The sequence below is a fragment of the Candidatus Pantoea deserta genome, assembly GCF_003813865.1.
GTDB lineage: Bacteria > Pseudomonadota > Gammaproteobacteria > Enterobacterales > Enterobacteriaceae > Pantoea > Pantoea deserta.
The window spans coordinates 57672-112986 of sequence record NZ_RMVG01000017.1 but is presented as its reverse complement, the minus strand read 5'-3'; the positions used below and the strand labels follow the sequence as shown (position 1 = coordinate 112986).

Annotated in this window: 56 protein-coding genes and 5 tRNA genes (2 of these 61 only partly in view); 30 read left to right on the top strand and 31 right to left on the bottom strand. The window is 57.5% G+C overall.

Annotation, left to right across the window (positions count from 1 at the left end):
* Positions 1 to 1483: the 5' portion of a glucans biosynthesis glucosyltransferase MdoH gene (gene mdoH / locus BBB56_RS18690; RefSeq protein WP_123802439.1), read on the bottom strand. Its footprint begins 1073 nt before the window's first position; only the first 1483 of its 2556 coding nucleotides appear in the window; the start codon lies at positions 1481 to 1483; its stop codon lies off the left edge, out of view.
* The gene (locus tag BBB56_RS18685) at positions 1476 to 3014 is read right to left on the bottom strand and encodes a glucan biosynthesis protein G (protein WP_199756265.1); all 1539 of its coding nucleotides are present in this window, start codon (positions 3012 to 3014) and stop codon (positions 1476 to 1478) included. Before BBB56_RS18685 ends, mdoH begins: the two co-directional genes overlap by 8 nt.
* Before the next feature lie 269 nt (positions 3015 to 3283).
* Here BBB56_RS18685 and mdoC point away from each other — a divergent pair, with 269 nt between their 5' ends.
* A complete protein-coding gene (gene mdoC, locus BBB56_RS18680; protein ID WP_123802438.1) occupies positions 3284 to 4432 on the top strand; it encodes a glucans biosynthesis protein MdoC in 1149 nt (382 codons plus the stop codon).
* 133 nt (positions 4433 to 4565) lie between these two features.
* Here mdoC and BBB56_RS18675 read toward each other — a convergent pair whose 3' ends face one another.
* The gene (locus BBB56_RS18675; RefSeq protein WP_123802437.1) at positions 4566 to 6026 is read right to left on the bottom strand and encodes a phospholipase D family protein; all 1461 of its coding nucleotides are present in this window, start codon (positions 6024 to 6026) and stop codon (positions 4566 to 4568) included.
* Positions 6027 to 6169: 143 nt separating this feature from the next.
* Between BBB56_RS18675 and BBB56_RS18670 the strand changes: the two genes are divergently transcribed.
* Entirely contained in the window at positions 6170 to 7327 is a 1158-nt protein-coding gene (locus tag BBB56_RS18670) for a beta-glucosidase (RefSeq protein WP_123802436.1), read from the top strand.
* Here the strand turns inward: BBB56_RS18670 and BBB56_RS23670 are convergent.
* The 7 genes from BBB56_RS23670 to BBB56_RS18645 all read right to left on the bottom strand — a co-directional run bounded on the left by BBB56_RS23670 (position 7315) and on the right by BBB56_RS18645 (position 14823).
* Entirely contained in the window at positions 7315 to 7488 is a 174-nt protein-coding gene (locus BBB56_RS23670; RefSeq protein WP_199756263.1) for a hypothetical protein, read from the bottom strand. The two genes, BBB56_RS18670 and BBB56_RS23670, sit on opposite strands and share 13 nt — an antisense overlap.
* A gap of 42 nt (positions 7489 to 7530) precedes the next feature.
* Positions 7531 to 7674: a hypothetical protein gene (locus tag BBB56_RS23665; protein WP_199756262.1), complete on the bottom strand. Its 144-nt coding sequence runs from the start codon at positions 7672 to 7674 to the stop codon at positions 7531 to 7533.
* Positions 7675 to 7803: 129 nt separating this feature from the next.
* Positions 7804 to 10038: a TonB-dependent receptor gene (locus BBB56_RS18665; RefSeq protein ID WP_123802435.1), complete on the bottom strand. Its 2235-nt coding sequence runs from the start codon at positions 10036 to 10038 to the stop codon at positions 7804 to 7806.
* A 201-nt stretch (positions 10039 to 10239) separates the two neighbouring features.
* Complete coding sequence (locus tag BBB56_RS18660; protein ID WP_123802434.1) at positions 10240 to 11613, bottom strand: efflux transporter outer membrane subunit; 1374 nt, start codon at positions 11611 to 11613, stop codon at positions 10240 to 10242.
* Positions 11613 to 12707: an HlyD family secretion protein gene (locus tag BBB56_RS18655; protein WP_123802433.1), complete on the bottom strand. Its 1095-nt coding sequence runs from the start codon at positions 12705 to 12707 to the stop codon at positions 11613 to 11615. The genes BBB56_RS18660 and BBB56_RS18655 overlap by 1 nt, the downstream gene beginning before the upstream one ends.
* On the bottom strand, positions 12704 to 14389 hold the full coding sequence (locus BBB56_RS18650) for an MFS transporter (protein ID WP_123802432.1): 1686 nt from the start codon (positions 14387 to 14389) through the stop codon (positions 12704 to 12706). The genes BBB56_RS18655 and BBB56_RS18650 overlap by 4 nt, the downstream gene beginning before the upstream one ends.
* Before the next feature lie 2 nt (positions 14390 to 14391).
* Positions 14392 to 14823 (bottom strand): MarR family winged helix-turn-helix transcriptional regulator, encoded by a 432-nt coding sequence (locus BBB56_RS18645; protein ID WP_123802431.1) that lies wholly within the window; start codon positions 14821 to 14823, stop codon positions 14392 to 14394.
* 162 nt (positions 14824 to 14985) lie between these two features.
* On the opposite strand from BBB56_RS18645, the gene BBB56_RS18640 reads away from it, so the two are divergent.
* The 4 genes from BBB56_RS18640 to BBB56_RS18625 all read left to right on the top strand — a co-directional run bounded on the left by BBB56_RS18640 (position 14986) and on the right by BBB56_RS18625 (position 18571).
* On the top strand, positions 14986 to 15828 hold the full coding sequence (locus BBB56_RS18640; protein ID WP_123802430.1) for an AraC family transcriptional regulator: 843 nt from the start codon (positions 14986 to 14988) through the stop codon (positions 15826 to 15828).
* Positions 15829 to 15868: 40 nt separating this feature from the next.
* Positions 15869 to 16276 (top strand): DUF2000 domain-containing protein, encoded by a 408-nt coding sequence (locus tag BBB56_RS18635; RefSeq protein ID WP_123802429.1) that lies wholly within the window; start codon positions 15869 to 15871, stop codon positions 16274 to 16276.
* A 385-nt stretch (positions 16277 to 16661) separates the two neighbouring features.
* A complete protein-coding gene (locus BBB56_RS18630) occupies positions 16662 to 16922 on the top strand; it encodes a biofilm/acid-resistance regulator YmgB/AriR (RefSeq protein ID WP_123802428.1) in 261 nt (86 codons plus the stop codon).
* Between the two features lie 143 nt (positions 16923 to 17065).
* Positions 17066 to 18571, top strand: a complete 1506-nt coding sequence (locus BBB56_RS18625; protein ID WP_123802427.1) for a SulP family inorganic anion transporter — start codon at positions 17066 to 17068, stop codon at positions 18569 to 18571.
* Positions 18572 to 18619: 48 nt separating this feature from the next.
* On the opposite strand, the gene BBB56_RS18620 is transcribed toward BBB56_RS18625, so the two are convergent.
* Positions 18620 to 18823, bottom strand: a complete 204-nt coding sequence (locus BBB56_RS18620; protein ID WP_123802426.1) for a DUF6404 family protein — start codon at positions 18821 to 18823, stop codon at positions 18620 to 18622.
* Positions 18824 to 19044: 221 nt separating this feature from the next.
* Between BBB56_RS18620 and BBB56_RS18615 the strand changes: the two genes are divergently transcribed.
* Positions 19045 to 19224 (top strand): hypothetical protein, encoded by a 180-nt coding sequence (locus tag BBB56_RS18615; RefSeq protein ID WP_123802425.1) that lies wholly within the window; start codon positions 19045 to 19047, stop codon positions 19222 to 19224.
* Positions 19225 to 19346: 122 nt separating this feature from the next.
* On the opposite strand, the gene BBB56_RS18610 is transcribed toward BBB56_RS18615, so the two are convergent.
* From BBB56_RS18610 to uvrY, 6 genes are all read right to left on the bottom strand, one after another.
* Positions 19347 to 19433 (bottom strand) — tRNA-Leu (locus tag BBB56_RS18610).
* Between the two features lie 11 nt (positions 19434 to 19444).
* Positions 19445 to 19518, bottom strand: a tRNA-Cys gene (locus BBB56_RS18605).
* A gap of 40 nt (positions 19519 to 19558) precedes the next feature.
* Positions 19559 to 19634, bottom strand: a tRNA-Gly gene (locus BBB56_RS18600).
* Between the two features lie 152 nt (positions 19635 to 19786).
* The gene (gene pgsA, locus BBB56_RS18595) at positions 19787 to 20335 is read right to left on the bottom strand and encodes a CDP-diacylglycerol--glycerol-3-phosphate 3-phosphatidyltransferase (RefSeq protein WP_120451941.1); all 549 of its coding nucleotides are present in this window, start codon (positions 20333 to 20335) and stop codon (positions 19787 to 19789) included.
* Positions 20336 to 20403: 68 nt separating this feature from the next.
* Positions 20404 to 22236 (bottom strand): excinuclease ABC subunit UvrC, encoded by a 1833-nt coding sequence (gene uvrC, locus BBB56_RS18590; RefSeq protein WP_123802424.1) that lies wholly within the window; start codon positions 22234 to 22236, stop codon positions 20404 to 20406.
* Positions 22229 to 22888: a UvrY/SirA/GacA family response regulator transcription factor gene (gene uvrY / locus BBB56_RS18585; RefSeq protein WP_123802447.1), complete on the bottom strand. Its 660-nt coding sequence runs from the start codon at positions 22886 to 22888 to the stop codon at positions 22229 to 22231. Before uvrY ends, uvrC begins: the two co-directional genes overlap by 8 nt.
* A 443-nt stretch (positions 22889 to 23331) precedes the next feature.
* Between uvrY and BBB56_RS18580 the strand changes: the two genes are divergently transcribed.
* Positions 23332 to 23556, top strand: coding sequence for a DUF2594 family protein (locus BBB56_RS18580; RefSeq protein WP_123802423.1), 225 nt, complete (start codon positions 23332 to 23334; stop codon positions 23554 to 23556).
* 34 nt (positions 23557 to 23590) lie between these two features.
* Here the strand turns inward: BBB56_RS18580 and BBB56_RS18575 are convergent, their stop codons facing one another.
* Both BBB56_RS18575 and BBB56_RS18570 read right to left on the bottom strand, forming a co-directional pair.
* Positions 23591 to 24202, bottom strand: a complete 612-nt coding sequence (locus BBB56_RS18575; RefSeq protein WP_123802446.1) for an acyl-homoserine-lactone synthase — start codon at positions 24200 to 24202, stop codon at positions 23591 to 23593.
* Positions 24203 to 24324: 122 nt separating this feature from the next.
* The gene (locus BBB56_RS18570) at positions 24325 to 25047 is read right to left on the bottom strand and encodes an autoinducer binding domain-containing protein (protein ID WP_123802422.1); all 723 of its coding nucleotides are present in this window, start codon (positions 25045 to 25047) and stop codon (positions 24325 to 24327) included.
* Positions 25048 to 25604: 557 nt separating this feature from the next.
* Here BBB56_RS18570 and BBB56_RS18565 point away from each other — a divergent pair.
* Positions 25605 to 26279: a DUF4396 domain-containing protein gene (locus BBB56_RS18565; protein ID WP_123802421.1), complete on the top strand. Its 675-nt coding sequence runs from the start codon at positions 25605 to 25607 to the stop codon at positions 26277 to 26279.
* A 1-nt stretch (position 26280) separates the two neighbouring features.
* On the opposite strand, the gene BBB56_RS18560 is transcribed toward BBB56_RS18565, so the two are convergent.
* Positions 26281 to 26979 carry an extensin-like domain-containing protein gene (locus BBB56_RS18560; protein WP_123802420.1) on the bottom strand — a complete coding sequence of 233 codons (699 nt, stop codon included), beginning with the start codon at positions 26977 to 26979 and terminating at the stop codon, positions 26281 to 26283.
* A 281-nt stretch (positions 26980 to 27260) separates the two neighbouring features.
* Between BBB56_RS18560 and cycA the strand changes: the two genes are divergently transcribed.
* On the top strand, positions 27261 to 28655 hold the full coding sequence (gene cycA / locus BBB56_RS18555; RefSeq protein ID WP_123802419.1) for a D-serine/D-alanine/glycine transporter: 1395 nt from the start codon (positions 27261 to 27263) through the stop codon (positions 28653 to 28655).
* Between the two features lie 136 nt (positions 28656 to 28791).
* Here cycA and BBB56_RS18550 read toward each other — a convergent pair whose 3' ends face one another.
* Positions 28792 to 29766: a metal-dependent hydrolase gene (locus BBB56_RS18550; protein WP_123802418.1), complete on the bottom strand. Its 975-nt coding sequence runs from the start codon at positions 29764 to 29766 to the stop codon at positions 28792 to 28794.
* Between the two features lie 43 nt (positions 29767 to 29809).
* Positions 29810 to 30445 carry an HTH-type transcriptional regulator RutR gene (gene rutR / locus BBB56_RS18545; RefSeq protein ID WP_123802417.1) on the bottom strand — a complete coding sequence of 212 codons (636 nt, stop codon included), beginning with the start codon at positions 30443 to 30445 and terminating at the stop codon, positions 29810 to 29812.
* A gap of 307 nt (positions 30446 to 30752) precedes the next feature.
* On the opposite strand from rutR, the gene rutA reads away from it, so the two are divergent.
* From rutA to rutG, 6 genes are read left to right on the top strand one after another with little or no spacing between them, the layout of a single operon-like run.
* Positions 30753 to 31841 (top strand): pyrimidine utilization protein A, encoded by a 1089-nt coding sequence (gene rutA / locus BBB56_RS18540; protein WP_123802416.1) that lies wholly within the window; start codon positions 30753 to 30755, stop codon positions 31839 to 31841.
* Entirely contained in the window at positions 31841 to 32560 is a 720-nt protein-coding gene (rutB, locus tag BBB56_RS18535) for a pyrimidine utilization protein B (RefSeq protein ID WP_123802415.1), read from the top strand. The genes rutA and rutB overlap by 1 nt, the downstream gene beginning before the upstream one ends.
* A gap of 4 nt (positions 32561 to 32564) precedes the next feature.
* Positions 32565 to 32960 carry a pyrimidine utilization protein C gene (gene rutC / locus BBB56_RS18530; protein ID WP_123802414.1) on the top strand — a complete coding sequence of 132 codons (396 nt, stop codon included), beginning with the start codon at positions 32565 to 32567 and terminating at the stop codon, positions 32958 to 32960.
* Positions 32960 to 33763: a pyrimidine utilization protein D gene (rutD, locus tag BBB56_RS18525; RefSeq protein ID WP_123802413.1), complete on the top strand. Its 804-nt coding sequence runs from the start codon at positions 32960 to 32962 to the stop codon at positions 33761 to 33763. Before rutC ends, rutD begins: the two co-directional genes overlap by 1 nt.
* A gap of 10 nt (positions 33764 to 33773) precedes the next feature.
* Complete coding sequence (gene rutF / locus BBB56_RS18520; RefSeq protein WP_123802445.1) at positions 33774 to 34298, top strand: NADH-dependent FMN reductase RutF; 525 nt, start codon at positions 33774 to 33776, stop codon at positions 34296 to 34298.
* A gap of 43 nt (positions 34299 to 34341) precedes the next feature.
* Positions 34342 to 35667, top strand: coding sequence for a pyrimidine utilization transport protein G (gene rutG, locus BBB56_RS18515; protein WP_123802412.1), 1326 nt, complete (start codon positions 34342 to 34344; stop codon positions 35665 to 35667).
* On the opposite strand, the gene BBB56_RS18510 is transcribed toward rutG, so the two are convergent.
* On the bottom strand, positions 35668 to 36576 hold the full coding sequence (locus tag BBB56_RS18510) for a DMT family transporter (RefSeq protein ID WP_123802411.1): 909 nt from the start codon (positions 36574 to 36576) through the stop codon (positions 35668 to 35670).
* 153 nt (positions 36577 to 36729) lie between these two features.
* On the opposite strand from BBB56_RS18510, the gene wrbA reads away from it, so the two are divergent.
* From wrbA to BBB56_RS18495, 3 genes are read left to right on the top strand one after another with little or no spacing between them, the layout of a single operon-like run.
* On the top strand, positions 36730 to 37329 hold the full coding sequence (gene wrbA / locus BBB56_RS18505; protein WP_123802410.1) for an NAD(P)H:quinone oxidoreductase: 600 nt from the start codon (positions 36730 to 36732) through the stop codon (positions 37327 to 37329).
* A gap of 19 nt (positions 37330 to 37348) precedes the next feature.
* Entirely contained in the window at positions 37349 to 37579 is a 231-nt protein-coding gene (locus tag BBB56_RS18500; protein ID WP_123802409.1) for a YccJ family protein, read from the top strand.
* A gap of 51 nt (positions 37580 to 37630) precedes the next feature.
* Positions 37631 to 39004 (top strand): NAD-dependent succinate-semialdehyde dehydrogenase, encoded by a 1374-nt coding sequence (locus BBB56_RS18495; RefSeq protein ID WP_123802408.1) that lies wholly within the window; start codon positions 37631 to 37633, stop codon positions 39002 to 39004.
* 53 nt (positions 39005 to 39057) lie between these two features.
* Here the strand turns inward: BBB56_RS18495 and agp are convergent, their stop codons facing one another.
* The 3 genes from agp to BBB56_RS18480 form a co-directional block, all read right to left on the bottom strand.
* Positions 39058 to 40683 carry a bifunctional glucose-1-phosphatase/inositol phosphatase gene (agp, locus tag BBB56_RS18490; RefSeq protein WP_123802407.1) on the bottom strand — a complete coding sequence of 542 codons (1626 nt, stop codon included), beginning with the start codon at positions 40681 to 40683 and terminating at the stop codon, positions 39058 to 39060.
* Between the two features lie 237 nt (positions 40684 to 40920).
* Positions 40921 to 41008: transfer RNA gene (locus BBB56_RS18485), tRNA-Ser, on the bottom strand.
* 67 nt (positions 41009 to 41075) lie between these two features.
* A tRNA-Ser gene (locus tag BBB56_RS18480) sits at positions 41076 to 41163 on the bottom strand.
* A 219-nt stretch (positions 41164 to 41382) separates the two neighbouring features.
* On the opposite strand from BBB56_RS18480, the gene yccA reads away from it, so the two are divergent.
* Together yccA and tusE are read left to right on the top strand one after the other, a co-directional pair.
* Entirely contained in the window at positions 41383 to 42039 is a 657-nt protein-coding gene (gene yccA, locus BBB56_RS18475) for an FtsH protease modulator YccA (RefSeq protein WP_123802406.1), read from the top strand.
* 110 nt (positions 42040 to 42149) lie between these two features.
* Positions 42150 to 42476 (top strand): sulfurtransferase TusE, encoded by a 327-nt coding sequence (gene tusE / locus BBB56_RS18470; protein WP_123802405.1) that lies wholly within the window; start codon positions 42150 to 42152, stop codon positions 42474 to 42476.
* Here the strand turns inward: tusE and yccX are convergent, their stop codons facing one another.
* Positions 42477 to 42755: an acylphosphatase gene (yccX, locus tag BBB56_RS18465; RefSeq protein ID WP_123802404.1), complete on the bottom strand. Its 279-nt coding sequence runs from the start codon at positions 42753 to 42755 to the stop codon at positions 42477 to 42479.
* Positions 42756 to 42840: 85 nt separating this feature from the next.
* On the opposite strand from yccX, the gene rlmI reads away from it, so the two are divergent.
* A complete protein-coding gene (gene rlmI / locus BBB56_RS18460) occupies positions 42841 to 44031 on the top strand; it encodes a 23S rRNA (cytosine(1962)-C(5))-methyltransferase RlmI (RefSeq protein WP_123802403.1) in 1191 nt (396 codons plus the stop codon).
* 59 nt (positions 44032 to 44090) lie between these two features.
* Positions 44091 to 44408 (top strand): heat shock protein HspQ, encoded by a 318-nt coding sequence (gene hspQ / locus BBB56_RS18455; protein ID WP_123802402.1) that lies wholly within the window; start codon positions 44091 to 44093, stop codon positions 44406 to 44408.
* Between the two features lie 32 nt (positions 44409 to 44440).
* On the opposite strand, the gene BBB56_RS18450 is transcribed toward hspQ, so the two are convergent.
* The gene (locus tag BBB56_RS18450) at positions 44441 to 44863 is read right to left on the bottom strand and encodes a CoA-binding protein (protein ID WP_123802401.1); all 423 of its coding nucleotides are present in this window, start codon (positions 44861 to 44863) and stop codon (positions 44441 to 44443) included.
* 174 nt (positions 44864 to 45037) lie between these two features.
* Between BBB56_RS18450 and BBB56_RS18445 the strand changes: the two genes are divergently transcribed.
* Positions 45038 to 45679 (top strand): YccT family protein, encoded by a 642-nt coding sequence (locus tag BBB56_RS18445; RefSeq protein ID WP_123802400.1) that lies wholly within the window; start codon positions 45038 to 45040, stop codon positions 45677 to 45679.
* Between the two features lie 68 nt (positions 45680 to 45747).
* Positions 45748 to 46206, top strand: a complete 459-nt coding sequence (locus BBB56_RS18440) for a methylglyoxal synthase (RefSeq protein ID WP_123802399.1) — start codon at positions 45748 to 45750, stop codon at positions 46204 to 46206.
* Here the strand turns inward: BBB56_RS18440 and helD are convergent, their stop codons facing one another.
* Positions 46207 to 48261 (bottom strand): DNA helicase IV, encoded by a 2055-nt coding sequence (gene helD, locus BBB56_RS18435; RefSeq protein WP_123802398.1) that lies wholly within the window; start codon positions 48259 to 48261, stop codon positions 46207 to 46209.
* A gap of 125 nt (positions 48262 to 48386) precedes the next feature.
* Between helD and BBB56_RS18430 the strand changes: the two genes are divergently transcribed.
* Both BBB56_RS18430 and yccS read left to right on the top strand, forming a co-directional pair.
* Positions 48387 to 48830 carry a YccF domain-containing protein gene (locus BBB56_RS18430; RefSeq protein ID WP_123802397.1) on the top strand — a complete coding sequence of 148 codons (444 nt, stop codon included), beginning with the start codon at positions 48387 to 48389 and terminating at the stop codon, positions 48828 to 48830.
* Positions 48831 to 48839: 9 nt separating this feature from the next.
* The gene (gene yccS / locus BBB56_RS18425) at positions 48840 to 50978 is read left to right on the top strand and encodes a YccS family putative transporter (protein ID WP_123802396.1); all 2139 of its coding nucleotides are present in this window, start codon (positions 48840 to 48842) and stop codon (positions 50976 to 50978) included.
* Here yccS and BBB56_RS18420 read toward each other — a convergent pair.
* A complete protein-coding gene (locus tag BBB56_RS18420) occupies positions 50975 to 51586 on the bottom strand; it encodes a TfoX/Sxy family DNA transformation protein (RefSeq protein WP_123802395.1) in 612 nt (203 codons plus the stop codon). The two genes, yccS and BBB56_RS18420, sit on opposite strands and share 4 nt — an antisense overlap.
* Positions 51587 to 51795: 209 nt before the next feature.
* On the opposite strand from BBB56_RS18420, the gene sulA reads away from it, so the two are divergent.
* Positions 51796 to 52287 carry an SOS-induced cell division inhibitor SulA gene (gene sulA, locus BBB56_RS18415; RefSeq protein ID WP_123802394.1) on the top strand — a complete coding sequence of 164 codons (492 nt, stop codon included), beginning with the start codon at positions 51796 to 51798 and terminating at the stop codon, positions 52285 to 52287.
* 352 nt (positions 52288 to 52639) lie between these two features.
* On the top strand, positions 52640 to 53707 hold the full coding sequence (gene ompA / locus BBB56_RS18410; protein ID WP_123802393.1) for a porin OmpA: 1068 nt from the start codon (positions 52640 to 52642) through the stop codon (positions 53705 to 53707).
* Between the two features lie 71 nt (positions 53708 to 53778).
* On the opposite strand, the gene matP is transcribed toward ompA, so the two are convergent.
* Positions 53779 to 54246 carry a macrodomain Ter protein MatP gene (gene matP / locus BBB56_RS18405; protein ID WP_148085446.1) on the bottom strand — a complete coding sequence of 156 codons (468 nt, stop codon included), beginning with the start codon at positions 54244 to 54246 and terminating at the stop codon, positions 53779 to 53781.
* A gap of 161 nt (positions 54247 to 54407) precedes the next feature.
* Between matP and BBB56_RS18400 the strand changes: the two genes are divergently transcribed.
* Positions 54408 to 55315: the 5' portion of an AAA family ATPase gene (locus BBB56_RS18400; protein WP_233593065.1), read on the top strand. 850 nt of this gene lie beyond the right edge of the window; only the first 908 of its 1758 coding nucleotides appear in the window; it begins with the start codon at positions 54408 to 54410; the stop codon falls past the right edge of the window.

The window sequence follows — 55315 nt, the reverse complement described above, 5'->3', positions numbered from 1 at the left end:
GGTCACGCTTCAGCTCATCCAGCAGGTTAGGCGGCAGCTCCTCATAGGAGCCAGGCAAATCATAGGCGATCCACACGCCCCACCCTGCGCGACGCATCAGCGCGGCTTCAACGAAGTCGTGCGACAGAATCGAACCGGCGAAAGAGCCTTCGCCCGGCAGCGGCGCCAGCGCGCAGTGCTCAATAAAGGGCTTCACGCGGATAATGGCGTTGTGGCCCCAGTAGTGCGACTCGCCAAGCTGCCAGAAGTGCAGACCCGCCGTGAACAGCGGACCGTAAACGCGCGTAGCGAACTGCTGACAGCGCGCATAGAGCGTATCCATGCCTGACGCTTTTGGCGACGACTGGATGATGCCGGCATTGGGGTTCGCTTCCATCATGCGCACCAGGCCGGTCAGACACTCGCCGCTCATTACGCTGTCCGCGTCCAGCACCACCATATAGCTGTAGTTGCTGCCCCAGCGACGGCAGAAGTCATCAATGTTGCCGCTCTTACGCTTCACGCGGCGACGACGACGGCGATAGAAAATCTTGCCCGCGCCGCCCACATCGCGCACCAGCTCCATCCATGCCTTTTGCTCTGCGACCGCAATATCAGCGTCGTAGCTGTCGCTCAGCACGTAGACGTCAAAATGCTCTGCGTTGCCGGTACGCACCACGGATTCCCAGGTGGCGCGCAGGCCGGCGAAGACGCGTTCCACGTCCTCGTTACAGATCGGCATGATAAGCGCCGTGCGGTGTTCCGGGTTCAGCGGCTCATCGCCCGTCGTCGAGTACGAAATACTGTACTTGTCGCGTCCGATCAGCAGCTGCAAAAAGCCCATCAGCGCGGTCCAGAACCCCGCCGACACCCAGCAGAACAGAATGGCGAACAGGAACAGAATACCGGTCTGCAAGACATAGGGCAGGATCTGCATCACCGACTGTTGCCAGTTCTGGTTGATCATCTCCATTGGATCGAGCAGCGTCCAGCCCTGATAAGGCAGGATGGTTTTCATATACCAGGTTGCCACTACGGTCTGGAACACCGTGAGGATCAGCAGCACATAGCGGCGCATAGAGCCGACATGACGCCACTTCTCTTCCGCACGCTGCTCTTCCGCATTGGCATAGCGATGCGTCAGCTTTTCGCCGCGCAGCGAGTTCCACGCCCGCACCAGCGGGTTGGTCCGCCAGGCTTCCGGGAACATCAGCGAGCGTTTGACCTTCGGCATCGCCTTTAAGGTGGTGCGGTCGAGATCGTCTTTGCCGAACTGTTGACCCTCAGCCACCGCATCCGGCCATGCCATGTTAATACGCGCCGAAACAGACTTAAGCGGCGCGTCATCGGGACGATCGCTGGCGGCCACATCTTGGCCAAGCGCGTCATGTATGAAGTGAAACGCCTCGGCGTGTTGCAGCGAGGCGCTTAAGCGGATTTTTCCTGCCGCATCAAGCGGCAGGGCCTCCACATAGTTTTTAGGAACAAATGTCGGATTATTCATTGGCAGGTAACTGATAGCTCCAGGTTTCCGTCAATGTCTTATCGCCGCTAACCAGCGCGGCGCGCATTTCAGTAGGCTGTTTGTTATCTTTGACTCGCAGACGCAGCACCAGACGCCAGCCTTTTGTGACTGGATTATAGCGCACGCTCTGCTCAACCACTTCGCCGTTGTCGCCCACGCTGACCTGAGGCGCGACCTGACTGTTGTCCGGCATCTCGCTCATCGCTTTACCGACAAAATCGATGGTAAACGCGACAGAACCGTCTGGCTGACGCACCAGGTTTGACTGCCTGACGTCGCCCGCCGAGCGCAGCGTATTTTTCACCCAGGCGGTCTCGTCTGAATGCAGCTGGCTTTCGTCGCGCGTAAAGTGCAGACGGTAGTTGAAGTTCATCTCTTTACCTGGGTCCGGCAGGTTCTCCGGCGTCCAGAAGGCGACGATGTTGTCATTGGTTTCGTCCGCCGTCGGGATTTCAACCAGTTCAATCCGGCCCTTGCCCCAGTCGCCCTGCGGTTCAACCCAGCCGCTCGGACGCATATCGTAACGGTCGTCGAGATCCTGGTAGTGGCTGAAATCGCGGCCGCGCTGCAACAAGCCGAAACCTTTCGGACTTTCGATGGTGTAGGTGCTCACCGCCAGATGACGCGGATTGTTCAGCGGACGCCAGATCCACTCGCCGTTACCGCTGTGAATCGACAGTCCGTCAGAGTCGTGCAGCTCTGGACGGAAGTTGGTCACGGTAGAAGGCTGGTTGGCGCCGAACAGGAACATACTGGTCAGCGGCGCAACGCCGAGTTTGCCCACTTTGTCACGCAGGTAGACTTTGGACTGGACGTCAACCGTGGTCTCTTTGCCTGGGTGTACGGTAAAGCGATAGGCGCCGGTTGCGCGCGGCGAGTCAAGCAGCGCATAAATCACCAGCTGCTTATCCTGCGGCTTGGGACGCTGGATCCAGAACTCTTTAAAACGAGGAAACTCTTCGCCGGACGGCAGCGCCGTATCGATCGCCAGGCCACGCGCGGAAAGCCCATACACCTGGTCGGCCCCAATAACGCGGAAATAGCTCGCGCCCAGGAAGCTGGTGATCTCATCGTCTTTTTTATCGCGTGAGTTCAGCGGATACAGCACCTTGAAACCGGCAAAGCCTAAATTTTTCACCGCATCGGCGTCGTGTTTGACGTTGCCGAAGTTGAAATAGTCAGGACTGTATTTGATTTCATGCACCGCATTGGCCGCCACCTCGTTGATTTTTACCGGCGTGTCGAAATACATGCCCTGATGGTAAAACTCAAGTTTGAACGGCGTACGCAGTTTGCCCCAGTACGCTTTATCGTGGTTAAACTGGATCTGCTGATAGTCAGCAAATTTCATTTCACGAAACTGAGAGGGTAAATTGCTCTTAGGCGCTTCAAAACTTTTCCCTGCCAGCGTTTTCGCTTCTTTCGCAACATCATTAAGGTTAAACGCCCAGCTATTGTTGGCGTACAACGCCAGCAGAACTGCTGCGCCAACCCAGCGCATTTTCATCAGTCCGCCTTTATTTTCTACTTTAATCAGCACATCCCCCCCTTTCGTGTGCTAAGTACAAACCCATTTATCTTAAAGGATTATTCGGTTTTCCGACAGCGTATCCCAAAGAATGTTCCAGGGTTTCGTCAGGGTGAACCCCGCTTTTAGGACAATTAAACGTTCCAGAATCAACTGATGGCGTACGCGGTTTACAGCGGGTAGAATTTTACTCAGGTATCATCCGGTTTCAGGGCGAAACTGGCCGCAACGGACTAACAAAACGGGACTTTATGAGCAAAGCGAAACCTGAACGTGAATATTTTCTCGATTCAATTCGGGCATATTTGATGTTGCTGGGGGTGCCGTTCCACGTTTCCCTCATCTATTCCAGCCAGAAATGGGCCGTGAACAGCCAGGAAGCCTCACTCTGGCTAACCGTGCTGAATGATTTTATCCACGCTTTCCGCATGCAGGTCTTTTTTGTTATCTCAGGTTATTTTTCCTACATGCTCTATCTGCGCTATGAGTCCAGACGCTGGTTGAAAGTCCGTCTGGAGCGCGTCGGCATTCCTCTGCTTACCGCCATTCCGCTGATTACGCTGCCGCAGTTTTTTATGCTGCGCGCGCTCTCCGATAAGATGGCCGACTGGGATAGCCTGACCCTTTACGGCAAGTTTAATAACCTGATGTGGGAGCTGATTTCTCACCTGTGGTTTCTGGTGGTGCTGGTGATTCTGACCACGCTCGGCATGTTGACCTTTAACTGGCTGCGTCGCCAGCATCGTCATATTGATTACCGCCGCGTGGGCTGGGGCAGCGTCACCCTGGCGGTCATGGGCTACGCGCTGCTGTGGGATCTGTTTCGTCGCGCGGTCTTCACCTTCTTCCCCGCGCTGCTGATGGATGGCCTGTTCAGTATTATGGTGATGCAGACGCTGCTGTTTTTACCCTTCTTTATGCTGGGCGCGCTGGCGTGGAAGCACCCGGCCCTGAAGCAGCTGTTTGTCCGCTTTAATCCGGTGATGTGCTTCGGCGCGATTCTGGTGTTTATCGCCTATAGCCTGAACCAGCGCTACAGCAGCGGCGACGGCTGGCTGTATGAGCTTGATGCGCTAATTACGACGCTGATGGGGCTATGTATGCTCAATGTCTGCTTTAGCTTTGGCCACCGCATGCTCAACTCGCATTCGCCGCGCATCATGTATCTGGTAAACGCGTCGCTGTTTATTTATCTGGTGCACCATCCGCTGACTTTGCTGTACGGCATTTTTATTACGCCGCTGATTGGCAACAACACCCTGGGCTTTATTACCGGGCTGGCGCTGGTGTTTGGCCTGTCGTTCCTGCTGTATGAGATCCACCTGCGCATTCCGCTGCTGCGCTTTCTGTTCTCCGGCAAACCACAGCGGAAACAGCCGGCCGGCGATGTCAAAGCCTGACAGGCGGAGGCGATAGCGAGCCGCGTAAGGGGATCCGCTGTCCGACGCCTTGCGCGCGCCGGCAAAGGCGCGCAACCAGCGGGCCGGGCGGGCGCCTGGCCCGCTCGCTCCTGGGTCTTTGCGCCTGCGGCATCTACAGCAGCCATTCAATCGGCAGTCGCCACACCAGCCGCACCAGCAGGCGCTGTACCCAGGTGCAGCGCGGCTCATGTTTATGCACGATCTCTCCGGCTTCGCCCGCATACTCAACCCAGTTAACGCGCCCCCACTTATCCAGCCGCAGCGTCCAGGCGCGATCGCGCATCGCGGCGCTGAAACGCTGATGCGTCTGCTGCGCCAGCGCTTCGCTCTCGATCACCAGCCCCATTTCGGTATTCAGCACCGCTGAGCGCGGATCGAAATTAAAGGAGCCGATAAACAGCGTCTCTTCATCCACGGTAAAGGTTTTGGCGTGCAGGCTGGAGCCGGAGTTGCCGGTCAGGCCGCGATCGTGAGGAGCGTCAGGCACGCCGGACTGCGGCTTAAGCTCATAGAGTTCAATGCCGCGCCGCAGCAGCTTCTTGCGCCATTTAGCATAACCGGCATGCACCACCGAAACGTCGTTGGCCGCCAGAGAGTTGGTCAGAATGGCGATTTTCACCCCGCGCCGTTTTAGCGCCAGCAGCTGCGCGACACCGGCGCGCGTCGGCACAAAATAGGCGGAAATAATATCAAACTGCCGCTGCGGCGCGCCGATGACGTCCAGCATACGCTGCGGCAGCAGGGTTTTGCGCTTCGCGCGTCCCAGCCCTTTACGCGGATCGTCGCTTAACAGGCGCGTATGCGCCCAGGTCATGCGCAGCGTCCCCTGCTCCAGCTGGCTGACGAAGTGCGAACTCTCCAGACGCGCCATATAGCGCCGCACCGCGTCGCTGTCGCGCCATTCCGGCGGCAGCGCCACCGAGCCATCCTGACGCTCGTTCTCGTCCAGCACGCTTTTCAGGGGAGCCACCGGTTTGCTGTGCCAGTAGCGTTCAAAGTCCGCGCAAACTTCTTCGACGACAGGACCAATCGCCAGCACGTCCAGATCGGCGAACAGCGGCTCGCTGCCGGTCGCAAAGTATTCATCACCGACATTGCGGCCGCCGACGATGGTCGCCACGCCATCGACGGTAAAGCTTTTATTGTGCATACGCCGGTTTAGGCGGGCGAAATCGGTAAGGTATCCCAGCGCGCGAAGCGTGCGGAAGGAAAACGGATTAAACAGCTTAACGGTGATATTGGGGTGGCGATCCAGCCGGGCCAGCGTATCGTCCAGGCCCGGCGTATTGTTATCGTCCAGCAGCAGCCGCACCTTTACGCCGCGCCCTGCCGCCTCCAGCAGCGCGCTGAACAGCAGGCGTCCTGACATATCGTTCTGCCAGATATAGTACTGGACATCCAGCGTACGCTCCGCTTTCTCCATCAGCAGGTAGCGCGCGGCGAAGGCATCCAGACCGTCCGCCAGCGGATGAATGCCGCTCAGGCCGGGGTGTCGCGCGCTGCGCGGTCCGACAATCTCCTCAAGCCAGCTGACGCCAGTGGCGTCACGCGGCAGGTTTAACGCTTCGGTCATTGGGATTCCCTGGATAATCGATACGTTCTTATTATTTAACGCTTCGTCGAATATGGCTATACGCGCAGTCTGAGAGCGGCTCGACAGCGTCGTTTTTCAGCTAGACTTAGCCAGATTATCGCGGCCAGACAGAGAGGCGATCCATGACGTCAGATTCACCCCTGCTTCAGCGCCACCGTCCTCACGTATTTAGCAGTTTTTTTCAGGGCAGCTTCCCCTGCTCTACCGCCTGCCGTACCGCAGGCAAGCGACTGGATATGGTGATCAGCAGCGGTCACGATATGCTGCTGGAGAAAGATTACGCCGCCCTGGCGGCGCAGCGCCTGCATACGGCGCGCGACGGCGCGCGCTGGTATCTGATTGAAAAAGTCCCCGGCCACTATGACTGGAGCAGTTTTCTGCCCATGATCAGGGCGGCGAAGCAGCACCAGATGCAAATTATCTGGGAGCTGGCGCACTTCGGCTATCCCGATCATCTGAATATCTGGAAAACGTCGTTTATCGAACATTTCGCCCGCTTCGCGCGCGCGATGGCGCAGGTGATGCGCGACGAAGGCATTAGCCAGCCTTTCTTTACGCCCGTTAACCAGATTTCATTCTGGGCATGGGCCGGGGCCGACGTCGCCTGGTTTAATCCGCACGTGGCCAACCGGGGCAAAGAGCTGAAACGCCAGCTGGTGCGCGCATCGCTGGCGGCGATCCATGCCATCCGCGATGTCTATCCTGAGGCGCGCTTTGTGCTCACCGATCCGCTGGTGCAGATCGCCAGCGATCCCGGCAACCCCGACAGCAAACCCTACGCTGACGCCCAGCATCAGGCGCAGTTTGAAGCCTGGGATATGCTGGCAGGCCGTATCGACAGCGAACTGGGCGGCAGCGAAGCCTGTCTGGATATTCTGGGGCTGAACTACTATCCCGATAATCACTGGTTTTTCCCCGGTGAACCTATGCCGCAGGCCCATCCGCTGCGTCAGCCGCTGCATCGCCTGCTGGCGCAATGCTGGCAGCGCTATCAGCGCCCGCTGCTGCTGGCGGAAACGGGCGCGGAAGGCGACGCGCGCGCGCCCTGGCTGCAACACGTCAGTGAAGAAGTGATGCTGGCGCTGGATCAGGGCATCGGCATTGAGGGCATTTCCCTCTATCCGGTGGTGGAATATCCCGCCTGGGCCGACGATCGACGCTCGCCGGGACCGCTGTTCGGGCTGGGCGATCCCAACGGCAACCGCACGCTGCATGAGGGGCTAGCGCTGGTGCTGCGCAGTCAGCAGATTAAGTTTCAGACAAGATTTCAGGGAGAGTGAACCGGTTTTTTTTTCAGCGTACAGCCTTGCACGTCGAGAGAGGTTTCGGCTGGATGACGAACATCGGTAAGCCAGGTCATCGTAAAGAGGAACACCACGCCGATTAGACAGGCCGACAACAGACCAATAATAGCGATCAGTTTGTCATCTCGCGATTCCATACTTCCTCCTTCAGAACGTCCATGCTGCCTGCGCTTTTGTTATCAGCTCATCCAGAGCGTGACCATCAGGACGAAGATTATAAGGGTAACAGAGGTCACCGCAAGCACCACGATGGCAAAGTGCGCATCGTCCAGTGACTGGCGAATCGGCTCATCTTGCGGATCGTGCGGCGACGGTGGAAGCATAGATTCTCAACAGAAAGCGGTGGATCGCCGCAGGCTTACGGCTGCTGACCAGTGTAATGGAAACCCGCTAAGCCGCCAGCGATTTATTTATCCGTAAAAACGGGGCGTCAGGCGCGCCCCGGCAACAGATTAAAAGTCGTAGCTGACGCCGACTTTCAGGGTGCGTCCATCGCCCCGGAACAGATAGGTACCGGTACCGTCAACGGAAGACCAGTATTTCTCATTGGTCACGTTATCAATACCTGCGCGCCATACCAGATCGTTTTCATTGACATTCATGCGGTAGCGCATGCCGAGATCCAGCGTGGTATAGCTGTCAATCTTTTTGCTGTTTGCGGAATCCGCCCACTGCGATCCGGTATGTTTTACCTGCGCCGTGGCCGTCAGCCCCTCAACCGGTTTGATGTCATACTCTGCGCCCAGCGCCAGGTTATACCGCGGCACGCCGATTGCGTCTTTGCCGTTATAGGTGCCGTTTTCCGTTTTGGTCATCTCCGGATCGAGCCAGGCGGCGCTGCCGTTAATCCGCACGCCCAGCACCGGCTCGCCAAAGACGTTCAGCTCAACGCCGCGGTTGCGCTGCTCGCCATCCAGGCCATAGCTGCCGTCATCGTTGAGAATGCCGGACGGCTTTTTAATTTCAAACAGCGCCAGCGACCCGCCAACGCGCTGAAAATCGACCTTTACGCCCACTTCGTTCTGTTTCGCATGGGCGATGCCGGTCGTGGTGCCGTAGTTGGTGGCGTTATTTGGCGCGACCTCGCCCGGCTGCAAGGATTCCGTATGATTGGCGTAGAGCGCCACTGACTCGACTGGCTTATAGACGATGCCGTAAGTCGGCATCCAGCGGCTGTTGGTGTAGCGGCTCGCGGTATCCTCGGCGCCGGTTGCGTTGCTGTAGTTGCGCACCACGACTTTTTGATGGCGCGCGCCTACCGTTAGCTGCACGCTGTCATTCAGAATGCCTAGCGTATCGCTCAGCAGATAGCCCTGAGTTCGGGTGCGGCCGGTGGTTAACGGATCGCTGTAATTACCGCCGGTCAGGTTATTGGTCGGATTCGGCACTTTTTCGGTGTTATAGATATTGGTCGACTCGGTGTTCGAACCATAAGCCATACGCCAGGCCGTGTTGTTGCGCGAGGTGTAGGCGGAGTAGCCAAGGTTCACCTTATGGCTGACAACGCCGGTATCGAACTGGCCGCGAATCCCCGCCATACCGCTGAAGTTATTGATAATGCGGTTAGTATCGAGACGGCCAATCTGCGCATCCCCGTCTGCGTCGGTTAGCTTCGGCGACGCGTAGTCGCCCAGCTCGTGAGAGTGCTGCGCGCCTGCCGCGCCGTACAGCATCCAGCTGTCGGTGACATCGTACTCGGCACGCGCCAGACCAAATTCCGATTCGATATCGCTGTACACCCACTGCTGGCTGTAGTTATGGCTGTTAGACGGCAGCCTGGGGATAAAATCCACGCCGCTGATGTTTACGCCATTGTCGCCGTTGTGAAAAGTCTTTTTCTGGTAGCCAACATCAAGCGAAGTACGCAGCCGTTCGCCGCGATAATCGAGGCCGAGCGACGCAGCGGTGGTACGTTTCTGCTCGCCGTCAACGCCGGTTTCCCCTTCGCGATGCACCGCATTCAGCCGCACGCCGAACTGGTTGTTATCGCCAAAACGACGACTGATGTCGGTGGTGGTGCCCACCTGCTGCGCCGAGGTGTAGTCGATGCCGACGCGCGTCAGCGGTGAATCCTCTGCGTGCTTCGGCTCCAGGTTGATCATGCCGCCGACGCCGCTGCTGGCCGCGCCGTTAAGCAGACCATTCGCGCCTTTAAAGATCTCCACGCGATCGATCAGCGAGGCGTCCATTACCTGACGCGGAACAATGCCTGGCAGGCCGCCAAAGGTCATATCGTCGCCATCCAGAGCGAACCCGCGAATGCGATAGGTTTCAGCGAAGTTGCCGTAGCCTTGCAGGGTCTGTACGCCCGCATCATTTTTCACTACGTCAGCGATGGTTTTCGCCTGCTGGTCCTGAATCAGTTTCGAGGTAAAGCCAATCACGTTGAACGGCACGTCCATGGCGTTTTGCTCGCCCAGCATGCCAAGACGGCCGCCGTGCGCCACCTGGCCATCGAGCCAGGCGGGCACCAGCTGATTGCCGCCAGGTCTGAAATCGCTTTGCGGCGCGGCGGTGACGGTTAACGTTTGCTCTCCCTGTCGGGCAGCCGCGGCGGGGTCACTGGCGGCTGAAGAAGTCGCTGACTGAGTGGTGTTGGTAGCCGCCATCACTGGCAAACAACCGGCGCTGACCAGCAATGCCAGCAGCGTCGGTTTATATCCTGGAGAAGAAAGCGAACGGCGCATAGTCGATCCCTATGTAAAGGTTTCTGATAATCATTATTATTTCGGTTTGCGATTATGCGGCGCGCGGAAAGTAATGCAAGATAAATCTTGTCAGTCGCTAACCAAATCCGTGCAGTCAGCGGAAAGCAGAGCGGTTCAGTAAAGCGGTATCCAGAAACTCAGCAAAATACGCGGCAGTTTTCACTGCCGCGGCAGCCCTGTTCAGCGCGCCTGCCAGCCGCCGCCCAGCGCGCGATAAAGCGCAATCTGCGCCAGCAGCAGATCGTTTTTTACCGACACCAGACTGAGCTGGGTGTTGAAGAGCGTGCGCTGCGCGTCCAGTTCGTCAAGGTAAGAGGCGTAACCGTTCTGGTAGCGATTGCGCGCAATGCGCAGCGCTTCAGAAACGTACTCTTCCTGTTTTTCCAGCTCCGCCAGCTGCAACTGCCCCTGCTGGATAGCATCCACCGCGTCGTTCACTTCGGAAAAGGCGTTGCGCACCACTTTCTCATAGCTATAGAGCGCCTGATTGCGCGACGCCATCGACACATCTACCTGCGCCGTCAGCGCTTCGCGGTTCAACAGCGGCGCCAGGACGCTGCCGCCGATGCTCCAGAGCCGGAACGGATTATCGATCAGCTGATGCAGCTCCATGCTCTCCAGCGTGCCGCTCGCCGTAAGGTTGAGCGAAGGCAGCAGCCGCGCCTGTGACGAGGCCAGCGTCGCATCCGCCGCCAGCAGCAGGCGCTGCGCCTGTACAATATCGGGCCGCCGGTTAAGCAGCTGCGACGGCAGCACCTGAGGCATCTGCTGCGGCATAATCTGGTTAAACTGAGGGCGACGCGCAATCTCGCGCGGATTCATTCCCACCAGAATGCTGAGAGCATTCTCCTGCTGAGCGATTTGATGCCTGAGCTGCGGCACCTGCGCCTTCGCCGTCTGAAATTCCGACGCCGCCTGCATCCATTCAAGCCGCGAGCTATAGCCGGTCTCAAACTGACGCTGCGCCAGTTGCAGCGAATTGCCGCGCGTTTCCAGCGTCCGCTCGGTGACGCGTAGCTGTTCGTCCAGCGCCACCAGGCTCAGGTAGCCTGACGCTACGGAACTGGCCACGGTCAGCTCTGCCGCTGAGGCCGCCGCGCGCTGAGCCTCAAGGGACGCTTCGCTGGCCGCAATAGTGCTGCTGCGCGCGCCCCAGACATCGACATCGTAGCTGGCCTGGAGCAGCCCCTGATAAACGGCATTCTCATAAGGCTGGCCGGTAACGGAAGACAACGTGCGCTGGTGGGTGACGCCAGCGCCTGCGCTTAACGTCGGGAAGTTATCGCCCTGCGCCGCGCGCAGCTGGGCGCGATACTGCTCGACGCGGGAGCGGGCGGTGAGAATATCCAGATTATTGCGCAGCGCCTGCTCGACCAGCCGGTTAAGGTTTTCGTCGCCAAACGCGCGCCACCACCCGGCTTCCGGCGCGGCGGCCGGCCCAACCTGATTACGCCACTGCGGCGGGATCGGCAGCGACGACGGGGCTTTTTCCACTTCCGTGGCGCAGCCTGCCAGCGTCAGCGCCGTCAGGCTGGCGAGTAACAGCCGTCGCATTACTCCACCGCCTTGCTGCACGGCGGCGCGGCGGTATCAATGCTGACTTCCACTGACATGCCCGGTCGCAGCTCGCGCATATCCTCCGCCTCGATCGCGATGCGGACCGGAATACGCTGGGCGATTTTGACGAAGTTGCCGGTGGCGTTATCGGGGGAAATGGCGCTGAATTCCGAACCGGCGGCCGGAGAGATAAATTCAACGTGACCGTTAAAGCGTTTGCCGTTGAGCGCATCGACGCGGAAAGTGACCGGCAAACCAGGGCGAATCGCCGCCAGCTGCGTCTCTTTCATGTTGGCGATAACCCATTTTTGGTCCGGCACCACCGAGGTCAGGCGCGTTCCCGCCGTCACATAGGCGCCTTTACGCACGGCAAGCTGTCCCAGCTGACCGGCATCCGGCGCGGTAATGCGCGTATTCGCCAGATCGATGTCCGCCAGCTCCAGCGCGGCCTGAGCGCTGGCGACATCCCCTTCCAGCGAGGCGCGGTTAACGATAACGGTTTGCAGATTCTGCTGCGCCACCGCCAGCTGCGCCTCAGCCTGGCGCACTGCCGCCTGTGTCTGCGCGCTGGCAGCACGCGCCGCATCGCGCTCGCGGACCGAAAGCGAGCCGTCGGCGGCCAGGTTCTCAACCCGTTTCAGATCGAGACCGCTTTTCAGCGCCTGCGCTTTTGCGTTTTCCAGCGCCGCTTTGTTGCTGAGGATGGTGGCTTCCGCGCTGCGGCGCTGCTGGATATTGTTATTGAGCGCCGCCTGCTTCATCGCCAGCTGCGCCTGCGCCTGATGCACGCGCTGGCGATAGATGCGGTCGTCGATGGTCATCAGCAGCTGCCCTTTGCGCACGGGCTGCAAATCCACCACCTCTACCGAGGTGAGATAGCCGTTCACCTGCGGGCTGATAAAGGTTACCTGGCCGCGTATATAGGCGTTCTCGGTGCTCTGGACGGCGCTGGTAAAAGGCCAGAGCTGCCAGGCGTACAAAATCACCAGCACGCCAAGAATAGCGATGCCGCTGCCCGCCGCAATAGAGAGAATACGTCGGCGGTTGGCGCGTTCGCGCTCCGCCGCCTGAAGTTCATCCTGTTGACTCATCGTGACTCCGTAGATTCTTGTGAGCTGGTCGCCAGCTGCTGCTCCATCAGATTAAAACGCGCCTGTCGCCAGTTAAGGTATCGCCGACGGGAAAGACGCCACAGCGCCCACATCAGGGTAATGAGCGCCAGCGCCGCCGTCAGAAAATAGGTATCGTTGTAGGCCAGAACGTTGGCCTGTAGCGTCGCCACGGTCTGCAACTGCGTGGTGCCCTGCGCGCCTCGCAGAACGGTATCGCCCAGCAGGCTGTTAAACAGCGCGCTGTACTGACTCAGGCGCTCCGTGACATTGGGGTCGAGCAGCGACAGCCGATCGCCCAGCAGGCTTGAGTGATATTTTTCACGCCACACCTGAAAAGTACCGAGGATGGCGGAGCCGATCAGACCGCCTAGATTCTGACTCATGCCAAACAGCACGACAAAACTCACCAGATTTTTCGGCTGGGTGACGACGCTGCCGATGCCGATCAGCATCGCAGGCGTCATAAAAAAGGTGCTGCTGAAGCCGAGCAGAAACTGGCTGAAGTACATGTTGTTGGCGCGCGTGAGCGGGCTGGATTGCGCATCCATCAGCGAGGCGACAATCATTACCGCCAGCGACGTGACGATCGGCCAGTTAAGCTGAGTCGGCTTAATGGTCAGCGCGCTGGCGGCAATGCCCAGCGTCATACCCCCGATAATCGCCAGCGACAGGCCGCGCATCTGATCGTTTAGCAGGCCCAGCTGCTGCAAAAAACCTACCGCGCCGGTATTTTGCTCGGCCAGCACGATACGCATCATGATCATAACAATGCCAAGACGCACCATCATGCCGCTGCTCAGCCAGCGCGTATTGATCAGCGGATTTTTCCGGTTGTGCTCAATCACAATCGCCGCGACGATCAGCACCAGCGCAATCGCCAGACAGATGCCGAGCCAGGGCGTCGAAAACCACCACTCAATGCGCCCCAGCGACAGAACGCCGCAAAGCAGCGCCATGCCGGGCGCCAGCAGCATAAAGGTAACAAAATCGAGTTTTTCGAAGGCCTTGATGCGGTCGCCCGGCGGCAGTTTCACCAGCAGCACGCAGCCCAGCGCGATCATCGCCAGGCCAAGCTCAAACAGATAAAGTCCGCGCCACTCTTCCAGCTGCAACAGTTCGGTAGAAAACAGCCGCGCCAGAGGGATGGCGAACTGAGAGGCGGTCAGACCAATCACCAGCGCTTTAAGCCGGTGCTTCGCGGGCCAGGCCTGAACCTGATAGTAAATTCCCAGCGAGCTGAGCGCCGCGCCGGCCATGCCGTGCGCGGCGCGTACGATAATCGCCGAGCTGAGATCGTTGGCGAACAGGTGAAAAAAAGCCACCAGCACATAGAGCACCAGAAAGGCTTCGGTGAATACGCGCAGACCAAACTGCTGACGAAATTTAACCAGCAGCAGGTTAATAGAGATATTGCCCATCACGTAAACCGCCGGCAGCCAGGCGATTTCGTTTGAGTAGGCGCCAAAGGTGCCCTGAAGGTTGGTCAGGTTTGCCGTCACCAGCGCGTTGCTGAGCGCGCCGGTCAGGGAGATCAGCAGACCGATCAGGCCAAAAGCAATGCGCTTCGGCGGCGAGTGAAGCGGGGTCGAAGGCGATCCCGGCAGCATCGGCTTTTCATGCGGTAGCCATTCGCGCTGCGCGTAGGGATTGCGTCTGGCCACTTTTACATGTTTCCCATACGCGCCAGCAGTTGTTGCAGCACTTTTTCCGTGGTCGCCAGCGCGTCAGGATCGATTTCTTTCAGCAAATCGGTACGCAGCGCGTCGGCTTCGGTTTTCACCATTGAAAAGGCCTGATTGCCCTTCTCGGTTAATATCAGCAGCCGCTTGCGGCGATCCTCCGGCGGCTGAACGCGCGACAGCAGACCCTGCTTCACCAGCCGGTCGATAAGGGGCACCATGCTGGCGTCTTCCAGGCCCAGCATCTGCGCCAGTTCGGTCTGGGTCAGCGGACGCGTTTCGCTGGCAATCAGGCCGATCGCCATCCAGCTGCTCATGCTCAAGCCACTGTGTTTAAGATGGCGATCCACTGCGAGTCGCCAGGCGTGTGCGGTCTGATAAAGCAAATGGGTAAAAGTTTTATAGTGGAGAGTCAAAGTGTAGCGACCTAATGGTTAGACATCTAACTAAAAGAATGCGTTATTATACGCGGAGCGAATTGCTAATGAAAATAGCACATGCCGTTAAACAATGGCGCGCCCGTTACTGGCTTTTTAACGTCATAGTGATACCAGCAAATAGTTAACGCGGAGATCGCGATGTCCGATTCTAACCCTGACTGGATAGATTTGCGCCGTGACGCGCCGCGCGGCATTGAGGCCATCCGCGCCCATTTTACCGGCCATGCCTACGATCCGCACTGGCACGACAGCTATCTGATCGGCGTGACAGAACAAGGCGTGCAGCAGTTTCATTCGCGCCGCAAACAGCACCACAGCCGCCCCGGCACAGTATTTATGCTGGAGCCGGAAGAGCTGCATGACGGCGATGCCATTGATGCGCAGGGCTTTACCTACCGCATGCTCTATCTCTCTCCGCAGCAGGTCATACAGCAACTGACGCCGCTGACCGCCGGGAGCGGAAGCGAACTGCACTTCGCCGCCACGCTGCGCGACGATAAGCAGCTTGCCAGCGCCGTCTGGCACTGTTTTGACGCGCTGTGGCATAACCACCCGGAACTGATTAAAGAGGCGATGCTGGATCGTCTCTTTTTACAGCTGAGCCAGCATCCGCTATGGCGCAGCGAAACGCCCTCAGCGCAGCGCGATCGGCGGCTGGCGCAGCAGGCGCGCGACTGGCTGATTGCCCACCATGCGCTGAATCCAGGCCTTCAGGCCATGGCCGATGCGCTGAACGTCGATCGCTTCCGCCTGTCGCGCCTGTTTCAGGCGCAGTGGGGACTTCCCCCTCACGCCTGGCTGGTGCAGTGGCGTCTGGCGCAGGCGCGTCGCCAGCTGGCGGCGGGCAGCGCGGCGGCGGACGTGGCCGCCAGCCTGGGCTTTGCCGATCAAAGTCATCTGGGCCGCTGGTTTAAACGCGCCTGCCATCTGACCCCGGCACGCTATCAGCAGGCCTGCACAAATCTTCCAGACGCTAATTAATCGCCTTGTCACAATGCGCTTTTCAAACAGGAGAAGTGCTATGCAAGACCTTCGCTGCGTCATGATTCTTCAACGCGATCTCGCGCCGGGAAAAGCGGCCAATGCCGCCGCCGTTATCGCTCTTACACTGGGCCAGCGCCATGCCGCGCTGGTCGGCGACGCGTTACAGGACGCCAACGCCTGTTACTTTCCCGGCCTGATCCCGTCTGGCATTCCCGTGCTGGCCGCCAGCCACGCGGAGATGGACGCCCTGCGCCTGCGCTGCGCGGAAACGTCCTGCGATCTGGTGCTGTTCCCTGAGCAGGGACAAACCACGACGGACTATGCGGCGTTCAGCGCGGCAATGCGCGACCTGCCCGCGACAGAATGGCGATTGCTTGGGCTGGGCCTGGTAGGAGAGAAACAATCTGTCCGAAAACTCACCTCAAAGTTAACGCTGTTTAGTTGATAATTTACAGGCAAGAGGCAATGTTTTTTTGCTGGACAATCTGGTAGACGCCTCGTTGTACAAGCAACCTGTACAGGTTTTCTTCATCCGGATTTAAATATATGTAGTTGATAATAAACATATAGCACAAATTGCTTAATATCTTACTTGTGCCTGTACACCTTCTTTGTATAACTTTACCTCCCATGAATCGGATAACGATTCCGTAACGAATGATGCGGTTGCGTCGCCTCTGAAGGTGTCAGTGGATTTCCACCTTCAGAGGTCCTTTTTTTACCTGTCTGATAATCTGGGACCCTTTGCATCTGTCCATGTAAGGGGATTTTCATCGTAATTTGTCCTGATATCCGACCTGGAAGTTCGGGCTGTTTTTAAGGGCTAACACATGCAAGACGCCATTCCGCAAACTGATACTGCGATTGCTGACTATTTCAACACAGCGGCTAATAAAGCGGCCAGCGAGATGGAAGTGCTGGGATTACTTGTTGCTGAGATCTTGCAGGCGGGCATGCCTGTGACCAACAAGGCGATTATTTCTAAGCTCATTCACCGGCTGGAGCTGGAGTCAGACGTGGTAACGCTCAATATCTACCGCCAGCTGCTTGAACTGGTGGTGCATAAAACGCCTGACGATTTTTCCGTATAACGCCGACTCCAGGGAGGGAGTCAGACGGCTTTTCCGTGATAGCTGGCAAATTTTCTCGTCACCCATTACTCTCTGCTGCTTAATTTCTTCTTCGTTCTCCATCTCCACTGCGAGAACACATTATTAAAAGAGCCTGCACAGTTATGAGTCATCCCAATGACGCTGCCGCGCCCCATGCCGTCGACAGCGATCTGAGCGTCGGTCGGGTTTTGCGTTCCCCTGCCCTGCTTACTCGCGAGTGTCTTGCCGGTATCATTACCGCGCTGGCGCTGATCCCAGAGGTTATCTCCTTTTCCGTTATCGCCGGCGTCGATCCCAAAGTCAGTTTAATCGCGTCCGTTGTGCTCTGCCTGACGCTGTCGGTGCTGGGCGGCCGTCCGGCCATGGTCACGGCCGCAGCTGGTTCGGTGGCGCTGGTGATCGGCCCCATGGTGCACGCGCACGGCGTCGCCTACATTCTGCCCGCCGTGGTGCTGGGCGGCGTAATCCAGATCCTGTTTGGCGTCGCCGGGCTGGCGCGCATGATGCGCTATATTCCGCGTTCGGTCATGCTGGGCTTCGTCAATGCGCTGGGCGTGCTGATCTTCTTTGCCCAGGTGCCGCACGTCTGGGGGCAATCTTCGCTGGTGTGGCTGCTGTTTGCCGTTACGCTGGCAATCGTACTACTGCTGCCACGCGTGCTGAAAAGCATCCCTGCGCCGCTGATCGCCATTGTCGCCGTTACCGCCGCGGCCTGGCTGCTGGGCTGGCGCGTGCCGGATGTAGGAGATGAAGGCCCGATGAGCGCCGGTTTGCCTGGCCTCAACGCCTTGCAGGTGCCGCTTGACCTGACCACGCTGCATATCGTCTGGCCGACGGCGCTCAGCATTGCCTTTGTTGGCCTGATGGAGTCGCTGCTGACCGCTAAGCTGGTTGACGATTTGACCGATACCCTCTCCAGCAAACGCCGCGAATCCTGGGGGCTGGGCATTGCCAACATTCTGGCCGCGTTTTACGGCGGGATCGCCGGTTGCGCGATGATTGGCCAGACCATTGTTAACGTTGAGCTGGGCAAAGCCCGTACGCGCGTCTCAACCCTGGTTGCCGGCCTGGTGCTGCTGCTGCTGGTGACCGGTTTAAGCGCGGTAATGGCGAAAATCCCGATGGTGGTTCTGGCGGGCATTATGATGGTCGTCGCCGTGAAGACAGTGAACTGGCACAGCCTGCACCCTGCTACGCTGAAACGCATGCCCTGGTCGGAAACCCTGGTGATGGCGCTGACCATCGTAGTCACGGTCTGGACCGGCAACCTGGCGCTCGGCGTGCTGGCGGGCGTTATCGCCGCGATGATGCTGTTTGCCCGCCGTATCGCGCATGTGATCCACGCTGAGCGCGAACTGAGCGCTGACGGTCAGTCGGTGCGCTATACCGTGCGTGGTCCGCTGTTTTTTGCCAGCAGCAACGATCTGTTTGAGCATTTCGACTATGGCCGCGATCCGCAGCAGGTCACTATTGATTTGACCCACGCGCAGATCTGGGACGCCTCCTCGGTGGCCGCGCTGGATGGCATTGAATATCGCTACCAGCGACATGGCGCGCAGGTCACGCTTATCGGGCTGGATACGCGCAGTAACGCTTTTCATCGCCGCCTGAGCGGCAAGCTGGAGTAAGAGACGGTAATAAGCAAAGGCAAGGATGCGGCGCCAGCCGCATCGCTGTCAGAGGGGTTTAACCTGACGACGGGCCTTGTAGCGCGCCACCAGCGTGGTCATCGCCTGATAAATCAGGCCGGCGTACAGGCTTTTCACTACCACCATTCCCGTTTCCATCCCCTCTTTTTGCCAGAAGCAGAACCACATAAACAAACCCCACAGCAGGGAAAACAGCAGCCAGCCTTTAATGAATTTTATGACGCCCTGCATGTTGTGTCCTTCTTAAACGGCGCGGCCCGTGCCGCGTGACAGAGGCGTGAAAATACCCTATACGGCGGGGCTTTGCACACCCCGCTTAGTGAGATGAGAGGCGGGTCAAACTTCTGCTCCGCTGAATTAACGCTTTTTCAGACTGGTGCCCTGACGACAGCCTGCTACGCTTTAATTTCATTGCATTTTTATGCTTTTGTTTTTCAATACCGGAGAATGAGGTGGCAACGATGAATAATGTGAAGAAAGGGATCTGCATTACGCTGGCGGTGCTGGCGCTGGCGGGCTGTATGCATCGCAGCGATGCGATTAAATCGGATGGTCGTCCTCATGCGCCAAGCGGTCAGGCATCGCCGGGCGGCACGCTGGGTTCAGGTCCGGTAGGACAGCCGCAGTCATAATGCTAAAGCCCGGCGTTCGCCGGGTTTTTTCTGCGCGGCAAAAACAAAAAAACCGCCCTGAAGGCGGTCACGACATTGCTTACTACTGCTTTGTTTTAATTCGAAATTTCAACCGGTAGAGATGGTGCCCGGGGCGGGACTTGAACCCGCACAGCCATACAGCCGAGGGATTTTAAATCCCTTGTGTCTACCGATTTCACCACCCGGGCAGGGTGTAAAGTGGAGGCGCGTCCCGGAGTCGAACCGAGGTGGACGGATTTGCAATCCGCTGCATGGCCACTCTGCCAACGCGCCTTTATCTCTGCTGCCGCCAGGCTATCCTGACAGGCGAATCTGGAGCGGGAAACGAGACTCGAACTCGCGACCCCGACCTTGGCAAGGTCGTGCTCTACCAACTGAGCTATTCCCGCATTGTTCAGCAATTTACTGGAACCTGCTGATTTTCTTTATCTTCTGGCAGCCTTGCCGCCGTTCGATGCGTTGCATTCTACTGACCTGACGCACTGAGTCAACAGAATTATCCTCACAAAGCATCCGTTTGCTGCTTTTTAAGTCGCTTCGATCAGCTATCGAGCAAATCTCCGCGCGCCGCGCTCAAATACTGGAACATTGACCAGAATGTCAGCACCGCAGCGATGTACAGGGCGACCACGCCAACGGCGATCACCGTGGTATCGGGACGCCACAGCAGCGCCACCAGCGACAGCATCTGCGCAGTGGTTTTAACCTTGCCGATCCAGGAAACCGCGACGCTGCTGCGCTTGCCAATTTCCGCCATCCACTCACGCAGCGCCGAGATAATAATTTCACGCGCAATCATGGTCGCCGCCGGCAGCGTGATCCACCAGGAGTGAAAATATTCGGCGACCAGAACCAGCGCAATGGCCACCATCACTTTATCGGCAACCGGATCGAGGAAAGCGCCGAAGCGTGTAGTTTGCTTCCAGCGGCGCGCGAGAAAACCATCAAACCAGTCGGTTACCGCCGCAATCACAAAAATCAACGCGGTGGCGAAAGGCGCCCAGTAGAACGGCAGATAGAAAGCCAGCACGAAAAATGGGATGAGGACGACTCGAAACAGGGTGAGACACGTCGGAATGTTAAATTGCATATGCCGGTAACTGTCTGGAATGGGTAGAATTTCCCCTATGTTCCTACATTGCCTCACCCGTTTCAATGCTAGTGTTTTAGCGAATGGTATATTTTTTCCGCCAGAGCGAACGAAATTCCCGGCACATTAGCGATCTCTTCCACCGTAGCGTTCATCAGCGGTTGCAGGCCCCCCATATACTTGAGCAGCTGCTGGCGGCGTTTTGGACCTATACCTTCGATGCTTTCCAGGGCGCTGGTATTCTTCACTTTAGCCCGTTTTTTACGGTGGCCCGAAATCGCATGATTGTGAGCGTCATCACGAATATGCTGAATGACATGCAGGGCGGCGGAGTCCGGCGGCAGCGACACCCCCTCGCCTTCCGCTTCGAAAAACAGAGTTTCCAGCCCTGCCTTACGATCGCTGCCCTTCGCAACGCCCAGCAGAATGGGTCTGGATTTGTCCCACTCCACCTCCAGCTCGGCGAACACCTGTTTCGCCTGTGAAAGCTGGCCTTTCCCGCCGTCAATTAAAATGACGTCAGGGATTTTATCTTCCTCCAGCGCCTTGCCATAACGGCGACGCAGCACCTGGTTCATCGCCGCATAGTCATCACCCGGCGTAATGCCGTCGATATTGTAGCGGCGATAATCGCTGCGCAGCGGCCCGTTGGCGTCAAACACCACGCAGGAGGCAATCGTCTGCTCGCCCATGGTGTGGCTGATGTCAAAGCACTCCATGCGGTTGATCCGGTCAAGCTCCAGAAACTGCGCCAGCGCCGCCAGACGTTGCTGAATAGTTGAGTGCTGAGAAAGCCGCGTAGTCAGCGCTGTCGCCGCGTTGGTGCGCGCCAGCTTGAGATAGCGCGCGCGATCGCCTCGCGGTCTGGTCTGAATATTAACGCGACGTCCCGCCAGTTCGCTTAGCGATTCAGAGAGCAACTCGCGCTCCGGCAGATTGAAGTCCAGCAAAATTTCTCCTGGCAGGGTGCGCGCTTCGCTGCCCTGAAGGTAGAACTGCCCGACAAAGGTCTGGACCACTTCCGCCAGTTCGGTATCAGCCGGCACTTTGGGAAAATAGCTGCGGCTGCCCAGCACCTTACCCTGCCGAATGAACAGAACGTGCAGACAAGCCATACCGGCGTCATAGGCGACGCCCATTACGTCCAGGTCGTCTCCCTGATTGGAGACAAACTGTTTTTCGGTAATACGGCGCACGGCCTGAATCTGATCGCGCAAACGCGCCGCCTCTTCAAAGCGCAGGCCGACGCTGGCCTCTTCCATGCGCTTCACCAGCATATTAAGAACCTGATCGTCTTTACCCGATAAAAACAGCCGCACATATTCGGTCTGCTGCGCATACTCTTCTTCGCTGACCAGCCCGGCGACGCACGGGCCAAGGCAGCGCCCAATCTGATACTGAAGGCAAGGTCTGGAGCGATTGCGATAGACGCTGTTTTCACACTGGCGAATCGGAAACACTTTCTGCATCAGCGCCAGGGTTTCCCGCACGGCGTAGCCGTTAGGAAAAGGCCCGAAATATTCGCCTTTGGCGTGTTTCGCGCCGCGATGATAGGCCAGACGCGGATGGGTATCGCCGCTGAGAAAGATAAAGGGATAGGATTTGTCATCGCGCATCAGCACGTTGTAGCGCGGCTGATAGAGCTTAATGTAGTTATGCTCCAGCAACAGCGCTTCAGTTTCGGTGTGCGTAACGGTGACGTCTATATGATGGATATTGCTGACCAGCACCTCAGTTTTTCGGCTGCCGACGTGGCTACGAAAGTAACTGCTGAGACGCTTCTTGAGGTCTTTGGCTTTTCCAACATAGATCACGGTGTCCGAAGCATCGTACATGCGGTACACGCCCGGCTGACTGGTCACCGTGCTGAGAAAGGCTCTGGAATTGAAAACTTCACTCACTACTGATTAACGGCTCCGCATTGTACAGGCCATGTCGAATGGCCAAATGCGTTAACTCTACGTCGCCGCTGATGTTCAGCTTACTGAACATGCGATAACGATAGCTGTTAACGGTTTTAGGGCTGAGATTGAGCTGCTCGGAAATTTCCGTCACCTTTTGCCCTTTGGTGATCATCAGCATAATCTGCAATTCCCTTTCCGACAAACAGCTGAAAGGAGATTCCGCTTTTTGCGGTTCAATCTGGCTTAACGCCATCTGCTGCGCAATATCGGATGCGATGTAGCGCTGGCCCGCGTGAACAGAGCGGATTGCGCTCACCACCTCCTGCGGCGCGGCGCCTTTGCTGAGATAGCCAGCCGCCCCGGCCTGCATCACTTTGGCAGGCAGTGGATTTTCGGTATGGATCGTCAGCATGATGATTTTGATGTCTGGATTGAAGCGCACGATTTTGCGCGTGGCTTCCAGCCCGCCGATGCCGGGCATGTTCATATCCATCAGAACCACATCCACCACATGCGAGCGGCACCATTTGACCGCGTCCTCACCGCAACAGGCCTCTCCCGCGACCACAAGACCTTTCATATCTTCCAGTATGCGTTTAATACCAGCGCGTACCAGTTCATGGTCATCAACAAGAAGAACACTGATCAACGGGAAGCACTCCACAGGCAAAATAATGGGGTAAAATGTGGTATTCAGAGTGCGCATGATACCTGCTTTTTCACCTGATGAACATCAACCCACCAAATGTAAGGTTGTATTCGATGATTTACATCAACGCTTTTAACCTTGTTCACAAATAGGAAGCAGGCGGAGAAAAGACCCTGCGCCCAATTTTAATTACTCTTATATTTCAATAAGATAATAAATACGCGCCTGTTTTTAAATTTTCGCGCCTAATTGTTGTCAGCTCACCTTGTGAAAATAATTCATCTCAATTGCTAAATACTATTTCTTATCTGTTTAATATCTGTTGTTGCTGGTGTTACTGGCGCAGCGCTTTGCTTCCAGAGACAGGCGCCGCCCTGTGATATACTCAGGCTCGGCCGTGCGGATCATGCCGTCACGAGAGAGTAACCACTAAGGAGAATACAATGAGCGATGAAGATTTTGCCACCTCGCACGAGACGACAAAGCTGGCCGATGAAGTCGCCTGCCTGAAAATGATGGTGACGCTGATTCTGAAAGGAATGGGCCAGGCAGATGCCGGTAAGGTGATTATCAATATGGAGCGCTACGTCCAGACACTGGGCGATAAGCCGCAGGCGGAAGTGTTCAGCAATACCATTAAGCAGATTAAAACCGCGTATCGTCAGTGATGCGTTCGCCCCCGCCCTGCGCGGGGGCGCGCTGTCAGGTATGTGACTGCCAGTTGACCGAGACGCCCAGCGAGGGCAACACTTCTTCCGGACTAAAACGCCGCGTGCCACGATACTTCTCCGCCAGCGCGGGCTGGGAAACGGGAATGCGAATGGCGAACAGATTATCTTCCGACTGTATCAGGCCCGGCGTCAGCGGTTCATAGGCAACCTGATGCTCCTCAAACATCTTCTCCAGCATGGGCGTCGCCGAACTGATTAAAAACTCCATTCCGTTAAGTTCAGCCAGCTGTACGGCGTGCCAGAGCAGGTTAAACGGCAGCTCCGCATCAATGTCCAGCTTCGCCGAAAAGCGCGACATCTCCCACACTTTCTCGTGGCTAAAGGGCACCACCAGCCCTTCGCTCTGTTCCGGCTCCTGCCACGGCATTAGTCGGGCGCAGCCGCTGATGCCATCGCGCGCGTTCCAGGCCAGCAGCCAGGTGACATCCGATCGATCGAAACGGTCATACTCCTGGCCTGGCGTACTGAGCCGCGGCGGAATGGACCAACCTTCTCCTCGCGCAAATACGCTATAACGGTAGCTGCCTAACTCGGCCAGCAAAGAGGACGGCATATCCTTTAACTGGGTTTGAATTATTTTCATCATGCGCCCCTGACATCCTCATGTTTGCACTGATTAACGCTACGCCTGCCTGGCAAGGTTCCGGCGCAGGGTAGACAACTGCCACCGGCAACGTAACTACTACATTTAGTAGTTGTCATTTTCTATATCAGACCAATTGCCGCCGCATAACAGGCAATTTGGGTTTTATTGGAAACATTAAAACGCTTTTGCATGTTTTTCTGGTGAAAATTTACCGTGTGTTGGGAGATAGCTAAAATAAGCGAAATCTCGGCCGACGTTTTACCCTCTGCGGTCCATTTTAAAATCTCCAGTTCGCGCTGACTAAAATCGTTTTTCAGTACCATCAGCGTATCATCGGAAAATCGTTGCAGCGAGCGCAGGCTCAGCTCCGCCAGAAAGTGTAGTTTTACTTCCAGCTCGGTGTGCAAATGTTGCGTTTTGTCAGCCTGCCGGGATGCTATAGATAATATACCAATGGCGCGATTTGATGCCATCGCAGAGCAGGAAAATCCACTGTTCAGACCATGCTCCTGGGCTTCTTTCCACAGATCCCCGGCCGCAGAAAAGAGGTCGCTGCTCCACTCTACGCCGCGTCCTGGCTGCTGGCATAACACTAACACTGGATCGACTGCGTAATAGTTTTTTTGCTCATAGCGCGTAATCCATGCTTTCGGATAAGTGCTATGCAAAAAAATCCGCGGTCGGGTAAATGGCACAGGATGCTGGATCAAAAAAGCATAGCTATCGAAACCTAAAGAGACGACAAGCGTCTGAATAAGAGATTTCAATTGCTCGGTGCTATTAATCGCCTGAAAGTGTTGTTCCGTCTCTCTGCGCCAGATGAAATAATTGTCAGTATTCATATTGCCTCGGCGTTATCCTCACGCTGATGCGTCTGGTTATTGAGGTTATGCATTTTGAAAAAAATTAATTTTTTAAGACAAAAAAGTTTTATTGAGAAAAAAACAGGCGCGCAAGTAAAACGACTCAACGTCCGGTATTGATGTTTTACTTAACACGAGTTACCTGCGCTTCTCACAAAGCAATCTCATTCACAGCATTATCGTCGCCGCAAAAACAGAATAAGATTTTTCTGATGTAGATTCAATCTCAGCAAACAGATTAAATTTGCACACATTGACCAGCGTTCAGCATGGCTATTAAGTGAAATTAATCCATTACCCTCCTTTATTTGCCGATCCGGGCTTAAGGTATTCTAAAGGCCAATAATTATTACCGGCTGAAAAGAGTTTAGCTGATTACCGCTTCGCTTATGAGTCTACAATGTCAGCGCGTCAAAATTAAAGCTACGCTTAATAGCTGAGACTTTCCTGTTACTCTTTGCGCATGGCCTGACAGCAGAAAGCGAGCCTGCCCGTCAGTAACCGGCGCGCATTAACATTTGCAGGTGGGACACACTATGTTGAATCAGCTGGCATTACCCTTCCTTGTTCTGGGCGGCTGTACCGCTCTGATGATCCTTAAAGATATTTTTCGCCATCCTCATCCTGTGGGAGTGATGAATATCATCTGGCCGCTGACCGGACTTTATATGCCGTTTTTTGGCTGGCTGGCCTGGTGGTATCTTGGCCGAAAACCCTCGCGTCAGCTTAAGCTTGCCCTACTGGTTCCCCAAAAACGGTCCCGCCATGCGAACTGGCAAACCCTGTTTATTTCCACGTCGCTGTCAGCAGCAGCCTGTATTTTCAGCGAACTGCTTACTCTGCCGATTATCACCACTTTGAATCATTATCATTTCGCCACGCCGTTATGGATGCAGGCCATTATATGTCTCTCTATTTCTCTGATTAGCGGCCTGTTTTTACAATTCATGGCGATAAAACAGCGCGAATCGCTATCCGTCTGGCGCACCCTGCTGGCGGCGTTTCGCTCTGAAACTTTTCCCCTGCTGATTTTCCAGACCGGCGTTTTTCTCTTTATGGGACTGGCCCTGAAATTTGTGCTTAATCAGCAAATTGACCCTTTGTTAACCGCCTTCTGGTTTATGTTGCAGCTTGCTACCTTAACCGGATTTGTATTTTCCTGGCCTGCTAATCATTTTCTCATTAAGCGGGGTTTAAATCCGGCGGTGTAATTCAGCGACAGTATCCTGCGCCGCGCATGCCGAAATGAAAATGGCTGGCATGCGCGGCATTATAATCCGGCCCAAGCGCATTGCCGAAATTATTACATCCCTCCTGCCAGAGCTGATGCAGTAACAGCGCTTTATTTTCCGGCTCGGTCCAGTTTTTTCCAACGTCCAGCCGCTCTCCATTCCTGAGCTGAAAGCCCGTTACGTCCCAGGCCTCGGCGCTGGCATGTTCGCTCAGCCGCCCTTCCGCGCGGTGATAGATATTGCGGCAGGCGTAGCTGCCCACATGATTTATCCGCGCCAGCGACAGAGCGGGCTGCAACTGCTGAAGCCGCCGCTGACTCCGCAAAACATACATGGTGCTGGCCACCGCCATCGGACAGCTGGCAAGAAAACTGCTGCTTAAGCTGACGCTGCCGAAGCGCTGGATGCGTAGCGGATGATTCAGCGGGCAGGCGCCCGTAACGTCGGGACGCGCGCTGAAGGTCACGTAACCGGCCTGTTCGGCGCGACGCATCACGTCAAGGCAGGCTTCAGGATGCGTCTCCAGCCGCTTAAGTTTGTAACGCGTTACCCATCCAGGCGGATCGGTGACCGCCAGCGGCGTGAAGGGGTTGAACCGGGCAGGCAGATGCTGCTTGATCCAGGGCAAACTCCACCAGCCGAGGGCCGCCAGTATCAGCAACACAATAAGTGCGCGCATTCCTTTCTCGCAGCAGCTTGATTTAGAGAACAAAAGTGTAGAAGCTACGCGCCGGTTTAGCGCTGTTAAAAGCGCATTTCGTTTAAAACCGCAGCGTTATGCTGCAAGTTTGTGCCGCGTAAAGATTTTATGACAGGTGAAAAAGCGGTAAAGGCGTGGTTTGTATAAAAACCATTGGCGAGCTTTTGTCGTATTCCTCTATCTTATGCCAACTTGCCCTAAGGCAGTCATCACAAACAGCCAGTAGAGCTGACACAACATCAGACAGGATTAACACTTTTATGGTAGATCAAATCAAAGAAGCCGTTGCTGAGCAGGAGAACCCTGACAAGCTACGGCGCAACCTCCACAACCGTCACATTCAGCTTATCGCCATTGGCGGCGCTATCGGCACCGGCCTGTTTATGGGCTCTGGTAAAACCATTAGCCTGGCGGGTCCCTCGATCATTTTCGTTTATATGATCATTGGCTTTATGCTGTTTTTTGTTATGCGCGCCATGGGCGAGCTGCTGCTCTCCAACCTGGAATATAAATCCTTTAGCGATTTCGCTGCGGATTTGCTGGGTCCCTGGGCAGGCTATTTTACCGGCTGGACCTACTGGTTTTGCTGGGTCGTCACCGGTATTGCCGACGTTGTCGCCATATCCGCCTATTTTCAGCTCTGGTTCCCTGGTTTTTCCGTCTGGATGAGCGCCCTGCTGTGCGTATTTGTCTTCCTTGCGCTAAATATCGCCACGGTGAAAATGTTCGGTGAAATGGAATTCTGGTTCGCCATCATCAAAATCGTCGCCATTGTGGCGCTGATCGTGACCGGCATAGTGCTGGTCAGCCTGCATTACCCTTCGCCGGGCGGCGGCACCGCATCGCTGAGCAACATATGGGATCACGGCGGTCTGTTTCCGAAAGGGCTCAGCGGCTTTTTTGCGGGCTTCCAGATTGCCGTCTTCGCCTTCGTCGGCATCGAGCTGGTTGGCACCGCAGCGGCGGAAACCCATGATCCGCATAAAGTGTTGCCGCGCGCCATTAACGCCATTCCGCTGCGCGTCATTATGTTTTATGTGCTGGCGCTGATGGTCATTATGGCGGTGACGCCCTGGACGCAGGTGCAGGCGGATCGCAGCCCGTTTGTCGAAATGTTTGTGCTGATCGGCCTGCCCGCGGCGGCCAGCATTGTTAACTTTGTGGTGCTGACCTCGGCGGCCTCTTCCGCTAACAGCGGCATCTTCTCTACCAGTCGTATGCTGTATGGTCTGTCGCAGCAGGGCGTGGCGCACCGGGCCTTTGGCCGCCTTTCCGCGCGCGCCGTGCCGACGGCCGGTCTGTTTTTCTCCTGCCTCTGCCTGCTGGCTGGCGTGGCGTTGATTTACCTGATCCCGGACGTGATGACGGTGTTCACTATGGTGACCACGGTATCAGCGATTCTGTTTATGTTCGTCTGGACCATTATCCTGTGCAGCTATCTGGCCTACCGTAAAAAGTACCCGGAACGCCACGCGGCATCGGGTTTTAAAATGCCGCTGGGCAAGCTGATGTGCTGGGTCGTGATGGCATTCTTTGTCTTCGTGCTGGTGCTGCTGACGTTGCAGGACGATACCCGTCAGGCGCTGATGGTAACGCCGTTGTGGTTTGTGATGCTGGCCGCGGGCTGGCTGCTGCGCCGTCGCGCGGCGCGTTAAGACGTTGACTGCCGCCGCATAGCAGGCGCCGCTGACTAAAAGACGCGAGGCACGAACCGACGCGCAAAGCGTTCCGCAATCGGGACAGCGCGTTCGGTTCATGCCTTCGGTCAGCGCGCCCGGCTATGCGGTTCTTTTACAGTCGCTCACCCAGGGCGCTAAAGGCGCGTCCCAGCGAAGGTCGTGAGGATGGCAGCCGTTCAGGATGGGCGGCAGGCGACTGCGGCGTGCCCAGTCCAAAGGTAAAGGTATAGTTTTCTCCTTCCCCCATGCGTAGATCGGCAATGGTAATCTGCCCCGCCTGCTCGCGCATCGCGTAAAAACCGTGACTAAACCAGGCCACGCGCTCGGCATACCAGTCGCCTTTTAGCTGCGCGAACAGTTCCGGATAACGAGGATGCCAGCTAATTTTCAGCGGTCGCGCTGGCGACAGCAATGACCAGTAGGCTTCGCCATAGCGCTCGCCGTCGATGATCACTGTGCGCCACACCAGCGTGTTAAAAGCGGTTGGCGTCACCAGCACCTTGTCGTCAGGCACCTGCTGCTGCGCCAGCGACTGCTTAATTTGCCAGCCGGCCACGCTCTGAATCACCAGACTCCATGCCAGATAGCCGGTACTGAGCGCCAGCCCGGCGCGGTTCCAGCGCAGGCCGCTTGCGCCACCGCGCCGTAGCGCTACCGCCACGCCGATCAAAAGCGGCAGCGTATAGAGCGGATCGATAATATAAATGCTGCCAACCGCGTAAGGATGATCCGTAAGCGGCAAGCCCAGCTGCGTGCCGTAAACCGTCATTAAATCCAGCAGCGGATGGGTAATCAGCGCCAGCCAGACGGCCAGCCACCACTGCTGCCAGGGGACGCCCCGCCGGACAATGCCGGCGACAAGCCAGGCCAGCAGCGGCGACGCCAGCGTCAGCCACAGCAGCGCATGACTTTCGGTACGGTGCAGCGTCATATTTCGAATGGCGTCGCCGTGATCGATAAACACATCCAGGTCAGGCAGGGTGCCGCACACGGCTCCCACCGCGGCTGCCTGCCAGAGCGGCACGCGCCGCCCCATCGCCGCCAGGCTGACCGACGCGCCAAGCACCAGCTGTGATACAGAATCCATCGCTCTCTCCCTCGCCGATAAAGCAGCCATAGCCGCCGCGAAATTAGCGCACGCGGATCCCTTCAATAATCATGCGCTGGACGTTTTCAACCGTTTCATCAAAAAAGCGGGGATCGCTCAGCGTCTGCCCCGTGATAGCTTCAACCTGACTGGCGAAATCCGCATAGTGCTGCGTCGCGGCCCACAGCATAAAAAAGAGATGCTGCGGCTGGACGCCAGCCAGACGGCCCTCATCAATCCAGCGCTCGACGATAGCGGCTTTGTCATCCACCAGCTGCTTGAGATCCCCTGCCAGTTCGCCCTTGAGCAGCGGCGCGCCTTGCAGCATCTCCAGACAGAACAGGCGGGAAGCCTGCGGATAATCGCGCGACACCTCAAGCTTCAGGCGGATATAGCGACGAATAGCGCTCAGGGGATCCATGTCATGCTGTAAAGCGCGCAGCGGCGCCAGCCAGACGTCGAGGATCTCTTTCAGTACGGCGATATAGAGCGCTTCTTTCGAGGGATAATAGTAGAGCAGGTTCGTTTTTGAGACATCGGCGCGCTCGGCAACCTGGTCAAGACGCGTGCCGTGAATACCGAACTGGGAGAAGAGCGCCAGCGCGGCCTCCAGGATTGCGGCGCGTTTCGCAGCGGTGGCGCGTGCACGACGCGTCGGTTTTTTTTCATCAGTTTTCACAGCCTTGCCTCACTCCTTAAGCGTACAGGCATCATAGCAAAGCCATTTCGCCCTGCCCAACCCGGTCGCTGCACCTTTTTCGCCCAGCCTGCCTGCAAAATGTGCAGCGATTTTTGACCAGATGGTCCATAACGGACCAACTGTTCTGCCTTTCTTTGACGCCTTCAAGATTAACCTTTTGTTAATAAATGCATTTTATTTTGTGGCACAGCCTTTGCAATCTGGTTATCAAGCGCCGCTGTCAGGGAAGACGCAGGAAGCCGCGTCGCGCACGAAACCGTTTATCGACAGGCAAAGAGGGTTTGATATGAAGATTGGCGTATTTATTCCGATTGGTAACAACGGCTGGCTTATTTCCACCCATGCTCCGCAGTACAAGCCAACGTTTGAACTGAATAAAGCGATTGTGCAGAAGGCCGAACATTATCAGTTCGACTTCGCGCTCTCCATGATCAAGCTGCGCGGCTTCGGCGGCAAAACCGAGTTCTGGGATCATAACCTGGAATCTTTCACGCTTATGGCAGGCCTGGCCGCCGTGACATCGCGTATCGAAATCTATGCCACCGCCGCCACCCTGACTCTGCCGCCCGCGATTGTGGCGCGCATGGCGTCAACCATCGACTCTATCTCCGGCGGCCGTTTTGGCGTCAATCTGGTGACCGGCTGGCAGAAACCGGAATATGAGCAGATGGGCATCTGGCCGGGCGATGACTACTTCAGCCGCCGCTATGACTACCTGACGGAATATGTCACCGTGCTGCGCGATTTATGGGGCAGCGGCCAGTCCGATTTCAAAGGCGAATTTTTTACCATGAACGACTGCCGCGTCAGCCCGCAGCCGCAGAAGCCCATGAAGGTCATCTGCGCCGGCCAGAGCGATGCCGGAATGGCGTTTTCTGCTCAGCATGCCGACTACAACTTCTGCTTCGGCAAAGGCGTCAATACGCCGGCGGCCTTCGCCCCGACGGCCGCGCGCATGAAACAGGCCGCCGACAAAGCGGGTCGCGACGTCGGCTCCTACGTGCTGTTTATGATTATCGCTGCCGACAGCGATGACGCGGCGCGCGCGAAATGGGAGCACTACAAAGCCGGCGCCGACGAAGAGGCGCTGGCCTGGCTAACCACCCAAAGCCAGCAGGACAAGCGCTCCGGCAGCGACACTAACGTACGTCAGATGGCCGATCCCACCTCCGCCGTCAATATCAATATGGGCACGCTGGTTGGCTCATACGCCAGCGTGGCGCGCATGCTGGACGAGGTCGCTCAGGTTGAGGGAACCCAGGGCGTGCTGCTGACGTTCGATGATTTCCTGCAAGGCATTGAAGATTTTGGCCAGCATATCCAGCCGCTGATGCAGTGCCGCAGCCAGATTAACGACAACAGAGAGGTTGCCTGATGAGTACCGTTTACTGCGCCCATACCCCGACGCTGCCCCAGGTTGAACTGCCTGCGCGCCCGGAAGCCATCGCCTTTCCGCCCACGCAAAGCGCGCTGATCGTGGTGGATATGCAAAACGCCTATGCCAGCGCGGGCGGCTATCTCGACCTGGCGGGCTTCGATGTCTCGGCGACGGCGCCCGTTATTGAGAAGATCCATCAGGCCGTCACCGCCGCGCGCGCGGCTGGCGTGCAGATCATCTGGTTCCAGAACGGCTGGGACAGCGAGTATGTTGAGGCGGGAGACGCCGGTTCGCCCAACTTCCACAAATCCAACGCGCTGAAAACCATGCGCAAACGCCCTGAGTTACAGGGCACGCTGCTGGCGAAAGGCGGCTGGGATTATCAGCTGGTGGACGCGCTGCAACCGCAGCCGGGCGACATCGTGCTGCCGAAACCGCGCTACAGCGGCTTCTTCAATACTCCGCTCGACAGCATTCTGCGCAGCCGCGGCATACGCCATCTGATCTTCACCGGCATCGCCACCAACGTCTGCGTGGAATCAACGCTGCGCGACGGCTTCTTCCTGGAGTATTTCGGCGTGGTGCTGGAAGACGCCACGCATCAGGCGGGTCCGGCCTTTGCCCAGCAGGCGGCGATTTTCAATATCGAAACCTTTTTTGGCTGGGTCTCCAGCGTGGACGCCTTTTGCGAAAGCCTGCAGAGAACTCAGGAGTAATATCATGCCGAAATCTGTGATTATCCCGCCGGGCACCAGCACGCCGATCGCCCCTTTTGTGCCAGGCACGCTGGCTGACGGCGTGGTCTATGTCTCCGGTACGCTGCCGTTCGACAGCGAGAACAATGTGGTGCACGTCGGCGATGCCGCCGCCCAGACGCGTCACGTACTGGAAACCATTAAGCGCGTGATCGAAACCGCGGGCGGCACGCTCGACGACGTCACCTTTAACTCTATCTTTCTTACCGACTGGCAGAATTACGCCGCCATCAATCAGGTCTACGCCGAATACTTCGCCGGAGATAAACCGGCGCGTTTCTGTATTCAGTGCGGTCTGGTGAAGCCCGACGCGCTGGTGGAAATCGCCAGCGTGGCGCATATCGGCCAGCGGGAGGCGTGATGCATCTGGATATTCTCGGCCTTCAGAACGCGGATGCGCCCACGCTGGTGCTGTCGTCCGGCCTGGGCGGCGTGGCCAGCTTCTGGCAGCCGCAGCTGGCGGCGCTCGCCGCGCACTATCGCGTGGTGGTCTATGACCAGCGCGGCACCGGCCGCAGCGCGGAGCCGCTGCCAGCGGAGTACGACATGACCATGATGGCCGGGGAGCTGGCCGAGGCGCTGGCGCAGCGCGGCATTATGCGCTTCGGCGTTATTGGTCACGCGCTCGGCGGTCTGGTGGGGCTTCAGCTGGCGCATGACTACCCAGAACGCGTGACGCGCGTGGCGGTGATCAACGGCTGGCTGCGTCTGCATCCACACACGCGACGCTGCTTTCAGGTGCGACAGGATCTGCTGCTCAACAGCGGCGTAGAGGCTTTTGTCCGCGCGCAGCCGCTGTTTCTCTATCCGGCGGAGTGGATGGCGCAGCATTCGCAGCGTCTGGCGGAGGAAGAGAGGCTGCATATCGCCCATTTTCAGGGGCGCGACAACCTGCTGCGTCGCCTGAATGCGCTGATGCGTGCCGACTTTACCTCGCTGGCCGCGCGCATTTCGCAGCCGGTTCTGGCGATTTGCAGCCAGGACGATTTGCTGGTCCCCTGGAGCTGCAACGCCGGGCTGGCCAGCGCCCTGCCCAACGCGCAGACCATCAGTATGGCCTGGGGCGGACATGCGATGAGCGTGACCGACGCTGAGGGTTTTAATTCGCTGCTGTTGCAGTGGCTTAACCAGACCGAAGCCGCGCCCCAGCGTGCGGCGAGCTAAGGAGACAATGATGAGCGCGCTTTCCCTTTCACCCGAACTCAACCTGGTCGAGAAGCAGACGTTTCGCGACGGCATGGCGCGCCTCGGCGCCGCCGTCAATATCATCACCACCGACGGGCCGGCCGGTCGGGCCGGCTTTACGGCCTCTGCGGTGTGCAGCGTCACCGATACGCCTCCGACGCTGCTGGTGTGCCTGAATCGCTCGGCCTCGGTATGGTCGGTGTTCGACGCCAACCGCCAGCTTTGCGTCAATACCCTGGCCGACGATCAGGAAGCGCTCTCTACCCTGTTCGGCGGCAAAACGCCGATGGCAGAGCGGTTTCAGGCGGCACAGTGGCGCACTGGCGCGACCGGCTCGCCGATGCTGGAGGGCGCGCTGGTGTCGTTCGACTGCCGCATCAGCGAAATTACCCAGGTAGGCACCCACGATGTCCTGTTTTGCGAAGTGCTGGCGCTGACGCTCAGTCATGAGCGGCACGGGCTGGCCTGGTTTGATCGAAACTACTCGCCGCTGCGGCGGCGAGATCTGTGCTAATCCGCCTGGCGCGGCACTGATACCTCACTTTCTGGAGATAACGATGGCGAGTTCCTGGTTTCCTCAATGGCGTAAAAAGTCGGCGGTATCGGACGGCGGAATCATTGCCCCGGATGAAACCCTGCCGTTTGGACAAACGGCGATCCTCGGACTGCAACATGCGGTCGCCATGTTTGGCGCAACCGTGCTGATGCCGTTGCTGATGGGGCTGGATCCTAATCTGGCGATTCTGGTCTCCGGCATCGGCACCCTGCTGTTTTTTTTCGTCACCGGCGGACGCGTGCCCAGCTATCTCGGCTCCAGCGCGGCCTTTGTGGGGGTGGTTATCGCGGTAACCGGCTTCAATGGCCAGGGATTGAACCCGCATCTCAGCGTCGCGCTCGGCGGCATTATCGCCTGCGGCGCGCTCTATACGCTGGTGGGCCTGATTGTGGTTAAGGTGGGGACGCGCTGGATAGAGCGCCTGATGCCGCCGGTGGTCACAGGCGCAGTGGTTATGGCGATTGGACTTAACCTGGCCCCCATTGCCGTGCACAGCGTGGCGGCATCCGGCTTCGACAGCTGGATCGCCGTGATGACCGTTCTGGTTATCGGATTAGTGGCGGCATTTACTTCCGGTATGGTGCAGCGCCTGCTGATTCTGGTGGGGCTGATTGTGGCCTGGGCGCTTTATGCGCTGCTGACGAATGTTATGGGCTTTGGCAAACCGGTGGATTTCAGCGGCGTCGCGCAGGCCGCCTGGTTCGGCCTGCCGCAGACTACGGCTCCGGTTTTTGACATTCAGGCGATGGTCATGATCGCGCCGGTCGCCATTATTCTGGTGGCAGAAAACCTGGGCCATCTGAAAGCCGTCGCGGGCATGACCGGCCGCAGCCTCGATCCCTACATGGGGCGCGCTTTCGTGGGCGACGGTCTCGCGACGATAATTTCCGGCACCCTGGGCGGCAGCGGCGTCACTACCTATGCGGAAAACATCGGCGTGATGGCGGTGACTAAGGTCTATTCCACGCTGGCCTTCGTAGCCGCCGCGATCATTGCGCTGGTTCTCGGCTTTTCGCCCAAGTTCGGCGCGCTGATCCATGCGATTCCCGCGCCGGTGATTGGCGGCGCGTCTATTGTGGTGTTTGGCCTGATTGCGGTGGCGGGCGCGCGCATCTGGGTGCAGAACCACGTGGATTTTAGTCAGAACAGTAACCTGATTATGGTCGCAACTACGCTGGTGCTGGGCGCGGGCGACTTCTCCCTGAATATCGGCGGCTTCACCCTGGGCGGGATTGGCACCGCCACCTTTGCCGCCATTCTGCTTAACGTCCTTTTGCGCCGTCGCGGCGAAGCGCTGACGAAGCGGCCTGCGCGTCAGCAGGGCTAGTTATTCAAGCGGCGCGGCGGTCGCCGCTTTTTTCCGCTTCAGCTTCAGCTCGCTGACAATCACGCCGCAGACAATCAGCGCGCCGCCAAGGATAGCCGCCGCGGGCAGTCTCTCCCCTGCCAGGCGTCCCACCACGCCCGCCCACACTGGCTCGCCCGCATAGATAACCGTGGCGCGCGTCGGCGAGACGCTGCGCTGCGCCCAGTTCATGGTGACCTGAATCAGCGCGCTGGCCGCTCCCAGGCCCAGCGCGCTCAGCAGCAGCGGCGAACTGAGCCTCGGCAGCGACTCGCCGTTCGGCGCCATCAGGGCAAAGGCGCACAGTGACGCCACCGCCAGCTGGATTAGCGTCACGCGACGCACGTCCACCTGCCCGGCAAAACGGCTTATCAGGATAATCTCGGCGGCGATGGCCAGCGTGCTCAACAGCGTCGCCATCTCGCCCTGATTCAGGCTGATGCGGCCATCCTGAGGACCCGCCACCAGCAGCAGCCCCAGAAAAGCCAGCAAAATGCCGCACCATGCCATCAGGCCGGGCGGCCTGCGCAGAAACAGCCATTGCAGCAGCGGCACGACCGGCACATAGAGCGCGGTTAAAAAAGCAGACTGGCTGCTGGAGATGGTTTGCATGCCCCAGGTTTGTAGCCCATAGCCGCCGGCGATAGAGAGACCAATCAGCACGCCCGCGCCGAGTTCCTGCCGCGTCGTTCCCGCCAGCGCGCGGCGAAATACGCAGGCCAGAATCAGGGCCGCGGTAGCAAAACGCAGCCCGACGAAAAAGAACGGCCCGGAGAAGTTCATGGCGCGGTGCACCACCAGAAACGTGCCGCCCCAGATCATGGTTATAAAAATCAGCACCAGTTCCTGGCGCGTTACGCGCAGAGTCAGGGTGCGGGAAACGTCTGACATGACTCACCTTCAGCAGTTAAACAGGCGCCATTGTGCGCAGGTCGTCGCCTGAATGCAACGCATCAGAAGATGCCCAAATTTCACGTTCTTGCCGCAGGGCCGGAAAGCTCTTCTATACTTCTGCTTAGGTTTTTACACCCTATGGAGAGCGCAATGGCCAAAATTCTGGTGCTTTACTACTCAATGTATGGACATATCGAAACCATGGCGAACGCGGTCGCGGAAGGCGCGCGTCGCGTGACGGGCGCAGAGGTCGACATTCGACGCGTGCCGGAGACCATGGACGCCGAGCGTTTCGCGCAGGTAGGCGGAAAAACCGATCAGGCCGCGCCGGAAGCGACGCCGGACATTCTGCCGCAGTATGACGCTATCCTGATTGGCACGCCCACGCGCTTCGGCAATATGTCTGGCCAGATGCGCACTTTCTGGGATCGCACCGGCGGCTTATGGGCCTCTGGCGCGCTTCACGGCAAGGTTGCCAGCGTTTTTACTTCAACCGGAACGGGAGGCGGTCAGGAGCAGACGATTACTTCCGTCTGGACCACGCTGGCACACCACGGCATGGTGATCGTCCCAATCGGTTACGGTACTAAAGAGCTGTTTGACATCTCCCAGGTCCGTGGCGGCACGCCCTATGGCGCCACCACTCTGGCGGGAGGCGACGGCTCGCGCCAGCCCACGGAAGAGGAACTGAATATCGCTCGCTATCAGGGCGAACTCGTTGCCGGTCTGGCGGTTAAACTCAAAGGATAAGTTTACTAAGGAGAAGATTATGTCGAACGATCAAGCGAAAGCTCATCACGTAGGCGAATGGGCCACGCTGCGCCACACGTCCCCGGAAATCGCAGAAGCCATCTTCGAAGTGGCGAACTATGACGAAAAACTGGCAGAGGAGATCTGGCGTCAGCAGGGCAACGATGAAGTGCTGTTTCGAGCCTTTGATAAAACGGACGCCGATGTTCTGACCTGGGACGATACGCCGGTAGAGCGCAAAAACATCTGATTACGAGGCGGGATTTCCCGCCTCACCTTTTTTACTGACCAAGGAGAATCTATGTCTTCCTATCAGAGCATTAACCCTGCGAATAATCAGCTGCTGAAAAGCTGGCCGTCTCATGACGCCGCAGCCGTCAGCCAGGCGCTGGAGACGGCCGACCGTCTGTTTCACTCATCGTGGAGCAAAGGCGACATTCAGCCGCGCCTTCAGGTTCTGACCAGGCTGGCCGATTTGATTGAGAGTCGGGTTGACGAGCTGGCCGCCATCGCCAGCAAGGAGATGGGCAAGCTGATTGGTCAGAGCCGGGGCGAAGTAAAAATTTGCGCGCAGATTGCGCGATACTATGCGCAGCATGCGGCGGACATTCTCAAACCACAGCCCTACCCCAGCGAGCTGGGCGAAGCCTGGGTAGAGTATCATCCCATCGGCGTACTGGTCGCCGTTGAACCCTGGAACTTCCCCTACTATCAGCTGATGCGCGTGCTGGCGCCTAATCTGGCGCTGGGCAATCCGGTGCTGGCGAAACACGCCAATATTGTCCCGCACTGCGCTGATGTGTTTGAAAAGCTGGTAAGAGAAGCGGGCGCGCCAGAGGGTGCCTGGACTAACCTGTTTATCGACAGCGATCAGGTCGCAGAACTGATCGCTGACGATCGCGTACAGGGCGTCGCGCTGACTGGCTCAGAGCGCGCCGGCAGCGCTGTGGCGCAGCAGGCGGGCAAGTATCTGAAAAAATCCACGCTGGAGCTGGGCGGCAACGACGTGTTTGTGGTGCTGGACGACGCGGATATTGATGAAGCGGTGCGTCAGGGCGCGCAGGCGCGACTCAGCAACTGCGGCCAGGTCTGTACCGCTGCCAAGCGCTTTATTCTGCATGAAAAGATCGCCAGCGCCTTTATCGATAAATTCAGCGCGGCGCTGAAAGAGGCGCGACTGGGCGATCCGCTGGACGAGCAGACCACGCTCGGCCCGCTCTCCTCGAAAGACGCGCGCGATCGACTGGCGAAACAGGTCGATGAGGCGGTGCAACAGGGAGCGAAATTGCTGATCGGGGGCAAAGCCGTTGACGGCGTCGGCTGCTATTTTCAGCCCACTATCCTGACCGATATTACGCCGGACAATCCCGCCTACTATCAGGAGTTTTTCGGGCCGGTGGCTCAGGTGTACGTGGTCGGAGACGATAAAGCCGCAATTGCGCTGGCGAACGACTCCCATTATGGCCTGGGCGGCTCCGTCTGGACGCAGGATATTGCGCGCGGTCGTCAGCTGGCCTCTGCGATTGAAACCGGCATGGTGTTTATCAATTCGCAAAGCGATACGGCGGCTGAACTGCCGTTCGGCGGGGTTAAGCGTTCCGGCTATGGACGCGAGCTGTCCGATCTCGGCATCAAAGAGTTTGCTAACCAGAAGCTGGTCGTCGTCGCCGGTTAAACGGCCTGCAAATGAAAAACCCCGCCGCGGCGGGGTTTTTTATGCAGACAATCTTACTGCGTGGCGGTCTGCTGCGCTGCGCTGTTTTGCGCTGAGTCCACCGGCTTTTGCGCCCCTGCGTCAGCAGGTTTCGCATCGCTGGCTTTCTCGGCCGCCGCCTTCTCGGCCTCGGCTTTTTCAGCAGCGGCTTTTTGCGCAGCCGCTCTCTCCACCTTCGCTTTCTCTTCCGCAGCTTTTGCTTTCTCTTCAGCCGCTTTTGCGTCAGCCGCCTTCTGGGCAGCGGCTTTGTCGGCCGCCGCTTTTTCGGCTGCGGCTTTGTCGGCAGCGGCCTTATCAGCAGCCGCTTTATCGGCAGCCGCCTTATCCGCCTGCTGATCGGCACCGGCCGCGTCGGCCGTCGCGGGCTGCGGCTGCGCCGCTGGCTCCATTGGCGTACCCTGTAATGCGCCGTTCAGCGCCTGGGTAAACTGCTCCCAGCTACAGTAGCCGTTGCCGTCAACCGGACAGCCCGCCAGCTCCAGCGTCACGCGCTTCGGCGGGTTCTTCAGGTTCAGCACGTCGCCGTTGCGCAGCTGATCGGCCGTCTGATAAACGTACTCCAGCTTCAACAGGTCTTTGTTGTTTTTAGCGTCGTGCCAGCGCTGAAACACAACCTGGCCGCCGATAGGCGTATTTTCCCAGGTGCCCGCCAGCTCATAAGGCTTAACCTGTAATGCGCTGAGCAGCGAAGCGATATTGGAGTCGTGTCCAACCATCAGGGTAATTTTAGGCGCGTTAGCCTTATCCTGATCGACCAGCTGGCTGCGGATGTAATCCACCAGCGGCGCGGCCACTTCTCGCGCGACGTCCGGGCTGGTGAACAGCGCGTCCTGATAGCCATTTTTGATCGCCGACAGGGTTTTCCACTGCTCAGGCGTTTTGATCTGGCCCCAGGCAACCTGCTCAAGCGGGAAGCCTTCGTAATATTGCAGCGTAAAGGCATCCATCAGCGAATTGCCCACTTTCAGCGGCCCGCTGACGTTAGGCTCTTTGCCGTTTTCCGCGCTGAACGTGTTATTGCCGCTGCTCAGGTCGCACTGCTTTTTGTTGTTGCAGGCCGGAGCAGATTTGTAATCGACGATTTTATCCAGCTGCTGTAGAGCCGGCTTCAGCGCCAGTTTCTCATTTTCCGCCGTCATTGCCGCCAGCGCTTTTTTATTAAAGGCTTCGCTATCGTCGGTAATAACCGGATTGAATACCGGGTCCATCGTGCCCATGGCATCCTGATGGGTTACCGCCACGTCGCAGCCTGGAAAAGCGCCGTTAACAAAGAACTGAGCCGTCGCGACAGTACGTTGCAGACTGTTCGCGTAGACAAAGACATTATTGCTGTCCGGGCAGCTGCCGTTTTTGACTAACCCCTGCTGCGCCAGCCACTCACGGGTATAGTTGCCCATGTAAACTTCCAGCACGCCGCCTTTAGTGGTGAGCTGTCCACCCGGCACGCTCCATTGCGGCCAGCTTTTTTTGGTCGACTGTTCCAGTACGCTGCCATTATCGGCCAGCGGCGCGCGCAGATTGTGACGGCTAAACATCAGCACCTGTTGCAGCTGCATATCGTTTTCTGCCGCACGGACCGACAGGCTGACCGGCAGCGCAGCAAGGACCGACAGCGCGCAAAGACTCAGTTTCTTGATCATTGTGCCTATTCCATTTATTCAGTAGCGAAACACTCTGGCTATCAACCGATTAGCTCTGTTCAGAGCACAGTGACACACAGTGTAACCTAAGCTGGCGGCGAAAAGCGCCCGCTGTTTGCAAAAACCGTGAGTGGACTATAACAGAATTGACCAAAAAGCAGCGCGGAAGCGGCAGGCGCAGAGAAAGCAGGGTTCAGAAATGCGACAGGCCAGCACATTGTGCTGGCCTGTCTGATGTGGCGGAGGAAGAGAGATTCGAACTCTCGGATGGTTTCCCATCGGCGGTTTTCAAGACCGCTGCCTTAAGCCACTCGGCCATCCCTCCGGATTGATGCTGCTCGCATCGACAACAGGGCGTTATGCTGTTGCCTGCTCCTGATTAAACAGGAAAGTGGCGGAGGAGGAGAGATTCGAACTCTCGGATGGTTTCCCATCGGCGGTTTTCAAGACCGCTGCCTTAAGCCGCTCGGCCACCCCTCCGCAATGAGGCGCACTATAAACATCCCCCCGATGGATGTAAAGCCTGTCTGGATTCATTCGCCTGAAAAACAGCCAAAACGGCGCTATTCGTTGGCGAAATCGCCATTCCGCTCAGAGAAACAGCGATTTATCGCGTAAAGAAGGGTAAAACGTCTTTCCCGTTTCAGGGCCGCTGCGTATTCTCAGCTCAGACTTAGTGTTCTGATAAAGGAGCGCATTATGGATCGCATTATTTCTTCGTCCTCAAGGGCATCGCTGCTCAGCACCCATAAGGTGTTGCGCAATACCTATTTTCTGCTTGGCCTGACGCTGGCGTTTTCCGCCGTTACCGCCACCGCCAGCACCGTGCTGGGTCTGCCTGGCCCTGGCCTGATTCTGATGCTGGTCGGTTTCTACGGTCTGATGTTCCTGACCCACAAACTGGCTGACAGCCCGATGGGCATCCTGGCGGCCTTCGCCTTTACCGGCTTTCTGGGCTACTGCCTCGGCCCGATTCTTAGCTCGTTTCTGACGGCGGGGATGGGCGACGTTATCGCGCTGGCGTTAGGCGGCACGGCGCTGGTGTTCTTCTGCTGTTCGGCCTATGTGCTGACGACCCGTCGCGATATGTCGTTTCTCGGCGGCATGATGATGGCCGGCTTTGTGGTGTTGCTGGTGGCGGTTATCGCTAACCTGTTCCTGCAACTTCCGGCGCTGCATCTGGCGATTAGCGCGCTGTTTATTCTGTTTTCCGCCGGCGCGATCCTGTGGGAAACCAGCAACATCATTCACGGCGGCGAGACCAACTATATTCGCGCCACCGTCAGCCTCTATGTTTCTCTCTACAATATCTTTATCAGCCTGCTGAGCATTCTGGGCTTCGCGCGCAACGATTAATGATACAGAAACGACGACGTCACGCTTCCAGCCCCGCTTCGGCGGGGTTTTGCTTTTTCTGCGGACGCAATTTGATAGAATGCCGCCCGGTTAAGCAGTGAGGAACACACGTGGAATTTAACGGTAAAACCATTGCCGTCGACGGCGAAGGCTACTTAAAGCAGTCCGACGACTGGAGCGAAGCGCTGGCTGAACAGATTGCTGAGAATGAGGGCATCGTCTTAAGCGAGGCGCACTGGGAAGTGGTGCGCTTTGTGCGGGCGTTTTATCTGGAGTACAACACCTCGCCGGCTATTCGCATGCTGGTCAAAGCGATGGCGCAGAAGTATGGCGAAGAGAAAGGCAACAGCCGCTACCTGTTTCGCCTGTTTCCAGACGGCCCGGCGAAACAGGCCACCAAAATCGCCGGACTGCCTAAGCCAGCGAAGTGCCTGTAATTAGCCGGTCGTAAAGCGTCGCGGCGGCTCCGCAGGCTGGTGCGGCTCGATCAAAACCTGATCGACGCGCGCGCCGCGCGGTCCGCCCGCTTTTAGCCAGGCGATCAGCGCATCGACCTTTTCCGGCTCGCCCCAGGCCAGCACCTCGACGCTGCCATCGTCCAGATTGCGCGCGTAACCCAGCACGCCAAGCTGCGATGCCTCTGCCTGGGTGCTGTAGCGGAAACCCACGCCCTGCACCCGGCCGTGCACCCAGATTTTATAACAGGCTGATGCCATCACTCTCTCCTGCCGCTGTACGTTGCAATTTAATGTTATCCGCCGGACAATGGCGCCTCATTTTTTCAGGTAAGCATAGCAAACTATGACCGTTCGATTGATTCTCGCTAAGGGACGTGAAAAATCCCTGCTCCGCCGCCATCCGTGGGTGTTTTCCGGTGCCGTTGCGCGCCTTGAAGGTAAAGCGCAACTGGGTGAAACCGTTAATGTCTGCGACCATAACGGCAAATTCCTTGCGCGCGCAGCTTATTCGCCGCAGTCGCAAATTCGCGCCCGCGTCTGGAGCTGGCAACAGGATGAATCAGTCGATATTGCCTTCTTCATACGCCGTTTCGAGCAGGCGCAGCAGTGGCGCAGCTGGCTGGCGCAAAAAGACGGGCTGGACAGCTATCGTCTGATCGCGGGCGAGTCTGACGGCCTGCCCGGCGTCACTATCGATCGCTTCGGCAACTTTCTGGTGCTACAGCTGCTCTCTGCCGGAGCGGAATATCAACGCCCTGCGATTATCTCGGCGCTACAGCACTGTTTCCCCTCCTGCGCCATTTACGATCGCTCCGACGTAGCGGTACGTAAGAAAGAGGGGCTGGAGCTTACTCAGGGCACAGTGACCGGCGAAATGCCCCCGGCGCTGCTGCCGATTACCGAACATGGCATGAAGCTGCTGGTGGATATTCAGGGCGGACATAAAACCGGTTATTACCTGGACCAGCGCGACAGCCGCCTGGCGACGCGTCGCTATGCGCAGGACGCTCGCGTGCTTAACTGCTTCTCCTATACCGGGGGCTTTGCCGTATCGGCCCTGATGGGCGGCTGCCGGGAAGTTATCAGCGTCGATACCTCTCAGGACGCGCTGGATGTGGCGCGCCAGAACGTGGAGCTTAACGGGCTGGACGTTTCGCGCGCGCAGTTCGTGCGCGACGACGTGTTCAAGCTGCTGCGCCGCTACCGCGACGCCGGGGAAAAATTCGATCTTATCGTGATGGATCCCCCAAAGTTCGTAGAGAATAAAAACCAGCTGGCAGGCGCCTGTCGCGGCTATAAAGATATTAATATGCTGGCGATGCAGCTGCTTAACCCCGGCGGCATTTTAATGACGTTTTCCTGCTCCGGCCTGATGGCTACCGAACTGTTTCAGAAAATCGTCGCTGACGCTGCGGTCGACGCGGGTCGCGAAGCGCAGTTTATCGAGCAGTTTCGTCAGGCGGCCGATCATCCGGTGATCGCCAGCTATCCTGAAGGTCTTTATCTGAAAGGTTTTGCATGCCGTGTGGTGTGACTTGAAAAAGCTGCTTCTGACGCCATATTGATCAGGAGGCAGTTTTTCTGGAGGTCACTATGATTGCCACTAAATTTGGTATTGGTCAGCAGGTCCGGCATCGCCTCTCAGGCGTGCTGGGCGTTATCGTGGATGTCGATCCTGAATATTCTCTCGATACGCCAAAGCTGGATGAAGTGGGCGCAGCGGAAACGCTACGCAGCGCCCCCTGGTATCATGTCGTCATGGAAGACGAAGAAGGCGATCAGGTGCATACCTATATCGCGGAGATACAGCTTTCTGGCGAAACCAGCTCTGAGCATCCGGAACAGCCGGAAATGGACGAGCTGGCCGCATCGATTCGTCAGCAGCTACAGGCGCCTCGCCTGCGCCACTAATCACGGGCGGCGCTAAAAAGCCGCCTGGTGATTTACTTCTGATTGCGCGTGATGCCCAGACGCGGAATTTCAATTTTAGGACAGCGATCCATAATCACGGTCAGTCCCGCATCCTGCGCCAGCACGGCGGCCTGCTCGTTAATTACCCCCAGCTGTAGCCAGAGCGTTTTCGCGCCGGCGGCTATCGCCTCCTGCGCCACGCCCCACGCCGCTTCTGAGTTACGAAACACGTCAACCATATCAATGTCGCCCGGAACGTCCTCCAGCTTCGCGTAAGCGGTCTGCCCCAGCAGGGTTTGACCGGCGAGTTTGGGGCTAACCGGAATCACCTCGTAGCCCTGATCCAGCAGATATTTCATCACGCCATAGCTTGGTCGGTCTGGACGATCGCTGGCACCGACCAGCGCAATGCGCTGAGTGCGCGTCAACACGTCACGGATAATTTGATCGTTCATTTTTTTCTCCCTGTTTCAGAGATTTGAGTGTAGGTATCGCCCTGCTACTCCGCCTGGTTTCACAAAAAGATATTTTGCACTGGCGCACAAAAATATATGTTCAAATGTAAATTTACTGCCATAATGTAAGAATTTGCTACACACAAAACCTTGCGCCCTCAATCTGGAGTCTACATGAAACTCTCTCTGGCCGTGATGGGGTTGATTGTTCTCCTCGTCTCGGCAGCCTGCCAGGCCATTACCCTGAAGCTTGACCCGCAAATCGATCTGCTGGTGCTGGATGGGCGCAAGATTTCCGGCTCCTTGCTGAAAGGCGCCGATAGCCTGGAACTGGAGCGCGGCCAGCACCAGTTTTTGTTTCGCGTAGAGCAGCTGCGCGACGCGCATAAAGATGCTTCGCTGCGCTATCAGTCGGCTCCCATGATTGTGACCTTTAATGCGCAGGTAAAAACCATTATTTTCCGTCTGCCCGCGCTGGAGAATCGCCGCGAGCGCCTTCACTTTGACCGCACGCTTAATTTTCAGCTGGTTGATGAACGCGGCCAGGAGATCGCCAGCAAGCGCGACCGCCTGCCCGCCTCGGCCGAAAGCGACATGGAGAAGGCGATGATCCTCTATAACCGCAATGGCCAGATCGCCTCTGTACCGCATTTCGCCACCGTCAGCGACGGCGCGGCGACCGCCTTCCCCGTTGAGGCTGAATTTGTCTGGATCGATGAAGCGCAGTCGCCGACCATTAAGCGCTGGTTCCACCGCTTCGATCAGGCTACCCGTCAGCAGCTTCTCTCGCTGGTCAAATTACTCCGGACAAGTTGATAGCCAGGAAAGGCGCAGGGTAAACTTGCGAAACTCTTTCCCGCTTGTCAGCTTACCAGGAAGCCTTTATGGAACAAACCGTCCGCACGCTGGGTCTTAACAAACACATTGCGCTGGTTGCGCACGATCACTGCAAGGCTTCACTGCTTGAGTGGGTGAAACAGAATCAGGCCACGCTGGAGCCTCACTCTCTCTACGCGACCGGCACCACCGGCAATCTGATCAACCGCCACACCGGTCTGACCGTTAACGCCATGTTGAGCGGTCCAATGGGCGGCGACCAGCAGGTCGGCGCGCTGATTGCCGAAGGAAAAATCGATGTCCTGATCTTCTTCTGGGATCCGCTGAATGCGGTGCCGCACGATCCGGATGTCAAAGCGCTGCTGCGCCTCGCCACCGTATGGAATATTCCCGTCGCCACCAACCGCACCACCGCTGACTTTATTATTCAGTCGCCGCTGTTTGCGCAGCCGGTAGAGATCGCTATCCCGGACTACCAGCGCTATTTGCAGGCGCGCCTTAGCTGATCAGGCTTTACGCAACAGCGGCACGCCGAGCTGACGAAACTGCTCGACAAAGACCGAAGGCTGCTCGCGATCGTACAGCAGCCACACCTGCTGGCGCGCCCGCGTCAGCGCGACATAGGCCAGGCGCCGCTCTTCCGCATCCGGAAAGGCTTCCGGCTGCGGCAGCAGCCCCTGCTCAATCACCGACTCGCGCGCCGCGGCGGGAAAGCCCTCTTTGCCCGCCTGCAAGCCCAGAACGATAACAAAGTCAGCCTGCTGCCCCTTGCTGGCGTGAATGGTCATAAAATCAAGACTGAGCTTCGGCCAGCGGGTTTTGGCCTTATCCAGCACATCCGGACGCAGATGGTGATAGCGCGCCAGCAGCAGCACGCGCTCTTCGGCTTTCACATAGCCGCTCAGCTTGTTCAACAGCGGCTCCAGCTGTTCCTGCGGCAGCAAACCTATGGCTTTTTTGCTGCCTTTAGTCAGGCTGTTAAGAGGCTTACGCAACTGGTGCGGGTTTTGCTGAACGAAACGGTTCGCTATCTCGCCAATGCGATCGTTGAAGCGGTAGGTGGTATCCAGCACGCAGCGATCGCCCTCGCCGAAGTAGTGATGAAACGCGGTGGTCAGGCTCATCTCTGCGCCGCTGAAGCGGTAGATCGCCTGCCAGTCATCGCCCACGGCAAACAGCGTAGTGCGCGCGTTCTGCTGGCGCAGCGCCGACAGCAGGGCTGCCCGCTGCGGCGAAATGTCCTGAAATTCATCGACCAGAATATGCTTCCACGGGCTGATAAAGCGGCCTTTGTCCAGAATGGCTACCGCCTGGTGGATCAACCCTGAAAAATCGACCGCGCCCTCTTCTTTCAGCGCCTGCTTCCAGGCTTTCAGCAGCGGCGCCATAAGCCTGATACGCTTGCCAAACAGCTCCCTCACCTCCTCAGGCACCCCGGCGATCATGGCCGCCTGCGCGCCGCCGTGCATGCGCATTAACCCCAGCCAGCGCTCAAGACGCGACGCCAGGCGTTTCGCCAGTCGCTCATCCTGCCAGAAGTGTCCTTCAGGCAGTTCCCATTCCAGCTCGTCGCGCAGCCACTGCCGCCAGCCGTTGGCCTGCGCTTTTTTCTCCTCGCACTGCTGACGCCAGACGTCAATCAGCAGCGCATGACGCGCCGCCGTATCGCTCTCCAGCTTGCTGATGACAGGCTGTTTATTGCTGCCTTCGCGAATAATATGCAGCGCCAGCGCGTGGAAAGTGCGCGCCTGAATGCCCGCCACGCCCAGACGTGACTGAATGCGATCGTTCATCTCTTCCGCCGCCTGACGGCCAAACGCCAGCAGCAGGATTTGGTCGGGCGCGGCCAGCCTACGCCGTAGCAGCCAGCCGGTACGCGCCACCAGCACCGAGGTCTTGCCGCTGCCCGCTCCGGCCAGCACCAGCACCGCATCTTCGCCGTTAACTACGGCTTCGCTCTGCGAGGCGTTCAGCGGCGAGGTTTCCACCGTGGCGAAGAAATCCTGATGCTCTTTCAACATCCGTGCGGTCCAGTCGCGGTTGCGCTGACGCAGCGCCGCCTCGCCCTGTTCAAGCCAGCGCTGGCAAACCAGGTAAGGTTCGCGACAGTCGCTGAAATCGCTGAGCCGTTCCAGCGGCAGCGGCAGCGCAGCGAACTGCTTTTCAATGGTGGCGCGCAGCGCCTGGAGTTCGCTGCGCTTGATCCAGCGATCCTGGTCGCCGAAGCCGTCGATCTCCTCTTTGAGCTGCGTCAGCACCCCGACGCAGATGGCGCTCATCTCCTCGCTCCACGCCTGCCAGGCCTGAAGCAGATAGTGATAAAAACGCTGCGTCTCTTGCCACTCCGTACCGTGCAGGCGCACGACTTTGTCGTCAGGCAGCAAAAACTCCAGCTCGCCCCACACCATGCCGCGCTTGCAGCGGATATTGAGCAAGGTGTTAAACGGAATGAGATATTCGTGCCTGTCGCCGCTGACTTCTACGCCAGCCGCCAGCAGGCGAACCCGGTTATAAGGGTGCTGGGCAAGCCGTTTGCCCATTGATGTCGCTTTGAGTTCCATGTCCATACCGTCGAACGGGAGGGAAAGAATATCGGGAGTTTACCTGTCAGACCCTTAGCGCTCCAGCCTTAAAACAGGCTAAACTTGGCGGCACATCTTGCGAAAAGCAAAAGGAAAAGAACGTCATGCGCACTGTGCTTAATATTCTCAACTTTATTCTTGGCGGCGCGATCACCACGCTTTGCTGGCTGTTTGCCACGCTGGCGAGCATCGTCCTGATCTTTACCCTGCCGCTGACGCGCTCCTGCTGGGAAATCACCAAACTCTCTTTGCTGCCTTACGGCAACGAGGCGGTGCATGTGGATGTGCTGCGCCCGGACAACAAGAATGCGCTGCTGAATACCGGCGGCACCTTTCTCAATATTTTCTGGCTGATCTTTTTTGGCTGGTGGCTCTGCCTGACCCATATTTCCACGGGTATCGTCCAGTGCCTGAGCATCATCGGCATTCCTGTGGGTATCGCTAACTTTAAAATCGCCGCGATTGCGCTCTGGCCGGTTGGCCGTCGCGTGGTTTCGGTGGAAGAGGCGCGCGCCGCGCGCGATGCCAGCGCTCGCCGTCGCTACTGAGGTGACAGCATGATGTCGAAAGCGTTGCCGGGCTGGCGCAACTATCTTTTCAACAGCACCTGGCGTTATCTGCTGCGCATTTTCCTGGCGCTGACCGGCTGCGCGGCGGTGCCCTGGTGGTTGAATCAGATTGACTGGACTATCCCGCTGACGCTGGGCGTGGTCGCGGCCGCGCTGGCCGATCTGGACGATCGCCTTAGCGGCAGGCTGCGTAACCTGCTGATTACGCTGCTCTGCTTTTGCATCGCCTCGGTTTCCGTCGAGTGGCTGTTTCCCCATCCGCTGGCCTTTATTTTTGGGCTGGCGCTCTCAACCTGGGGCTTTATTCTGCTCGGCGCGCTGGGCCAGCGTTATGCCACTATCGCCTTTGGCGCATTGTTAATTGCCGTCTATACCATGCTGGGCATTGGGCTATTCTCCCAGTGGTATATGCAGCCGATTCTGCTGCTGGTCGGCGCGCTCTGGTACAATTTGTTAACCCTGGCGGGTCATCTGATGTTTCCTGTGCGGCCAGTACAGGAGCAGCTGGCGGGCAGCTATGCGCAACTGGCGCAGTATCTGGAGGCCAAGGCAAACCTGTTTGATCCTGACGGCGACGCCCAGGATGACGCCACGCTGATCCGTACCGCCATGGTGAACAGTCAGCTGGTGGCGCAGCTTAATCTGACCAAGAGCACGCTGCAAAGCCGCCTGCGCGGCGATCGGGGTTCGCGCAGCACGCGCCGCAGCCTCCACTACTACTTCGTCGCGCAAGATATTCACGAGCGCGCCAGCTCATCCCATCTGCAATATCATCTGCTGCGCGACGACTGGCGCTATAACGAGATCCTGTTCCGCTTTCAGCGCCTGCTCAATATGCAGGCGCAGGCGTGCCGCCAGCTTTCGCAGTGTATTCTGCTGCGCGAACGCTGGGAGCACGATGCGCGCTTTGAGCGCGCTTTCGATCGGCTGCAAACCGCGCTGGAGCGTTTGCAGCAAAACGAGCCGGACGCGCCGCATCTGCGCCCGCTGTTCTGGCTGCTGCGCAATCTTCGCGCCATTGACGCGCAGCTGGCATCGATTGAATCAGAGCAGTCGCTTGCCAGCGACGCCCCGCTCAGCGATAACCAGCTCTCTCGCGAAGGGTTAAGCGGCTGGAGCGATATCCGTCTGCGGCTGAGCCGGCATATGACTCCGTCCTCCGCGCTGTTTCGCCATGCGGTGCGTATGAGCGTGGTGCTCTGTATCGGCTACGGCTTTATCCAGCTAACCGGTCTCGATCGCGGCTACTGGATCCTGCTAACCAGCCTGTTTGTCTGTCAGCCTAACTACAACGCCACGCGACGCAGGCTGGCGTTGCGTATTGCCGGCACCCTGGCCGGCATCGCTATCGGGCTGCCGGTGCTGTGGCTGGTGCCTTCGACAGAAGGCCAGCTAATCCTGATCGTCATAAGCGGCGTGCTCTTTTTCGCCTTTCGTCAGGTGCAGTACGCGCAGGCGACGCTGTTTATCACGCTACTGGTGCTGCTCTGTTTCAATTTGCTGGGCGAAGGATTTGAAGTGGCGCTGCCGCGCATCGTTGACACGCTGCTGGGATGCGCCCTCGCCTGGCTGGCGGTCGCCTTTATCTGGCCCGACTGGCGTTTTCGTCAGCTGCCCGTGGTGGCGAACAAAACCCTGAATGCCAACTGTCGTTATCTTGACGCGATTATGGAGCAGTATCATCAGGGCAAGGATAACCGGCTTGCCTACCGCATCGCGCGTCGCGACGCGCATAATGCGGATGCAGAGCTGGCGTCAGTGGTTTCCAATATGAGCGGCGAGTCGCGTACCCACCTCCGACATAAAGAGACGGCGTTTCAACTGCTCTGTCTTAACCACTCTTTTTTAAGCTACATCTCAGCGCTGGGCGCGCATCGCGATAAACTTGCCGACAGCGCGCTGCTGGCCCTGCTTGATGATACGGTTTGCTATGTAGAAGACGTACTGCAAACCGACGTAGTGAGTAATGAAGAGGCGGAGAAAATGCAAAGCGCGTTGACGCAGCGCATCAGCAGGCTGGCGGCTAACCAGGAGACGCGCGCCCCTCTGGTCTTACAACAGCTGGGTTTACTGGTGGCGTTGCTGCCGGAAATTGCCCGCCTGCGCCGCACGCTTTCCGAAGCTTAGACGGTGGACGCCTTTAATGTCTCCTGATACCACGCATTCAGCTCCGCTCTGACCGCCTGCGGCAGAGCGGCCTCGTGCCGCCCTTCTATCGCGCCCTCCAGCGCCAGTAAGGTTTTAAGGCCAACGTGCTGGTTAATGGCTCTGAGTCTGAGCCAGCACTGCTTCGCGCCCAGCTCCAGCAAATGGCGCACGGTTTTGACGCCGGCTTCGTGCAGCAGCAGTTCCATGCGCAGACTGAGATTCGGCAAATCTTTCAGCCGTGACGACCTCTCCCTGGCCTGCGATGCCTGTCGCGCCGTATCCAGCGACGCGGCGGACAGAGCAAGCAGCTGGCCAGCATCGCGCCACAGCGCATCGTCAACGCGATAGTAGTCCAGGCTGACCGAGGCGCCGCGCTTGCGAAACACCAGCGGCTGCATCGGTTGCCGCGCAGCATATTCCCGTAATGCTTCGCTGGCTCGCAGATAAAGCGCATCATCGCTGATCAGGGCAAACACCACCTTCTCTACCGCCAGCGCATAGCCGCCGAACTGGGTACGCGACTCGATGTGCCCCAGCGCCGCCAGGCGTTCGCGGGACCGCTCTACCACAGGATGTTGTTTTTTCATGGTTCGCTCTCCTTATGCGATGCATCATTAAAAAACCATCGTTTTCAGGTCGTTAGAGATATAAAAAATCAGTTAAGGGTTCAATTAATAATTGCGCTGCCGCCTGACCTTCTGCTGTTTTTGCGAGCCGTTTTCCAAATTTGAGGTTGATCTTTACCCATGAAGTCATTACTGTATATCCATACAGTTCATTACTGAGCGATTAACTTATGCGTACTCAACACGTTAATAATGCAGGCTTTGTTCACCGTCCCGTTTCCGCCGCCAGAGCGTCACAGCATAGCGGCTGGATTACGGAACTACGCTACAGCGAACAGCCCGGCATGATGCAAATGTTGCTGCTACCGTTACTCCAGCAGCTAAGCCAGGAGTCTCGCTGGCAGCTGTGGTTAACCCCCGCGCATAAGCTGAATCGCGCCTGGCTACAGCAGTCCGGCCTGCCGCTGGAGAAAAGCATGCATGTCGCCGATTCTGACCGCTGCACCTCGGTTGAGGCTATGATTAAGGCTTTGCGTACAGGGAATTACAGCGTGGTGCTGGCCTGGATACCTTACGAAATCGAAGATGAAGAACGTCGCGCGTTAGAGCAGGCGGCGGCGGAAGGAAAGGCGCTGGGATTGATTATGCGGCCAAGCAGCGCATCGGCTGCTGCGCTGGGACCAGCAAAAGGGCTAAAAATTCAGTCGGATTTGTTTCATTAAGTAAATTTAGGATTTTTCTTTGGTCATTTCTCTTTTTCGCCTCAGCTAAACCACTGATTCTTTTCCCTCCAGCTTTGACAATGGTTTAGCTGCATTTTGCCAGGGAATGCAGCGGCACGAAAGTTGGGGCAAATGTTAGAATGTGTGTATAACGCCCTGTTTTTTTGCAGCATCCCCTCACATCATACTTGTAAGTTTCCAATCACGTTGTAGACTTTACCTCGCCAGGGTGCTCAATAATCTCCGTTTTTTATCGGTAGAGACATAAGCGAGCGTATTAACCCGGCGAAGGATTACAACCAAGAGCATCCCTTTTTGCTCATTGCCTATTTGGATGATAACGAGGCGCAAAATGAAAAAGACAGCTATCGCAATTGCAGTGGCACTGGCTGGCTTCGCTACCGTAGCGCAGGCCGCTCCGAAAGATGACACCTGGTATACCGGTGCTAAACTGGGCTGGTCTCAGTATCACGATACTGGTTACTACGGTAACGGTTATGGCAACAACAATGGCCCGACCCATGAATCTCAGCTGGGCGCTGGTGCGTTCGTAGGCTATCAGGCTAACCCGTACCTGGGCTTCGAGCTGGGCTACGACTGGCTTGGCCGTATGCCGAACAAAGGCACCGTAAACAACGGCGCATTCAAAGCACAAGGCGTTCAGCTGGCTGCTAAACTGAGCTACCCGATCACTGACGATCTGGACATCTACACCCGTCTGGGTGGTATGGTATGGCGCGCTGACGCGACTCAGAACAACAGCGTTAACGGCCGCATCAGCGACCACGACACCGGCGTTTCTCCGCTGGCAGCAGTCGGCGTTGAGTACGCTCTGACCCAGAACTGGGCTACCCGTCTGGACTACCAGTGGGTTAACAACATCGGCGACGCACAGACTGTTGGCGCGCGTCCTGACAACGGCATGCTGAGCGTAGGCGTTTCATACCGCTTCGGTCAGGATGAAGTTGCACCGGTTGTTGCTCCGGCTCCAGCCCCGGCTCCGGTTGTTGAAACCAAGCGTTTCACCCTGAAGTCTGACGTGCTGTTCACCTTCAACAAATCTACCCTGAAGCCGGAAGGTCAGCAGGCTCTGGATCAGCTGTACAGCCAGCTGAGCTCAATGGACCCGAAAGACGGTTCCGTTGTTGTTCTGGGCTTCACCGATCGCATCGGTTCAGAACAGTACAACCAGAAACTGTCTGAGAAACGCGCTCAGTCAGTGGTTGACTACCTGGTATCTAAAGGTATCCCTTCCAACAAGATCTCTGCACGCGGTATGGGTGAATCTAACCCGGTTACCGGCAACACCTGTGACAGCGTGAAAGGCCGTCAGGCTCTGATCGACTGCCTGGCGCCGGACCGTCGCGTAGAAATCGACGTGAAAGGTATCAAAGACGTTGTAACTCAGCCGCAGGCTTAAGTTTCAATGCAAGAAAAACCCCGCTAAGCGGGGTTTTTTTATGTCTGCTGATAAAGATATGGCCCGCGACGCTACTCATTCCCTCTGTCGGATTTACCCAGTATTGCCTGAAGATCCTGCTTAAGGCTCGACATCTGGTTAGCATATTTTTCTTTGCGTTCCGCATCTTCAATCAGCTGCACGATGGTTTCAGAGAGCGTACAGCTACGGCGCTGCGCCAGTCCGGCCAGCCGCTGCCAGACCAGATACTCAAGGTCGATAGACTTTTTACGCGTGTGCTGATGCTCGGCGTTAAAGTGCCGTTTGCGGCGGGCGCGAATCGTCTGTTTAAGGCGATTGGCTAAATCCGGATGAATATGTTGCGCGATCCACTCTGCGACATCAACCGGACGATTTTCCATTGAGAGCAGCTCATCGACGGCCGCCTGCGCGGCGCTTAGCTCAATATGTCGCGTGATCGGCTCACCTTCCCGGTGTTTTTTTACCAGGTATTTCCATTTCCATCCACTTTCAAGGTTTTCGAGTTGTTGGTATTTCATCGGGATCTCACCGTGACCGCGTAACAAATCAAGAATAACAGCTTTTTAACCGGATGCAGTAAGGAAAAGGCGTTGATTGTCTCAGGGTTATTCAGAACCATGCCGTGCGCAGCAAAGGGGTTTCCTGTATAATCTCGCTTTTCATTAATTAACCAAATGCGATTATTTTGACCAGTTCCCGACTTTCCTGGCAAGACCTGCAACCCAACATTACCGAATACGCATCCGTTTTTTCCCGCATCGCTGAAGAAGAGACTGATAGCCTGGCGGCAGTACAGCCGCGTTTGCTGAATGCTCTGGCCCGTCTGCAACAACAGCGCGAAGGATTTCCCCTGCTGCTGGTTTGTAGCCAGGAGAATGTGGATTACCTGGCGCTGATTGCGCACCGAATGGCCCGTATCGCAGGCGAACCGGCACAGCTATCTGGCGGACATTACCATATCATTGCGGATAATGTGACACTTCAGCCGCCGGGCGATGCGTCTCATCCCTTTACCGGCACCGGCAAAGTGCTTTATGCCGACTGGATAGAAAACGATCAGCTGTTTGGCTGCGTGCGTCTGCATCGCGATCGTCTTCAGCTTGAACCCGGCCTGATCCACCGTGCCAACGGCGGTACGCTGGTATTGTCATTGCGGACGCTTCAGGCGCAGCCGCTGCTCTGGCTGCGTTTAAAGCGCGCCATTCAGCTGGGCCGTCTGGAGTGGCTCTCTCCTGATGAGCGTCGTCCTCTGCCGGTTTCTATTCCGCCGCTGCCGTTAACGCTTAAGCTGGTGCTGTGCGGCGATCGCGACGCGCTGGCAGCTTTTCAGGAGAGCGATCCCGAACTTCACGAGCTGGCGACCTACACCGAATTTGAAGAGAACTTACAGATTGTCGATGAAGACGATCTGCTGGCCTGGTGCCGCTGGGCGCAGGATGTGGCGCAACAGGCTAATCTTCCCGCGCCGCAGGCTGACTTCTGGCCGCCCCTGCTGCGTGAGGCCGTGCGCTATACCGGCGATCAGGAGGTGTTGCCGCTCTGCCCGCGCTGGCTGCTGCGTCAGATGCGTGAGGCGGCGTTGCAGGG

What these genes read in the sequence shown, in the direction of transcription:
- rutA (WP_123802416.1), top strand. Translation starts at nt 30,753, where the DNA reads ATGAAGATTGGCGTATTTATTCCGATTGGTAACAACGGCTGGCTTATT.
- BBB56_RS18620 (WP_123802426.1), bottom strand. Translation starts at nt 18,823, where the DNA reads ATGCAGGGCGTCATAAAATTCATTAAAGGCTGGCTGCTGTTTTCCCTG.
- BBB56_RS18430 (WP_123802397.1), top strand. Translation starts at nt 48,387, where the DNA reads ATGCGCACTGTGCTTAATATTCTCAACTTTATTCTTGGCGGCGCGATC.
- BBB56_RS18550 (WP_123802418.1), bottom strand. Translation starts at nt 29,766, where the DNA reads ATGGATTCTGTATCACAGCTGGTGCTTGGCGCGTCGGTCAGCCTGGCG.
- BBB56_RS18560 (WP_123802420.1), bottom strand. Translation starts at nt 26,979, where the DNA reads ATGCGCGCACTTATTGTGTTGCTGATACTGGCGGCCCTCGGCTGGTGG.
- yccA (WP_123802406.1), top strand. Translation starts at nt 41,383, where the DNA reads ATGGATCGCATTATTTCTTCGTCCTCAAGGGCATCGCTGCTCAGCACC.
- sulA (WP_123802394.1), top strand. Translation starts at nt 51,796, where the DNA reads ATGCGTACTCAACACGTTAATAATGCAGGCTTTGTTCACCGTCCCGTT.
- BBB56_RS18655 (WP_123802433.1), bottom strand. Translation starts at nt 12,707, where the DNA reads ATGAGTCAACAGGATGAACTTCAGGCGGCGGAGCGCGAACGCGCCAAC.
- rutB (WP_123802415.1), top strand. Translation starts at nt 31,841, where the DNA reads ATGAGTACCGTTTACTGCGCCCATACCCCGACGCTGCCCCAGGTTGAA.
- rutG (WP_123802412.1), top strand. Translation starts at nt 34,342, where the DNA reads ATGGCGAGTTCCTGGTTTCCTCAATGGCGTAAAAAGTCGGCGGTATCG.
- ompA (WP_123802393.1), top strand. Translation starts at nt 52,640, where the DNA reads ATGAAAAAGACAGCTATCGCAATTGCAGTGGCACTGGCTGGCTTCGCT.
- BBB56_RS18500 (WP_123802409.1), top strand. Translation starts at nt 37,349, where the DNA reads ATGTCGAACGATCAAGCGAAAGCTCATCACGTAGGCGAATGGGCCACG.
- BBB56_RS18495 (WP_123802408.1), top strand. Translation starts at nt 37,631, where the DNA reads ATGTCTTCCTATCAGAGCATTAACCCTGCGAATAATCAGCTGCTGAAA.
- BBB56_RS23670 (WP_199756263.1), bottom strand. Translation starts at nt 7,488, where the DNA reads ATGGAATCGCGAGATGACAAACTGATCGCTATTATTGGTCTGTTGTCG.
- BBB56_RS18420 (WP_123802395.1), bottom strand. Translation starts at nt 51,586, where the DNA reads ATGAAAAAACAACATCCTGTGGTAGAGCGGTCCCGCGAACGCCTGGCG.
- helD (WP_123802398.1), bottom strand. Translation starts at nt 48,261, where the DNA reads ATGGAACTCAAAGCGACATCAATGGGCAAACGGCTTGCCCAGCACCCT.
- agp (WP_123802407.1), bottom strand. Translation starts at nt 40,683, where the DNA reads ATGATCAAGAAACTGAGTCTTTGCGCGCTGTCGGTCCTTGCTGCGCTG.
- yccX (WP_123802404.1), bottom strand. Translation starts at nt 42,755, where the DNA reads ATGGCATCAGCCTGTTATAAAATCTGGGTGCACGGCCGGGTGCAGGGC.
- BBB56_RS18660 (WP_123802434.1), bottom strand. Translation starts at nt 11,613, where the DNA reads ATGCGACGGCTGTTACTCGCCAGCCTGACGGCGCTGACGCTGGCAGGC.
- BBB56_RS18665 (WP_123802435.1), bottom strand. Translation starts at nt 10,038, where the DNA reads ATGCGCCGTTCGCTTTCTTCTCCAGGATATAAACCGACGCTGCTGGCA.
- BBB56_RS18450 (WP_123802401.1), bottom strand. Translation starts at nt 44,863, where the DNA reads ATGAACGATCAAATTATCCGTGACGTGTTGACGCGCACTCAGCGCATT.
- BBB56_RS18575 (WP_123802446.1), bottom strand. Translation starts at nt 24,202, where the DNA reads ATGAAAATAATTCAAACCCAGTTAAAGGATATGCCGTCCTCTTTGCTG.
- wrbA (WP_123802410.1), top strand. Translation starts at nt 36,730, where the DNA reads ATGGCCAAAATTCTGGTGCTTTACTACTCAATGTATGGACATATCGAA.
- pgsA (WP_120451941.1), bottom strand. Translation starts at nt 20,335, where the DNA reads ATGCAATTTAACATTCCGACGTGTCTCACCCTGTTTCGAGTCGTCCTC.
- BBB56_RS18675 (WP_123802437.1), bottom strand. Translation starts at nt 6,026, where the DNA reads ATGACCGAAGCGTTAAACCTGCCGCGTGACGCCACTGGCGTCAGCTGG.
- cycA (WP_123802419.1), top strand. Translation starts at nt 27,261, where the DNA reads ATGGTAGATCAAATCAAAGAAGCCGTTGCTGAGCAGGAGAACCCTGAC.
- BBB56_RS23665 (WP_199756262.1), bottom strand. Translation starts at nt 7,674, where the DNA reads ATGCTTCCACCGTCGCCGCACGATCCGCAAGATGAGCCGATTCGCCAG.
- matP (WP_148085446.1), bottom strand. Translation starts at nt 54,246, where the DNA reads ATGAAATACCAACAACTCGAAAACCTTGAAAGTGGATGGAAATGGAAA.
- BBB56_RS18440 (WP_123802399.1), top strand. Translation starts at nt 45,748, where the DNA reads ATGGAACAAACCGTCCGCACGCTGGGTCTTAACAAACACATTGCGCTG.
- BBB56_RS18625 (WP_123802427.1), top strand. Translation starts at nt 17,066, where the DNA reads ATGAGTCATCCCAATGACGCTGCCGCGCCCCATGCCGTCGACAGCGAT.
- rutD (WP_123802413.1), top strand. Translation starts at nt 32,960, where the DNA reads ATGCATCTGGATATTCTCGGCCTTCAGAACGCGGATGCGCCCACGCTG.
- BBB56_RS18640 (WP_123802430.1), top strand. Translation starts at nt 14,986, where the DNA reads ATGTCCGATTCTAACCCTGACTGGATAGATTTGCGCCGTGACGCGCCG.
- BBB56_RS18670 (WP_123802436.1), top strand. Translation starts at nt 6,170, where the DNA reads ATGACGTCAGATTCACCCCTGCTTCAGCGCCACCGTCCTCACGTATTT.
- rlmI (WP_123802403.1), top strand. Translation starts at nt 42,841, where the DNA reads ATGACCGTTCGATTGATTCTCGCTAAGGGACGTGAAAAATCCCTGCTC.
- BBB56_RS18580 (WP_123802423.1), top strand. Translation starts at nt 23,332, where the DNA reads ATGAGCGATGAAGATTTTGCCACCTCGCACGAGACGACAAAGCTGGCC.
- hspQ (WP_123802402.1), top strand. Translation starts at nt 44,091, where the DNA reads ATGATTGCCACTAAATTTGGTATTGGTCAGCAGGTCCGGCATCGCCTC.
- mdoC (WP_123802438.1), top strand. Translation starts at nt 3,284, where the DNA reads ATGAGCAAAGCGAAACCTGAACGTGAATATTTTCTCGATTCAATTCGG.
- BBB56_RS18630 (WP_123802428.1), top strand. Translation starts at nt 16,662, where the DNA reads ATGCAAGACGCCATTCCGCAAACTGATACTGCGATTGCTGACTATTTC.
- BBB56_RS18510 (WP_123802411.1), bottom strand. Translation starts at nt 36,576, where the DNA reads ATGTCAGACGTTTCCCGCACCCTGACTCTGCGCGTAACGCGCCAGGAA.
- BBB56_RS18565 (WP_123802421.1), top strand. Translation starts at nt 25,605, where the DNA reads ATGTTGAATCAGCTGGCATTACCCTTCCTTGTTCTGGGCGGCTGTACC.
- BBB56_RS18570 (WP_123802422.1), bottom strand. Translation starts at nt 25,047, where the DNA reads ATGAATACTGACAATTATTTCATCTGGCGCAGAGAGACGGAACAACAC.
- yccS (WP_123802396.1), top strand. Translation starts at nt 48,840, where the DNA reads ATGATGTCGAAAGCGTTGCCGGGCTGGCGCAACTATCTTTTCAACAGC.
- BBB56_RS18445 (WP_123802400.1), top strand. Translation starts at nt 45,038, where the DNA reads ATGAAACTCTCTCTGGCCGTGATGGGGTTGATTGTTCTCCTCGTCTCG.
- rutF (WP_123802445.1), top strand. Translation starts at nt 33,774, where the DNA reads ATGAGCGCGCTTTCCCTTTCACCCGAACTCAACCTGGTCGAGAAGCAG.
- rutC (WP_123802414.1), top strand. Translation starts at nt 32,565, where the DNA reads ATGCCGAAATCTGTGATTATCCCGCCGGGCACCAGCACGCCGATCGCC.
- BBB56_RS18635 (WP_123802429.1), top strand. Translation starts at nt 15,869, where the DNA reads ATGCAAGACCTTCGCTGCGTCATGATTCTTCAACGCGATCTCGCGCCG.